This is a genomic window from Streptomyces sp. NPDC093064 (assembly GCF_044754605.1).
Taxonomy (GTDB): domain Bacteria; phylum Actinomycetota; class Actinomycetes; order Streptomycetales; family Streptomycetaceae; genus Streptomyces.
In genome coordinates this window covers 165,843-222,921 of record NZ_JBIVPK010000002.1, presented here as the reverse complement: position 1 = coordinate 222,921, position 57,079 = coordinate 165,843, and the positions used below count along the sequence as shown (strand labels likewise).

General features: G+C 72.3%; 46 protein-coding genes, 3 tRNA genes and 1 pseudogene (2 of these 50 only partly in view). 22 read left to right on the top strand and 28 right to left on the bottom strand.

The features are described from left to right. Both ACIQFZ_RS03930 and ACIQFZ_RS03925 read left to right on the top strand, forming a co-directional pair. A protein-coding gene (locus ACIQFZ_RS03930; RefSeq protein WP_402690540.1) for an oxidoreductase crosses the window boundary here: on the top strand, nt 1–857 show its 3' portion. 70 nt of this gene lie to the left of the window's left edge; 857 of the gene's 927 nt are visible here — the last part of the coding sequence; its start codon lies beyond the left edge, outside the window; it ends in the stop codon at nt 855–857. A 127-nt stretch (nt 858–984) separates the two neighbouring features. After that, a complete protein-coding gene (locus ACIQFZ_RS03925) occupies nt 985–1,767 on the top strand; it encodes a sulfite exporter TauE/SafE family protein (protein WP_383056944.1) in 783 nt (260 codons plus the stop codon). A gap of 30 nt (nt 1,768–1,797) precedes the next feature. Here the strand turns inward: ACIQFZ_RS03925 and ACIQFZ_RS03920 are convergent, their stop codons facing one another. Together ACIQFZ_RS03920 and ACIQFZ_RS03915 are read right to left on the bottom strand one after the other, a co-directional pair. Beyond that, nucleotides 1,798–2,415 carry a class F sortase gene (locus tag ACIQFZ_RS03920; RefSeq protein ID WP_383056943.1) on the bottom strand — a complete coding sequence of 206 codons (618 nt, stop codon included), beginning with the start codon at nt 2,413–2,415 and terminating at the stop codon, nt 1,798–1,800. Between the two features lie 171 nt (nt 2,416–2,586). Continuing rightward, on the bottom strand, nt 2,587–3,123 hold the full coding sequence (locus tag ACIQFZ_RS03915; protein WP_365425880.1) for a hypothetical protein: 537 nt from the start codon (nt 3,121–3,123) through the stop codon (nt 2,587–2,589). A gap of 398 nt (nt 3,124–3,521) precedes the next feature. Between ACIQFZ_RS03915 and ACIQFZ_RS03910 the strand changes: the two genes are divergently transcribed. Further along, nucleotides 3,522–3,926: a nuclear transport factor 2 family protein gene (locus tag ACIQFZ_RS03910; protein ID WP_365425579.1), complete on the top strand. Its 405-nt coding sequence runs from the start codon at nt 3,522–3,524 to the stop codon at nt 3,924–3,926. Nucleotides 3,927–3,983: 57 nt separating this feature from the next. Here the strand turns inward: ACIQFZ_RS03910 and ACIQFZ_RS03905 are convergent, their stop codons facing one another. Together ACIQFZ_RS03905 and ACIQFZ_RS03900 are read right to left on the bottom strand one after the other, a co-directional pair. Then, a complete protein-coding gene (locus tag ACIQFZ_RS03905; RefSeq protein ID WP_383056940.1) occupies nt 3,984–4,466 on the bottom strand; it encodes a hypothetical protein in 483 nt (160 codons plus the stop codon). A 124-nt stretch (nt 4,467–4,590) separates the two neighbouring features. After that, nucleotides 4,591–6,234, bottom strand: a complete 1,644-nt coding sequence (locus ACIQFZ_RS03900; RefSeq protein ID WP_402690539.1) for a M4 family metallopeptidase — start codon at nt 6,232–6,234, stop codon at nt 4,591–4,593. A 134-nt stretch (nt 6,235–6,368) separates the two neighbouring features. Here ACIQFZ_RS03900 and ACIQFZ_RS03895 point away from each other — a divergent pair, with 134 nt between their 5' ends. After that, complete coding sequence (locus ACIQFZ_RS03895) at nt 6,369–6,830, top strand: gamma-glutamylcyclotransferase family protein (protein WP_402690538.1); 462 nt, start codon at nt 6,369–6,371, stop codon at nt 6,828–6,830. Nucleotides 6,831–7,026: 196 nt separating this feature from the next. Here ACIQFZ_RS03895 and ACIQFZ_RS03890 read toward each other — a convergent pair whose 3' ends face one another. Continuing rightward, entirely contained in the window at nt 7,027–7,740 is a 714-nt protein-coding gene (locus ACIQFZ_RS03890; protein ID WP_376650881.1) for a vancomycin high temperature exclusion protein, read from the bottom strand. Between the two features lie 268 nt (nt 7,741–8,008). Here ACIQFZ_RS03890 and ACIQFZ_RS03885 point away from each other — a divergent pair, with 268 nt between their 5' ends. The 4 genes from ACIQFZ_RS03885 (at nt 8,009) to ACIQFZ_RS03870 (ending at nt 14,144) form a co-directional block, all read left to right on the top strand. Then, a complete protein-coding gene (locus tag ACIQFZ_RS03885; protein ID WP_365425569.1) occupies nt 8,009–9,355 on the top strand; it encodes a deoxyguanosinetriphosphate triphosphohydrolase in 1,347 nt (448 codons plus the stop codon). Nucleotides 9,356–9,550: 195 nt separating this feature from the next. After that, a complete protein-coding gene (locus ACIQFZ_RS03880) occupies nt 9,551–10,816 on the top strand; it encodes an NAD(P)/FAD-dependent oxidoreductase (RefSeq protein ID WP_402690537.1) in 1,266 nt (421 codons plus the stop codon). Nucleotides 10,817–10,854: 38 nt separating this feature from the next. Then, nucleotides 10,855–12,765: a DNA primase gene (gene dnaG, locus ACIQFZ_RS03875; RefSeq protein WP_383056935.1), complete on the top strand. Its 1,911-nt coding sequence runs from the start codon at nt 10,855–10,857 to the stop codon at nt 12,763–12,765. 173 nt (nt 12,766–12,938) lie between these two features. Beyond that, nucleotides 12,939–14,144 carry an RNA polymerase sigma factor gene (locus ACIQFZ_RS03870; RefSeq protein WP_365775376.1) on the top strand — a complete coding sequence of 402 codons (1,206 nt, stop codon included), beginning with the start codon at nt 12,939–12,941 and terminating at the stop codon, nt 14,142–14,144. 75 nt (nt 14,145–14,219) lie between these two features. Here the strand turns inward: ACIQFZ_RS03870 and ACIQFZ_RS03865 are convergent, their stop codons facing one another. From ACIQFZ_RS03865 to ACIQFZ_RS03850, 4 genes are all read right to left on the bottom strand, one after another. Next, on the bottom strand, nt 14,220–16,148 hold the full coding sequence (locus tag ACIQFZ_RS03865) for an ABC transporter ATP-binding protein (protein WP_383056932.1): 1,929 nt from the start codon (nt 16,146–16,148) through the stop codon (nt 14,220–14,222). Continuing rightward, the gene (locus tag ACIQFZ_RS03860; protein ID WP_365775379.1) at nt 16,148–17,881 is read right to left on the bottom strand and encodes an ABC transporter ATP-binding protein; all 1,734 of its coding nucleotides are present in this window, start codon (nt 17,879–17,881) and stop codon (nt 16,148–16,150) included. The genes ACIQFZ_RS03865 and ACIQFZ_RS03860 overlap by 1 nt, the downstream gene beginning before the upstream one ends. Nucleotides 17,882–18,158: 277 nt before the next feature. Continuing rightward, complete coding sequence (locus ACIQFZ_RS03855; protein ID WP_383056931.1) at nt 18,159–19,613, bottom strand: FGGY family carbohydrate kinase; 1,455 nt, start codon at nt 19,611–19,613, stop codon at nt 18,159–18,161. Between the two features lie 91 nt (nt 19,614–19,704). Then, the gene (locus ACIQFZ_RS03850) at nt 19,705–20,007 is read right to left on the bottom strand and encodes a YtxH domain-containing protein (RefSeq protein ID WP_365425555.1); all 303 of its coding nucleotides are present in this window, start codon (nt 20,005–20,007) and stop codon (nt 19,705–19,707) included. A gap of 146 nt (nt 20,008–20,153) precedes the next feature. On the opposite strand from ACIQFZ_RS03850, the gene ACIQFZ_RS03845 reads away from it, so the two are divergent. From ACIQFZ_RS03845 to ACIQFZ_RS03835, 3 genes are all read left to right on the top strand, one after another. Continuing rightward, nucleotides 20,154–20,226 (top strand) — tRNA-Asn (locus tag ACIQFZ_RS03845). A 5-nt stretch (nt 20,227–20,231) separates the two neighbouring features. Then, nucleotides 20,232–20,304 (top strand) — tRNA-Asn (locus ACIQFZ_RS03840). A 189-nt stretch (nt 20,305–20,493) separates the two neighbouring features. Next, nucleotides 20,494–20,570: transfer RNA gene (locus ACIQFZ_RS03835), tRNA-Ile, on the top strand. A 160-nt stretch (nt 20,571–20,730) separates the two neighbouring features. On the opposite strand, the gene ACIQFZ_RS03830 is transcribed toward ACIQFZ_RS03835, so the two are convergent. Together ACIQFZ_RS03830 and ACIQFZ_RS03825 are read right to left on the bottom strand one after the other, a co-directional pair. Continuing rightward, nucleotides 20,731–20,892 carry a hypothetical protein gene (locus tag ACIQFZ_RS03830; RefSeq protein ID WP_172632976.1) on the bottom strand — a complete coding sequence of 54 codons (162 nt, stop codon included), beginning with the start codon at nt 20,890–20,892 and terminating at the stop codon, nt 20,731–20,733. 66 nt (nt 20,893–20,958) lie between these two features. After that, a complete protein-coding gene (locus ACIQFZ_RS03825; RefSeq protein ID WP_383056929.1) occupies nt 20,959–21,714 on the bottom strand; it encodes an ANTAR domain-containing response regulator in 756 nt (251 codons plus the stop codon). A gap of 302 nt (nt 21,715–22,016) precedes the next feature. Here ACIQFZ_RS03825 and ACIQFZ_RS03820 point away from each other — a divergent pair, with 302 nt between their 5' ends. Then, entirely contained in the window at nt 22,017–22,952 is a 936-nt protein-coding gene (locus ACIQFZ_RS03820) for an anti-sigma factor RsbA family regulatory protein (protein WP_402690536.1), read from the top strand. A 39-nt stretch (nt 22,953–22,991) separates the two neighbouring features. Here the strand turns inward: ACIQFZ_RS03820 and ACIQFZ_RS03815 are convergent, their stop codons facing one another. Beyond that, nucleotides 22,992–24,032, bottom strand: coding sequence for a rod shape-determining protein (locus tag ACIQFZ_RS03815; RefSeq protein ID WP_365424755.1), 1,041 nt, complete (start codon nt 24,030–24,032; stop codon nt 22,992–22,994). A 321-nt stretch (nt 24,033–24,353) separates the two neighbouring features. On the opposite strand from ACIQFZ_RS03815, the gene ACIQFZ_RS03810 reads away from it, so the two are divergent. Beyond that, the gene (locus ACIQFZ_RS03810; RefSeq protein WP_402690535.1) at nt 24,354–28,013 is read left to right on the top strand and encodes a S8 family serine peptidase; all 3,660 of its coding nucleotides are present in this window, start codon (nt 24,354–24,356) and stop codon (nt 28,011–28,013) included. A gap of 209 nt (nt 28,014–28,222) precedes the next feature. Next, nucleotides 28,223–29,092: a RimK family alpha-L-glutamate ligase gene (locus ACIQFZ_RS03805; protein ID WP_402690534.1), complete on the top strand. Its 870-nt coding sequence runs from the start codon at nt 28,223–28,225 to the stop codon at nt 29,090–29,092. 30 nt (nt 29,093–29,122) lie between these two features. Here the strand turns inward: ACIQFZ_RS03805 and ACIQFZ_RS03800 are convergent, their stop codons facing one another. Then, complete coding sequence (locus ACIQFZ_RS03800) at nt 29,123–29,728, bottom strand: hypothetical protein (RefSeq protein WP_365775384.1); 606 nt, start codon at nt 29,726–29,728, stop codon at nt 29,123–29,125. Between the two features lie 172 nt (nt 29,729–29,900). On the opposite strand from ACIQFZ_RS03800, the gene ACIQFZ_RS03795 reads away from it, so the two are divergent. Together ACIQFZ_RS03795 and ACIQFZ_RS03790 are read left to right on the top strand one after the other, a co-directional pair. After that, on the top strand, nt 29,901–30,674 hold the full coding sequence (locus ACIQFZ_RS03795; protein WP_402690533.1) for an IclR family transcriptional regulator: 774 nt from the start codon (nt 29,901–29,903) through the stop codon (nt 30,672–30,674). Beyond that, entirely contained in the window at nt 30,671–31,516 is an 846-nt protein-coding gene (locus ACIQFZ_RS03790) for an SMP-30/gluconolactonase/LRE family protein (RefSeq protein ID WP_402690532.1), read from the top strand. Before ACIQFZ_RS03795 ends, ACIQFZ_RS03790 begins: the two co-directional genes overlap by 4 nt. Before the next feature lie 32 nt (nt 31,517–31,548). On the opposite strand, the gene ACIQFZ_RS03785 is transcribed toward ACIQFZ_RS03790, so the two are convergent. The 6 genes from ACIQFZ_RS03785 to ACIQFZ_RS03760 all read right to left on the bottom strand — a co-directional run bounded on the left by ACIQFZ_RS03785 (nt 31,549) and on the right by ACIQFZ_RS03760 (nt 41,335). Beyond that, nucleotides 31,549–32,946, bottom strand: a complete 1,398-nt coding sequence (locus ACIQFZ_RS03785; protein ID WP_402690531.1) for an FAD-dependent monooxygenase — start codon at nt 32,944–32,946, stop codon at nt 31,549–31,551. 26 nt (nt 32,947–32,972) lie between these two features. Continuing rightward, a complete protein-coding gene (locus tag ACIQFZ_RS03780; protein WP_383056918.1) occupies nt 32,973–34,148 on the bottom strand; it encodes an MAB_1171c family putative transporter in 1,176 nt (391 codons plus the stop codon). A gap of 166 nt (nt 34,149–34,314) precedes the next feature. Next, nucleotides 34,315–35,472 (bottom strand): MAB_1171c family putative transporter, encoded by a 1,158-nt coding sequence (locus ACIQFZ_RS03775; protein ID WP_402690530.1) that lies wholly within the window; start codon nt 35,470–35,472, stop codon nt 34,315–34,317. Further along, nucleotides 35,469–35,993, bottom strand: coding sequence for a toxin (locus tag ACIQFZ_RS03770; RefSeq protein WP_402690615.1), 525 nt, complete (start codon nt 35,991–35,993; stop codon nt 35,469–35,471). Before ACIQFZ_RS03770 ends, ACIQFZ_RS03775 begins: the two co-directional genes overlap by 4 nt. Nucleotides 35,994–36,176: 183 nt before the next feature. Then, nucleotides 36,177–39,143, bottom strand: coding sequence for a beta-galactosidase (locus ACIQFZ_RS03765; RefSeq protein ID WP_402690529.1), 2,967 nt, complete (start codon nt 39,141–39,143; stop codon nt 36,177–36,179). 497 nt (nt 39,144–39,640) lie between these two features. Then, nucleotides 39,641–41,335, bottom strand: coding sequence for a pyridoxal phosphate-dependent aminotransferase (locus tag ACIQFZ_RS03760; protein WP_402690528.1), 1,695 nt, complete (start codon nt 41,333–41,335; stop codon nt 39,641–39,643). Nucleotides 41,336–41,555: 220 nt separating this feature from the next. On the opposite strand from ACIQFZ_RS03760, the gene ACIQFZ_RS03755 reads away from it, so the two are divergent. Further along, the gene (locus tag ACIQFZ_RS03755) at nt 41,556–42,764 is read left to right on the top strand and encodes an RNA-guided endonuclease InsQ/TnpB family protein (protein WP_402690527.1); all 1,209 of its coding nucleotides are present in this window, start codon (nt 41,556–41,558) and stop codon (nt 42,762–42,764) included. Nucleotides 42,765–42,990: 226 nt separating this feature from the next. Here ACIQFZ_RS03755 and mmsB read toward each other — a convergent pair whose 3' ends face one another. The 6 genes from mmsB to ACIQFZ_RS03725 form a co-directional block, all read right to left on the bottom strand. Then, nucleotides 42,991–44,235: a multiple monosaccharide ABC transporter permease gene (gene mmsB, locus ACIQFZ_RS03750; RefSeq protein WP_365418358.1), complete on the bottom strand. Its 1,245-nt coding sequence runs from the start codon at nt 44,233–44,235 to the stop codon at nt 42,991–42,993. Beyond that, nucleotides 44,232–45,791, bottom strand: a complete 1,560-nt coding sequence (gene mmsA, locus ACIQFZ_RS03745; RefSeq protein WP_402690526.1) for a multiple monosaccharide ABC transporter ATP-binding protein — start codon at nt 45,789–45,791, stop codon at nt 44,232–44,234. Before mmsA ends, mmsB begins: the two co-directional genes overlap by 4 nt. Before the next feature lie 51 nt (nt 45,792–45,842). Then, on the bottom strand, nt 45,843–46,952 hold the full coding sequence (chvE, locus tag ACIQFZ_RS03740) for a multiple monosaccharide ABC transporter substrate-binding protein (RefSeq protein WP_365776578.1): 1,110 nt from the start codon (nt 46,950–46,952) through the stop codon (nt 45,843–45,845). A gap of 60 nt (nt 46,953–47,012) precedes the next feature. After that, nucleotides 47,013–47,981 carry a hypothetical protein gene (locus tag ACIQFZ_RS03735; protein WP_365418351.1) on the bottom strand — a complete coding sequence of 323 codons (969 nt, stop codon included), beginning with the start codon at nt 47,979–47,981 and terminating at the stop codon, nt 47,013–47,015. A gap of 166 nt (nt 47,982–48,147) precedes the next feature. After that, nucleotides 48,148–49,152: a zinc-binding dehydrogenase gene (locus ACIQFZ_RS03730; protein ID WP_402690525.1), complete on the bottom strand. Its 1,005-nt coding sequence runs from the start codon at nt 49,150–49,152 to the stop codon at nt 48,148–48,150. After that, complete coding sequence (locus tag ACIQFZ_RS03725; protein WP_383056992.1) at nt 49,149–50,312, bottom strand: mandelate racemase/muconate lactonizing enzyme family protein; 1,164 nt, start codon at nt 50,310–50,312, stop codon at nt 49,149–49,151. The genes ACIQFZ_RS03730 and ACIQFZ_RS03725 overlap by 4 nt, the downstream gene beginning before the upstream one ends. A gap of 220 nt (nt 50,313–50,532) precedes the next feature. Here ACIQFZ_RS03725 and ACIQFZ_RS03720 point away from each other — a divergent pair, with 220 nt between their 5' ends. Beyond that, on the top strand, nt 50,533–51,480 hold the full coding sequence (locus ACIQFZ_RS03720) for a hypothetical protein (RefSeq protein ID WP_402690524.1): 948 nt from the start codon (nt 50,533–50,535) through the stop codon (nt 51,478–51,480). Between the two features lie 70 nt (nt 51,481–51,550). On the opposite strand, the gene ACIQFZ_RS03715 is transcribed toward ACIQFZ_RS03720, so the two are convergent. Beyond that, a complete protein-coding gene (locus tag ACIQFZ_RS03715; protein WP_365418344.1) occupies nt 51,551–52,000 on the bottom strand; it encodes a MarR family transcriptional regulator in 450 nt (149 codons plus the stop codon). An 87-nt stretch (nt 52,001–52,087) separates the two neighbouring features. Between ACIQFZ_RS03715 and ACIQFZ_RS03710 the strand changes: the two genes are divergently transcribed. From ACIQFZ_RS03710 to ACIQFZ_RS03700, 3 genes are all read left to right on the top strand, one after another. Then, nucleotides 52,088–53,086: an NADP-dependent oxidoreductase gene (locus ACIQFZ_RS03710; protein ID WP_365418341.1), complete on the top strand. Its 999-nt coding sequence runs from the start codon at nt 52,088–52,090 to the stop codon at nt 53,084–53,086. A 119-nt stretch (nt 53,087–53,205) separates the two neighbouring features. Continuing rightward, nucleotides 53,206–53,634 carry an organic hydroperoxide resistance protein gene (locus tag ACIQFZ_RS03705; RefSeq protein WP_365418338.1) on the top strand — a complete coding sequence of 143 codons (429 nt, stop codon included), beginning with the start codon at nt 53,206–53,208 and terminating at the stop codon, nt 53,632–53,634. A gap of 505 nt (nt 53,635–54,139) precedes the next feature. Further along, nucleotides 54,140–55,327: a nucleotide pyrophosphatase/phosphodiesterase family protein gene (locus tag ACIQFZ_RS03700; protein WP_365776568.1), complete on the top strand. Its 1,188-nt coding sequence runs from the start codon at nt 54,140–54,142 to the stop codon at nt 55,325–55,327. Nucleotides 55,328–55,478: 151 nt separating this feature from the next. Here the strand turns inward: ACIQFZ_RS03700 and ACIQFZ_RS03695 are convergent. Beyond that, a pseudogene (locus tag ACIQFZ_RS03695) lies at nt 55,479–55,913 on the bottom strand (serine hydrolase domain-containing protein); the annotation flags it as partial. A 161-nt stretch (nt 55,914–56,074) separates the two neighbouring features. On the opposite strand from ACIQFZ_RS03695, the gene ACIQFZ_RS03690 reads away from it, so the two are divergent. After that, on the top strand, nt 56,075–56,878 hold the full coding sequence (locus ACIQFZ_RS03690) for an EI24 domain-containing protein (RefSeq protein WP_365418332.1): 804 nt from the start codon (nt 56,075–56,077) through the stop codon (nt 56,876–56,878). A gap of 187 nt (nt 56,879–57,065) precedes the next feature. On the opposite strand, the gene ACIQFZ_RS03685 is transcribed toward ACIQFZ_RS03690, so the two are convergent. Beyond that, nucleotides 57,066–57,079 carry the final stretch of an aldose epimerase family protein gene (locus tag ACIQFZ_RS03685; protein ID WP_402690523.1) on the bottom strand. 958 nt of this gene lie beyond the right edge of the window, so the window shows 14 of its 972 coding nt (coding positions 959–972); its start codon lies off the right edge, out of view — the gene reads right to left on this strand; the stop codon is at nt 57,066–57,068.

The following is a 57,079-nucleotide window of genomic DNA, read 5'->3' as shown; positions in this document are numbered from 1 at the left end:
GCGGGCTCGGTCTCGTCACCGCGCGGGAACTGGCCCGCGGGGGCGCCCGGGTGGTGCTGGCGTGCCGGAGCGAGGCGCGGGGTAGTGCGGCGGCCGATCGGGTGATGCGTGAAGTGCCCGGCGCAGAGGTCGAGTTCACGCGGCTGGATCTCGGGGACCTGGGATCCGTAAGGGAGTTCGCGGACGGGTACCCGTACCAGCGGCTCGATCTGCTCGTCGACAACGCCGGGGTGATGGCGCCGCCGTACGGGACGACGGCGGACGGGTTCGAGACCCAGTTCGGGGTCAACCACCTGGGGCACTTCGCCCTCACCGGGCTGCTGCTGCCCAGGCTGCTCGACACGCCGGGCGCCCGCGTCGTGACCGTCTCCAGCATGATGCACGCGCTGGCCAACGTCGATCTGCGCGACCTCAACAGTGCGCACCGCTACCGGCGTTGGATCGCCTACGCCCGTTCCAAGACCGCCAACCTGCTCTTCACGCACGAGCTGGCGCGCAGGCTCGCGGCCACCGGGTCCGACGTGGTCGCGGCGGCCGCCCACCCCGGATACGCCGCCACCAACCTCCAGACCGCGGGGCCACGGGCGGAGGGCCGCCGGACGGCCGAACGGCTCATGGAGGCCGGCAACCGGGTCGTCGCCCAGCCGGCCGAGGCGGGCGCCCTGCCCACGCTGTACGCGGCCACCGCCCCCGGAGTGCGCCCCGACTCCTTCCACGGCCCGTCCTTCGCCATGTGGCGCGGCGCCCCGGGCCCGTCCTGGCGGGCGCCCTGGACCCTGGACGACAGGGCCGGCCGGCTGCTCTGGGAGGCGTCCGAGCGGCTCACCGGGGTGTCGTACGACGCCCTGAAGCACTGAGGCGCCCTGAAGCACTGAGGCGAGGCGCCCTGGAGGACTGAGCCGGCCGTACCTCACATGGCCCTCGGACCTCAAAAGACCCTCAGATACGTGGACCGCGCACGCATCCCTGCCTAGGGTCGCGATCATGCCCGACATATCGCTGACCGTGGTCGTCCTGCTGTGCCTCGCCGCGTTCGCGGCCGGGTGGATCGACGCCGTGGTCGGCGGGGGCGGGCTCCTGCTGCTGCCGGCCCTGCTGCTGGGGCTGCCCGGCGGCACCCCGGCCGCGGCCGCGCTCGGCACCAACAAGGCGGTCGCCATCGTCGGCACGACCGGAGCGGCCGTGACCTACGCCCGCCGGGCGCCCGTGGACGTCCGCACCGCCGTCCGCATCGGGCTGGCCGCGCTCGCCGGGTCCTCCGCCGGGGCGTTCTTCGCGGCCGGGATGAGCACCGAGGTGCTCAAGCCGGTGATCATGGTGGTGCTGCTCGGAGTGGGAACCTTCGTGATCCTGCGTCCCTCGTTCGGCACCGCCCCGATGTCCGGCCCGGCCACCCGCCGCCGGATCCTCGCGGCGATCGGCCTCGCGGGCCTCGGCATCGGCTTCTACGACGGCCTCATCGGCCCCGGCACCGGCACGTTCCTCGTCCTGGCGCTGACCGCCGTACTCCACCTGGACCTGGTGACCGCCTCCGCCACCGCCAAGATCGTCAACTGCTGCACCAACGCGGGTGCCCTGGCCACCTTCGCCTGGCAGGGCGCGATCCTGTGGCAACTGGCGGCCGTCCTGGCGGTGTTCAACCTGGGGGGCGGCGCCCTGGGCGCGCACACCGCGCTGAAGAAGGGCAGCGGCTTCGTCCGGATCGTGCTGCTGACGGTGGTGTTCGCGCTGGTGGCGAACATGGCCTACCAGCAGTGGGTGGCCTAGCCAGGGCCTCTCGTTTGGATCACGCCGGGCTCAGCGGCTGCCGGTCAGGTGGGCGAAGACGACCACGTTGCCCCGGTAGCCGGTGGTCTTCGAGTAGCCGCCGCCGCAGGTGATGACGCGCAGTTCCGGGCGCTTGGCGGCGCCGTAGACCTTCTCGTCGGGGAAGTCCTTGGCCTCGTAGACCTCGATGGCGTCCACGGTGAAGACGGCGACGCCGCCGTCCCGGCGGTCCACCTCGATGGTGCTGCCCTTCTTCAGGGCGCCGAGGTTGTAGAAGACGGCGGGTCCCTGGGCGTTGTCGACATGGCCGGCGACGATCGCGGTGCCCCGCTCGCCGGGGGTGGTGCCGGCCTCGTACCAGCCGGCCAGGTTCTTGTTGTCGACGGGAGGGGCGTTGAGGCTGCCGGACTTCGTCAGAGCGAGGCCGGTCAGGGGGGCGTCTATCCGGATGGAGGGGATGCGGATGCGCAGGGGCGGGGACGGTGGCAGCGCGGGGGCGGCGCGGGCTTCCTCACCGGGGTCGAGCACACCTTCCGCCGCACCGGGCTGGGGCGGGGCGTGGGACTCGGCGCCGCTGTGCAGCAGCCAGGCGCCGGAGCAGAAGGCGACCACGGTGACGGTTGCTATCGCGGCGTTGCCTATGCGCATAGGGACGACCCCTCTCGGAATCCCGCGGGATTCCTTCCGGCCCCCCTTTCAGCCCCTCTGGGACCCCTCCCGGACTAGGTGCCCCGCACCCCCTCCGGGCCGCGAGGGGCGTCGCACCCGGAAGGGGGCGGGGACATGCGGTACTGGCGGACGGACAGCGGAGGATGTCCGTCAGATCCCGTCGCCTCTCGCCCGGCGATGCAGGAGCCAGGTACCGCCCGCGGCGGCGACGGCGAGAGCCGCCACACCGGCCGCGGTCTTCACGGGGTCGCGGTCCAGCTCGCTGCCGCCGACCCCCGTCTTCACACTTCCCCGGGGCTCCACCTGCTCCTGAGCGGCCATCAGCGTGACGACCAGGTCGCCCCTGACCTCCTGGTCGCCCTCGGCGCACTGCGCGACGATCTCGTACGTCCCCGGCTGCGCGCTCTCCGGCACCCGGAACCGCCCGACGGCCTCGCCCTCGCGCGTGCTGGGCGCCAGCGTGAAGGGACCCGCGCCGACCGCGCTGGCGTCACCCGCCGCGGACGCCTTCTTGCCGCACCCCTTGGTGTTCACCGTGACCTGACTGCCCGGCTGGACCGAGTACGGATTCACCTCCAGGCTGCCACCGGCCGCAGCGAACGCGGGCGCGGCCAGACCGCCCACGGCGGCCGCGGTGAGCACGGCCCCGGCCATGGCCCTGGCCGGCCGGCGGGCGATACGTCGCATCGGTGCTCCTCCGGGCTCTGCGGTGGGGCCACGGCCCGCGACACCCGCGTGTGCCGCCGTCGGCCGTGCCCCTGCCCTATCGAGGTAAGTGGCCCGGCGCCGTTCCCGCTTGCTGAAGGCCTGTCAGAAATGCGACGAACGGGTGGCCGGACCACCCGCCCCGGACCGCCCCGCGGCCGACGTTTCGGCAGGTCAGCGCCGTTCTACTGACGGCACGTCGGAGACCACCCGGAAGGGCGCGGGGCGTGAGGGTGAACGGGTGCCCGAGCCGCCGCGCCGGTCGGTCTACGCTGCCATCGTTGCCCATGGCGTTCGACGGCCGAGCGCCCTGGGAGCAAGCCTCGGAGCGTTTCCGGGTACCCGGAAACGCTCCGGCCGCCGGCGGAAGGGACAACGTGATGGATCCTGATATCCGGACCAGGGCCGCGATCGAGGAACACTGGCAGGCATCGGAACGCGGGGACACCGAGGCCGAGCACGCCATCTACGCCGCGGACGCGATCCTCGACTACCCCCAGTCAGGTGAACGCTTCCAGGGCCGCGCGACGATCTCGGCGCAACGTGGCGGGCACCCCGCCAGTCGGCACTTCACCGTCCACCGGATCGTCGGTGGCGGGGACCTGTGGGTGAGCGAGTGTGTCATCACCTACGACGGGGTGCCCTCCTACTCGGTGAGCATCATGGAGTTCGCCCACGGACAAGTGGTGCACGAGACCCAGTACTTCGCGGACGCCTTCGGCGCGCCCGAATGGCGGACGGCACTCGCGGAGCCGATGCCGGGCAGGAACATCACCAGGGCCTGACCGGACTTCGGTACGTGCGCGGCAAGGTCCGCCATCGACGTGCTGCCCGGAGGTGCCTCAGCGTTCACGTCGCCGGACGGCAAGCGCGGTCGACGGGATCCCCAGCGCGTTCAAACGGACCAGAAGTTCTTGCTCCTGTTCCCGTGTGACGGCGATCCACAGGGACGTTCCCGAGTCACTGGCGCTGAAGACCAGCCGGTCCCCCTGCCGCCCTTCGGCGTTGATCGTGCAGGGGGCCAAGTCCGAGAGCACCGCGAACTGTTCGTCGTCGCGGACGTCGATGTCGATCCCCATCCCGGGATCGCCGCGCCGGGAGCGAGCACCGTCCGCCACCGCCTCCCGGGCCAGGGACAGCGCGCGTTCGTACGCGTGCCGCACCGCGGGCGGCCAGGCGTCGTCGCTGTAGGCGTCGAGGTGGGCCGTGTCGATGGTGGAACGCAGCACGCGAAGAGCCTCGCGGTGAACAAGCGCGACGTCCGCGGGGCTCAAACCGCCCACGAGTACGAGTTCGCGGCCGGGGTCGTCAGTCTGGTCGATCACAGGCCGGACCTTCTCACACGGTTGACCGGAAGGCCGTCCGGGCGGCCGTCCCGTCGAGCAGGACGTGCTGCGGCCACCCCGGCCGGGAAGGCGGGGGTGGCCGCAACACTCGGGAGCTGAGCTGTCAGTTCACGTTGGTCGCGCTCCAGGCCGCTGCCACCGCGTTGTACTCGGTGCCGCCGGCACCGTAGAGGTCCTTGGCGGCGTTCAGGGTCGCCGTCCTCGCGCCCGCGTACTTCGTGGAGGACGTCATGTAGACCGTCAGAGCCCGGTACCAGATCTTTCCGAGCTTGTCGCGGCCGATGCCCGTCACCGACGAGTTGTTGCAGGTGGGGGAGTCGTAGGCGACGCCGTTGATGGTCCTGGCGCCGCTGCCCTCGGCGAGCAGGTAGGCGAAGTGGTTGGCGACGCCGGAGGAGTAGTGGACGTCGAGGTTGCCCACCGAACTGCTCCAGCAGTCGGCCGAACTGCCGTCCTTGGAGGGCTTGTCCATGTAGCGCAGGGCGGACTTGCCGAAGCCGGAGCGGACGATCTTCTCGCCGATCAGGTAGTCCCCGGGGTCCGAGGGGTTGTCGGCGTACCACTCCACCAGCGTGCCCAGGATGTCGGAGGTGGCCTCGTTCAGACCGCCGGACTCGCCCGAGTACGTCAGTGCCGCCGTCTTCGACGTCACGCCGTGGCTCATCTCGTGGCCGGCCACGTCGAGGGCGACCAGCGGACCGAACGTGGTCCCGTCACCGTCGCCGTACGTCATGCAGAAGCAACTGTCGTCCCAGAACGCGTTGTTGTAGTTGCTGCCGTAGTGGACGCGGTTGTACGAGCCCTTGCCGTCGCCCGCGATGCCTTTGCGGCCGTGGACGTTCTTGTAGTAGTCCCAGGTCTCGTTGGTGCCGTACTGCGCGTCGACCGCCGCCGTCGCGCGGTCCGCGGTCGTGCCCGTGCCCCAGTGGTTGTCGGCGTCCGTGAACAGCGTGGCGGGGGCGCGCTGGAAGCAGATGCCGAAGAAGCACAGGTCGGTCTTGTTCTCCGCGTCTCCGGTGTACGTGTTGCCGCGCGTCGGGTCCTTGAGCTGGTACGTCGAGCCCGAGAGCGTGGTCTCCAGCGGCACCGTTCCGCTGTAGAGCGACTGGCCGTCGCCCGTCGCCGTCTCGATGCTGTCCCAGGCGTCGATCTGCGCGCTCGTGCGGGCGTCGGTCAGCACCGTACGGGCCACCGGGTTGCCGAGCGAGTCCAGCCCGACCGCGTTGGTGCGCCAGGCCAGGCGCGGGGCGCCGTGCAGGGCGTCGACGATCAACTCCGGCTTGGCCTTGACCTGTCGTAGCTTCGTGCCCGGGTTCTTGGCGCGCAGCGCGTTCACCGCGAGGTCGGCCGCCTTCGGGGCGGAGAGCCGGGGTGTGGTGCTCGGGAGGGAGACCGTGCCCTTCGAGGCCCGGTTGGCGCCGCGGTAGCTGCCGTCCGCAGCCAGGTGGACGATGAAGTCACCTCCCAGCACGGGAAGTTGGTGATACGTGCGGTCGTAGCGGACGTGCTGCGCGCCGTCCTTGTCGACGATCACGTCCCGTACGGTGGTGGCCTCGGCGGAGGAGAGGCCCAGGGCCGTGGAGTGATTCACGAGCGCCGACGCGGCGTTGTGGATCGCGGCGGCCCGGTCGGGTCTGCCCTCCGCGTGTGCGGCGGGGGAGAGGGCGGCGGCCAGCAGAGTGGCGGTGGTGGCGGCCACGCCGGCTGTGGCAAGGCGGGAAGCTCGGATGTGCCGTGTCCGACTCATCGGTCTCCTTGAGCGCGGGCGCCCCGGGGGGCGCTTGGGGGTGGCGCTGGCGTTGCCAGAGATTTAAGTGCTCATGACATGTCATGTCCATAGCGTCCGCAGGGTGAGTGTCCGGGGGAGAGAGAATCGTTTCCGTGACGACTTCGACTGCTCCGACGCCGCCGCCCGCACCGCGTCCGTTCTTCGTCTACGGCACCCTGCGTCCCGGCGAGGGCAACCACGGCCTGTTCCTGCGCGGCCGCACCCGCTCCGAGGAGCCCGCCCGGCTGTCCGGCGCGGTGCTCTACGACGGACCCGGCTATCCCTACGCCGTGGAGGAACCCGGCGGGCTGGTGCGGGGCGACCTCGTCGCCGCCCGGCCGGAGGAGTACGGCGAGGTGCTCACCGCCCTGGACCGGCTGGAGGGATACGTGGCCGGCGACCCGCGCAGCCTCTACGAGCGCATCGAGCGCGAGGTGGTCCGCGAGACCGACGGAGCGACCGTACGCGCCTGGGTCTACGTCGCCGGACCGTCCGTCACCCGGCACCTGCGCACCGAGGGCTCGCGCATCGAGGGCGGGGACTGGCGCAGGCGGCACACACAGCACCGGGTCTGACGGGCGGCGACGCGACCGGGGCCGGGCCGGCGACGACCCGTTCGCAACGAGGTACCGGAGCCCCACGAGGCGGTGATCGGGACCCACGGAGTCCAGCCCCCGCACACCGAACGCGTCCCGCCCGCGGAGCATGAGGGAGGCCCGCGGCACGAACTCCGCGTGACCACCCGCGGGGTGTGGATGCGGGCCGCGGGCCCTACCCGGCGTCGGCCAGGGCCCTGGCCACCCCGTGCTCCGTGCGGCCCAGGAACTTCGGGTCCGGCTGGAACACCGCCTCCAGGGCCGCCTTGCCGGCCGCGAACACCTCGCGGGTGCCGCCGTAGTACCAGGTGGCGTCGTGCTTGGCGTCGACGCCGACACCGTAGGAGTCGATGCCCGCCGCGTCGCACAGGGCGACCGCGCGCCGGACGTGGAACCCCTGGGTGACCAGGACCGCCCGGTCCACGCCGAAGATCTTCTTCGCGCGGACGCAGGAGCTCCAGGTGTCGAAGCCGGCGTAGTCGCTCACGATCCGGACGCCGGGCACGCCCCGCCTGGTCAGGTAGGCGCGCATGGCGTCCGGCTCGTCGTAGTCCTCGCGGCTGTTGTCGCCGGTCACCAGGAGCACCTTGACCCGGCCCTCGTGGTACAGCTTCGCCGCCGCGTCCAGCCGGTGCGCCAGGTACGGCGACGGCTCCCCTTCCCACAGGCCCGCGCCGAAGACCACGGCCACGTCGGTGCGCGGCGCGTCCGCCGTGGTGCGCAGCCGGTCGCCGGCCACGACGTACATCCAGGCCGCCGGGAGCAGGGCCAGCACGCACCCGGCCATCACCGCCTGCACCAGCAGCCGCCGCCCGGCGCGGGTGCGCGGCAGGCGCGGACGTGTCCACGACAGTCGGCGCCGCGTGCGCGGCGCATGCGTCAAGCGCATCGGTCAGTCCCTCCCCAGGCGGCCCCACGGCCCTCGATCAGCAAAGACGCGGTGCACGCCACCCCGGTTCACCCGCCCCTGACCCATTCTTGTGACGGCAGACACGGCAGACACGGCAGACACGACAGACACGACAGCGGAGCCCGGGGAGGGCCCCGCGTCCGCCTCGGCCCGGCGGGGCGGGACACGCACGCGACACGCACACCGTCGCGGACCGTAGACGGTCGGTGGCATCCCGATTGTCGGTGCCTGCGCTTACTGTCGAACCATGGAAGGGATCGCATCCGAGGCAGCCCACCCGCGCCGGCACGCCCCCCGGCCGCCCGAGAACCACGTGCCGCCCGCCGGCTACGAGGCGCCGGCCGTCGAGCGGTGGGCCGCCGAGCCGGACAAGCGGCCGGGGCGTACCGCCTTCCAGCGCGACCGCGCGCGCGTGCTGCACTCCGCGGCCCTCAGACGGCTGGCCGGCAAGACCCAGGTGGTCACGCCGGGCGATCACAGCCAGGTCTGGGACGCCAGCCCCCGCACCCGGCTCACCCACTCGCTCGAATGCGCCCAGGTCGGCCGTGAGCTGGGCGCCGCCCTCGGCTGCGACCCCGACCTGGTGGAGGCGGCCTGCCTCTCCCACGACCTGGGCCACCCGCCCTTCGGGCACAACGGCGAACAGGCGCTGAACGAGTTCGCGCGGGACTGCGGCGGCTTCGAGGGCAACGCCCAGTCCCTGCGCCTGCTCACCCGTATCGAGCCCAAGCGGTTCGTCGTCGACGCCGCCACGGACGAACTCGTCAGCGTCGGCCTCAACCTCACCCGCGCCGCCCTCGACGCCGCCACCAAGTACCCCTGGCCGCGCGGCGCCCACCCCACCGACCCGGCCTCGCCCAAGTTCGGCGTCTACGAGGACGACCGTCCGGTCTTCGACTGGGTGCGCAAGGACGCGCCCGGCACCCGCACCTGCTTCGAGGCCCAGGTCATGGACTGGGCGGACGACGTGGCGTACTCGGTGCACGACGTGGAGGACGGGCTGCACGCCGGCCACATCGACCCGGGCTGCCTGCACGCCGAACCCGAGCGGCAGGCGGTGTTCGCGGTCGCCGTCGGCCGCTACGTCCCGGCCGGCACCGACCCCGGGGAACTCGCCGAGGCCCTCGACCGCCTCCTGGACCAGGAGTGGTGGCCGCACGGATACGACGGCTCGGCCGTCGCCCAGGCCCGCCTGAAGGACGCCACCAGCCAGCTCATCGGCCGCTTCTGCCTGGCCGCCGAGGGCGCCACCAGAGAGCGGTACGGAAGCGGGCGCCTCACACGCTACGGCGCGGAGCTCGTCGTCCCCCGGACCACCCGAATGGAGTGCGCGGTCCTCAAGGCCGTCGCCGACCGGTACGTCATGCAGCGCGCCGAGCAGGAGCGGCTGCGCGCCGACCAGCGGATCGTGGTCGCCGAGCTGGCCGAGACGCTGACCGCCCGCGCCCCCCACGGTCTCGACCCCCAGTTCCGCGCCCTGTTCGACCAGGCCGCCGACGACGGCGCGCGCAAGCGCGTGCTCGTCGACCAGATCGCCTCCCTCACCGACGCCTCGGCCCGTTCGCTTCACGCGCGCCTGAGAGGGCACGCATGACTTCGAGAGAGCGCGCATGACATTGACAGCACGTTTACGGACACCCGTGGTACGGGTGGGACCCGAGTGAACCCCGTGGCCCCCGACCGGGTCCCCAGGTGACCCTCCGTGGCCTGATCGGGCCACTCCCTCTTCCCGCACCACGCTCCGTGCGGGACGCTCCCATGTGGCGGCACCCTTACGAGGAGGCATCAAGTGGTCGACGCGGATCAGACATTCGTCATCGTCGGAGGAGGTCTGGCCGGCGCGAAGGCGGCTGAGACCCTGCGCGCGGAGGGCTTCAGCGGCCGCGTGATCCTCGTGTGCGACGAGCGCGACCACCCCTACGAGCGGCCGCCGCTGTCCAAGGGCTACCTGCTCGGCAAGGAGGAGCGCGACAGCGTCTTCGTGCACGAGCCCGCCTGGTACGCGCAGAACGACATCGAACTGCACCTCGGCCAGACGGTCGTCGCGATCGACCGCGCCGCCAGGACCGTCCACTACGGGGACGACGGCACCCATGTGCGCTACGACAAGCTGCTGCTGGCCACCGGCGCCGAGCCGCGCCGCCTGGACATCCCCGGCACCGACCTCGCCGGCGTCCACCACCTGCGCCGCCTCGCCCACGCCGAGCGCCTCAAGCACGTCCTGACCCACCTCGGCCGGGACAACGGCCACCTCGTCATCGCGGGCGCCGGCTGGATCGGCCTGGAGGTCGCGGCGGCGGCCCGCGAGTACGGCGCCGAGGTCACCGTCGTCGAGCCGGCCGCCACCCCGCTGCACGGCGCGCTCGGCCCCGAGCTGGGCCAGCTCTTCGCCGACCTGCACCGCGAGCACGGCGTCCGCTTCCACTTCGGCGCCCGGCTGACCGAGATCGTCGGGCAGGACGGCATGGTGCTCGCCGTCCGGACCGACGACGGCGAGGAGCACCTCTGCCACGACGTGCTCGCCGCGATCGGCGCCGCGCCGCGCCTCGCCCTGGCGGAGTCGGCGGGCCTGGAGCTGGCCGACCGCGCCCACGGCGGCGGCATCATGGTGGACGAGCGGCTGCGCACGTCCGACCCGGACATCTACGCGGCCGGCGACGTGGCCTCCTTCCCGCACGGGCTGTTCGACACCCGGCTGCGGGTGGAGCACTGGGCCAACGCGCTCAACGGCGGCCCGGCCGCGGCCCGCGCGATGCTCGGCCAGGAGGCCGTGTACGACCGCGTGCCCTATTTCTTCACCGACCAGTACGACCTGGGCATGGAGTACAGCGGTTGGGCGCCCCCCGGCTCGTACGACGAGGTGGTGATCCGCGGGGACGCCGGAAAGCGCGAGTTCATCGCGTTCTGGGTGAAGGAGGGCCGCGTCCTGGCCGGGATGAACGTCAACGTGTGGGACGTCACGGACCCCATCCAGCGCCTGATCCGCACGAAGGCACACGTGGACACGGAGGCGCTCGCGGACCCGCACGTGCCGCTGGACAGCCTGGCCCCGTAGCCGGACGGGAGCCTCGCGGACCACCGTAGACTTCTGGGGTGGCAGGACGGATCAACGACGAGGACGTGAAGGCGGTACGGGACGCGGTCCCGATCGACGCCGTGGTGTCCGAGTACCTCCAGCTGCGGAACGCGGGCGGCGGCAACCTCAAGGGCCTGTGCCCGTTCCACGACGAGAAGTCGCCGTCCTTCCAGGTCAGCCCGAGCAAGGGACTCTTCCACTGCTTCGGCTGCCAGGAGGGCGGCGACACCATCACGTTCGTGATGAAGATCGACCACCTCTCCTTCTCGGAGGTGGTCGAGCGGCTGGCCGCCCAGGCCGGCATCACCCTGCGCTACGAGGAGGGCGGGTACAACCCCGCCCACCAGCGCGGCGAGCGCATCCGCCTGGTGGAGGCGCACAAGCTGGCCGCCGACTGGTACGCCGAACAGCTCGCGAGCTCCGCCGAGGCCGAGACCGGCCGGGTCTTCCTCGCCGGGCGCGGCTTCGACCAGGGCGCCGCCGTCCACTTCGGCGTCGGCTACAGCCCCCAGGGCTGGGACCACCTCACCCGCTTTCTGCGCGGCAAGGGCTTCACCGACAAGGAGCTGATCCTCTCCGGCCTCGCCCAGGAGGGCCGCCGCGGCCCCATCGACCGCTTCCGGGGCCGGCTGATGTGGCCGATCCGCGACATCGGCGGCGACGTGGTGGGCTTCGGCGCGCGCAAGCTGTACGAGGCGGACAACGGACCGAAGTACCTCAACACCCCCGAGACGGCGATCTACAAGAAGTCCCAGGTGCTGTACGGGATCGACCTGGCGAAGAAGGAGATCGCGAAGAGCTCCCGCGCGGTGGTGGTCGAGGGCTACACCGACGTCATGGCCTGTCACCTGGCCGGCGTGCCCATCGCCATCGCCACCTGCGGCACGGCGTTCGGCGGCGACCACATCAAGATCCTGCGCCGGCTGCTGATGGACAACGGCTCGGCGCGTGTGATCTTCACCTTCGACGGCGACGCGGCAGGGCAGAAGGCGGCCCTGCGGGCCTTCGAGGACGACCAGAAGTTCGCCGCCGAGACCTACATCGCGATCGCCCCGGACGGCATGGACCCCTGCGACCTGCGCCTGGCCAAGGGTGACGAGGCGGTCGCCGACCTGGTCGAACCGCGCACCCCGCTCTTCGAGTTCGCGCTGCGCCAGATCGTGGCCCGCTACGACCTCGACACCCCGGCCGGCCGCGCCGGCGCCCTGGACGAGGCCGCGCCGGTCGTCGCCCGGATCAAGAACAGCGGCGCCCAGCACGAGGTCGCGGTGCAGCTCGCCGGACTGCTCGGCATCCTCGACACCCAGTTCGTGGTCAAGCGGGTGGCCCAGCTGGCCCGCTGGGCACGCGAGCGCGGTGGCCGCGGCCCGGCGCCGGACCAGCGGCAGCGGGGCCCGCGGCAGGAGCACGCGCCGACGCACCCCGCGTCCCGGGGCCCGGCGCTCAACCTGCGCAACCCGGTCTTCGCCACCGAACGCGAACTGCTCAAACTCGCCCTGCAGCGCCCGGAGCTGGTCTCACCGGCCTTCGACGCCTACGGCGTGGACGAGTTCACGGCCCCGTCCTACGCCGCCGTACGCCAGGCGGTCCTGGACGCGGGCGGCGCCGAGTACGGCGTGGGCGACCCGCAGGAGTACCTGGCCCGCGTCCGCGAGGCCGCCCCGGACGACACGGTCCGCGCGATGGTCACCGAGCTGGCGGTGGAGGCGATCCTGCTCCGCCGGGAGGTCGACGACGCCTACGCGGGCGCCCAGCTGGTGACGGTCCGCCGCCGCGCGGTCGAACGCCGCATCCGCGATCTCCAGAGCACGGTCGCCCGCCTCGGCACCGGCGGTGACCCCGCCCAACTGGCATCCGCCCAGAACGAGTTGTGGATCCTTCAGCAGTACGACCAGGCTCTGCGGGTGCGCGGCGCGGCGGCACTGTGAGCGTCGGCCCGACCGTCGAACGGTCTGCGTAACCGACGGGTCACGGACCGGACGCAAAAAGTCATCGCACGCCCCTCGTGGCGGTGATGTGTCGTACCCCACACTGGGTCCGGTTGCCTGAGTCCTCGGCGCGCGGCCGCTCCGTCTCCCACGGGTCCCACATCTGAGCGGCTGTGCTCCTCGCGTACGGGACGGACGGTGGCGAGGCCGCCGACTCCGCCCCCCTAGTACCGCTGCCGCACACCTCAGCAGCGATCATCCTGGAGGTCGCCCCCGTGCAGACCCAGACCCTCACCCAGACCGACATCGCCACCGGCCCGGGCCTCGCCGGACCGGACCCGGACCTGGGGGAGGCCGACGTCGTCGCGGCCGTACCCCCGCAGGGCCGGGGCGCGCACCACCCCGAGGCGGAGCCGGAGGCCCCTTCCGAGCTTCCCGAGCCGGTTCCCGCCCGCACCGAGAGCGGGGGTCCGTCCTCCGACCTGTTCCGCCAGTACCTGCGGGAGATCGGCCGGATCCCGCTGCTCACCGCGGCCGAGGAGGTCGAACTGGCCCGGCGTGTGGAGGCCGGCCTGTTCGCGGAGGAGAAGCTGACCACCACCCCGGACCTGGACAGCCGGCTCGCTCTGGACCTGGACCGGATCGTGGTCCTCGGCCGGATGGCCAAGCGCCGGCTCATCGAGGCCAACCTGCGGCTCGTGGTGTCCGTGGCGAAGCGGTACGTCGGCCGGGGGCTCACCATGCTCGACCTCGTACAGGAGGGCAACCTCGGGCTCATCCGGGCCGTGGAGAAGTTCGACTACGCCCGCGGCTACAAGTTCTCCACCTACGCCACCTGGTGGATCCGCCAGGCCATGTCCCGGGCCCTGGCCGACCAGGCCCGCACCATCCGCGTGCCCGTGCACGTCGTCGAACTCATCAACCGGGTCGTGCGGGTGCAGCGGCGGATGCTCCAGGAGAGGGGCTACGAGCCGGCCCACGAGGAGGTCGCCGCCCACCTCGACCTGCCGCCCGAGCGGGTGAGCGAGGTCCTGCGGCTCGCCCAGGAGCCGGTCTCTTTGCACGCCCCGGTCGGCGAGGAGGACGAGGTCGCCCTCGGTGACCTGATCGAGGACGGCGACGCCGCCTCGCCCGTGGAGTCGGCGGCGTTCCTGCTGCTGCGCGAGCACCTGGAGGCCGTGCTGTCCACGCTGGGGGAGCGAGAGCGCAAGGTCGTGCAGCTGCGGTACGGGCTCGTGGACGGGCGCCCGCGCACGCTGGAGGAGATAGGACGCCTCTTCGGCGTGACGCGGGAGCGGATCCGCCAGATCGAGTCCAAGACCCTCAACAAGCTGCGCGACCACGCCTTCGCCGACCAGCTCCGCGGTTACCTGGACTGACCTGGGGCCTGTCCGGCGGACAGGCCCCAGGGCCGCTCACCCCGGGCGAGCGGCCCCGCGACGGCGGCACGCCGGTCAGTCGACCTCGGCGACCGCCTGCGCGAACTGCGCCTTGTACAGGCGCGCGTACGCCCCGTCGGCCGCCAGCAGCTCGTCGTGGGCGCCCTGCTCCACGATGGAGCCGTTCTCCATGACGAGGATCGTGTCCGCGTCCCGGATCGTGGAGAGCCGGTGCGCGATGACGAACGACGTCCTGCCGTGCTGGAGTTTGGCCATCGCCTTCTGGATCAGCACCTCGGTACGGGTGTCGACCGAGCTGGTCGCCTCGTCCAGGACGAGGATCACCGGGTCGGACAGGAACGCCCGAGCGATGGTGATGAGCTGCTTCTCACCGGCACTCACCCCGGAGCCCTCGTCGTCGATCACGGTGTCGTAGCCGTCGGGCAGCGTACGGACGAACCGGTCGGCGTGCGCGGCCCGCGCCGCCTCCTCGATCTCGCCGCGGGTGACCTCGCGGGAGGCGCCGTAGGCGATGTTCTCCGCGATGGTGCCGCCGAACAGCCAGGTGTCCTGGAGCACCATGCCGATCCCGGACCGCAGTTCGTCACGCGACATCTTCCCGATGTCGATGCCGTCGAGCGTGATGCGCCCGCCGGTGACGTCGTAGAACCGCATGAGCAGGTTGACCAGCGTGGTCTTGCCCGCGCCGGTCGGACCGACGATCGCGACCGTGTGGCCCGGATCCACCGTCAGCGACAGGTCCTCGATGAGCGGCTTGTCCGGGTCGTAGCGGAACGACACGTGCTCCAGCGCGACCCGCCCGCGCAGCTCCTGGGGCCGCACGCCCGGCACCGGATCCGCCGTCTGCTCCTCGGCGTCCAGCAGTTCGAAGACGCGCTCGGCCGAGGCGACGCCGGACTGCACCAGGTTCGCCATCGACGCCACCTGGGTCAGCGGCATCGAGAACTGCCGCGAGTACTGGATGAAGGCCTGCACGTCACCGATGGACAGCGTGCCCGACGCGACCCGGAGACCGCCGACGACGGCCACCAGCACGTAGTTGATGTTCGAGACGAACATCATCAGCGGCTGCATGACGCCGCTGTTGAACTGCGCCTTGAAACCGGCCTCGTACAGCGCCTCGTTCTGCTCGGCGAACTGCTTCGCCGACTCCTCCTGGCGCCCGAACACCTTCACCAGGGTGTGCCCGGTGTACATCTCCTCGATGTGCGCGTTGAGCTGGCCCGTCGAGCGCCACTGCTGCACGAAGTGCGGCTGCGACCGCTTGCCCACGCGCGTGGCGACGACGAACGACAGCGGCACGGTCACCAGCGCGACCAGCGCCAGGATCCAGGAGACGTAGAACATCATGACGAGCACGCCGATGATGGTCAGCACCGAGTTGATCAGCTGGCCCATCGACTGGTTCAGCGTCTGCCCGATGTTGTCGATGTCGTTGGTGGCGCGGGACAGCACCTCGCCGCGCTGGCGCTTGTCGAAGTACGACAGCGGCAGCCGCGACAGCTTCGTCTGCACGTCCTCGCGCATCCGGAACATGGTCCGGTTCACCGACCGGTTCACCAGCCGGGTCGCCACCGCCATCAGCAGGCCGGCCACCAGGAACGTACCCAGCGCGAACAGCAGGACCTCGCCGACGGCACCGAAGTCGATGCCCTTGCCGGGGGTGAAGTCGGTGCTCTTCAGCATGTCGGCGATCGAGCCCTGGCCGCGCTCCCGCATGGAGGCGAGGACCTCGTCCTTGGTCGCCCCGGCCGGCATCTGCCGGCCGACGATCCCCGCGAAGACCAGGTCGGTGGCCTTGCCGAGGATCTTCGGCCCGATCACGCTGAGCGTGACGCTCACGACCACGCACAGCACCAGGGCGGCGAGCGTGATCCGTTCGGGTCTGAACTGGGTGATGAGCCGCTTGCTCGACGTCTTGAAGTCCATCGAGCGGTTGTCGGGCCCGCCCCCGGACATCATCCGCCCCATCGGCCCGGCCATCAGGCAGCCTCCGCTTCCGTCAGCTGGGAGAGCACGATCTCCCGGTAGGTCTCGTTGTCCGCCATCAGCTCGCGGTGGCGGCCGGTGCCGACGACCCGTCCCTCGTCCAGGACGACGATCCGGTCGGCGTCGCGGATGGTCGCCACGCGCTGGGCGACGATGACGACGGTCGCCTCGGAGGTCTCGCGCCCCAGCGCCGCCCGCAGGGCCGCGTCGGTGGCGTAGTCGAGGGCCGAGAAGGAGTCGTCGAAGAGGTAGATCTCCGGGCGCTGCACCAGGGTGCGGGCGATGGCCAGGCGCTGGCGCTGGCCGCCGGAGACGTTGGTGCCGCCCTGGGCGATCGGCGCGTCCAGGCCGTTCTCCAGCTTGCTGACGAAGTCCTTGGCCTGCGCCACCTCCAGCGCGTGCCACAGCTCCTCGTCGGTGGCGTCCGGATTGCCGTAGCGCAGGTTGGTCGCCACGGTGCCCGCGAACAGGTACGGCTTCTGCGGCACCAGGCCGACCGTCTTGGCGAGCAGCTCCGGTTCCACGGTGCGTACGTCCACGCCGTCGACGAGGACCTCCCCGTCGGTCGCGTCGAACAGCCGGGGCACCAGACCGAGCAGGGTGGACTTGCCGCTGCCGGTCGAGCCGATGACGGCGGTCACCTCGCCGGGGCGGGCGAGCAGGTCGATGGCCTTCAGGACGGGCTCCTCGGCGCCCGGGTAGCGGAAGCCGCCGCCGCGGATCTCCAGATGGCCGTGGCGGCGCAGCTCGGTCACGGGCGCGACGGGCGGCACGACGCTGGACTCGGTGTCCAGGACCTCCTGGATGCGCTCGGCGCACACCTCCGCGCGCGGCACCATCATGAACATGAAGGTGGCCATCATCACGGACATCACGATCTGCATCAGATAGGCGAGGAACGCGGTCAGGTCGCCGATCTGCATCCCGCCGCTGTCGATGCGGTGGGCGCCGAACCACACCACGGCGATGGACGACAGGTTCACCACCGTCATCACGATCGGGAACATCAGCGCGAGCAGCCGGCCGGTGGCCAGCGACATCTCCGTCAGGTCCCCGTTGGTTCTGCGGAAGCGGTCCTTCTCGTACTCGTCGCGGACGAAGGCGCGGATCACGCGGTTGCCGGTGATCTGCTCGCGCAGCACCCGGTTCACGGTGTCCAGGCGGGTCTGCATGGACCGGAACAGCGGACGCAGCCGGCGCACGATCAGGGTCACGCTGATGCCGAGCACGGGGACGACGGCGACCAGCACCGCGGACAGCGGCACGTCCAGGCCGAGGGCCAGGACGACACCGCCCACACACATGATGGGCGCCGACACCATCAGGGTGAACGTCATCAGGGCCAGCATCTGGACCTGCTGCACGTCGTTCGTCGTCCGGGTGATGAGGGAGGGCGCCCCGAAGCCGCCGACCTCGCGGGCCGAGAAGGACTGCACACGGTCGAACACGGCCGCCCGTACGTCCCGGCCGAGCGCCGATGCCGTGCGGGCGCCGTAGTAGACGGCACCGATGTTGCACACGACCTGCGCCAGTGAGATGCCGATCATCACGGCGCCGAACGTCAGGATGTAACCGGTGTCCCCCTTCACCACACCGTTGTCGATGATGTGGGCGTTCAGGGTGGGCAGGTAGAGCGTGGCGCAGGTCTGCAGGAACTGCAGCAACACCAGGAGGGCTATGGGTTTCTTGTAGGGCCTGAGATAGGTCCGCAGGAGTCGAATGAGCACGCTGGGTCTCTCGGAGTCGGCGGTGGGGGCAGTCGATGTCCCCTGGCACCTATCGTCGAACACTCCACCCGCGTTACCTCAACCGATTATCTCGACCGCGGGTCAACGACCGGGGCCGGGTCGTCCGTTGACCCCGAGTCGTCGGACCCATCGCACGAGTGAACCGTTATGCCCCAAACGCCCCCGTAAGGATGCACGTTGCGGACAATATGACCGCCCCTTATGTCTGATAAGCCGGAAAAGGCTTGTGCGGACAAAAAGGCTCGTGGGGCGGTCGTCACCCCTGGAAGGCCCCGGGGTGAACCTGCTCACGCACCGACACGTACTGCTGGCGCACCGCCTGGCCCACCGCCAGATCCTCGCCGGGCTCAAGGATCTGGGCCACCGCGCCCTGCCAGGCCGGCGGGGTGCGCGGGTCCAGGGTCCCCTGGGAGGCGCCGAGCGCCCAGGCGGCCTGCCGGGCGGCGCCGATCGCGGCGTAGTCGGCCGGCTGCGGTACGACGACCTGCGCGCCGAACACCGAGGGCGCCACGGCCTGTACGGCGGACAGCTCCGCGGCGGGGCCGAGCAGGAAGACGCGGCGCACCTCCACGCCCCGGCCGCGCAGCACGTCGAGCGCGTCCGCGAGCCCGCACAGCATGCCCTCGAACGCGGCCCGTGCCACATGCTCCGGCTTCATCGACTCGCGCCGGAGTCCGGCGAGCATCCCGGCGGTGTGCGGCAGGCTGGGCGTCCGCTCGCCCTCCAGATAGGGCAGCAGCACCAGTCCGTGCGAGCCCGGCGTCGACTTCATCGCCAGGTCCGACAGGCCCTCCAGGTCGGGCACGCCCAGCAGTTCGGCGGTGCCGCGCAGCGCCCGCACAGCGTTCAGCGTGGTCACGACCGGCAGGTGCATGCCGGTGGCGTCGGCGAGCGAGGTGATCATCCCGGTCTGGTCGACGAGCGCCTCGGGGTGAACGGCCATCACGGAACCGGAGGCGCCGAGGGAGACGACCGCGTCGCCCCGGCCCAGTCCCAGTCCGAAGGCGGCGGCCATGGTCTCCCCGGTCCCGGCCGAGATCAGCAGCCCCTCCGGGGTGGTGCCGGCCGCCTCGGCGGGGCCGATCACCTCGGGCAGCGCGGCCTGCCGGCCGAGCGCCAGCTCGACCAGGTCGGACCGGTAGGCGCCGGTGGCGGCGGACCAGTAGCCGGTGCCGGAGGCGCCGCCGCGGTCGGTGGTGCGGCGCATCGGCCGCCCGAGCAGTTGCCACACCAGCCAGTCGTGCGCCTGGAGCAGGAGCGCCGTGCGCCCGGCGGCCTCGGGCTCGTTCTTGGCGAACCAGCGCAGCTTGGTCACCGGCAGCGGGGCCTGCGGCACGCAGCCGACCGCCTGCGCCCAGGCCTCCCGGCCGCCGAGCGCGTCGATCAGGTCGGCCGCGGCGACCTGCGCCCGCCGGTCGCCGCCGACCAGCGCGGGCCGCACGGTGGCGCCCTGGGCGTCGATCGGGATCAGCGCGTTCTGCTGCGCGGAGACGCCGATCGCCTGCACGCCCTCCAGGAGTCCGCCGCCCGCGGCCTCCCCGAGCGACAGCAGCCAGGCCTGCGGATCGACGTCGGCGGAGCGCCCGCTGCCCTCCGGGGCCTCCACCGGATGTGGCGCATATCCCTGCCTGAGTACGGACCCCGTGTCCGCGTCACAAACGACGATACGAGTGAAATCGGGCGAACTGTCCAACCCGGCGACTATCCCCATGGCGAAAATTCTGCCGTACTGCCGCGCTTGCTCGGGCCGCGGTCGCCCCGGCGTCGCGGGGGGTGCGCGCGGTCTCGCCGGCGCGGGCCGCTCACGTGTTGCTGGTGCCCCAGTCGTCCTCGCCGCTGCCGTTGGTGTGGGCGCGCAGGGAGCGCACCCGCTGGGCGACCGATTCGGGAACGCGGTCGCCGACCTTCTCGCTGACCGTGTGGTAGGCCTTGCCCGCGAACTGCCGGCCCTGCTGCGCCGCGGTCTCGGCGGTGTTGCGCACGGCGGGGTTCTGGGCGATCTGACGGGCGGACTTCTTCAGCTGCTCGTAGCGCTCACGTCCGGCCCTCGTGCCCAGCACGTAACCCACGGCGATCCCTGCGATGAACGTGAGCCGGTAACGCATGGCGGCCACCCTTCCCTTGCCTCGAGGTCACAGCCGGGGAGAACCGATTGGCGGAGCACCCCCCTGCTTGCGCTAATGTATGTGTCGCAGCGAGCGCGCGCCCCCTGGCGGATACCCAGGGAGGTGCGTTCGATGCAACGAGGCATTCCTCCGTAGCTCAATTGGCAGAGCAGCCGGCTGTTAACCGGCAGGTTACTGGTTCGAGTCCAGTCGGGGGAGCTCGGTCCTCCGTAGCTCAATTGGCAGAGCAGCCGGCTGTTAACCGGCAGGTTACTGGTTCGAGTCCAGTCGGGGGAGCATGCTGAACGAGGACCCTTCGGGGTCCTTTTTCATGTCCGGTTTCATGTCCCCGGGGAACCGCCGCGGCCGCGGTGAAGTCCTCAAGGTCGTGAACAGCCGCGGAAGACGACCATCCGAAGCAGGAGATCGTATGAGCGGCTATGCTGCGGCAGACGGCGCGCACACTTGTACGCGACGCGCCGCAACGGGGCGGTAGCTCAGCCGGTTAGAGCAGCGGACTCATAATCCGTCGGCCGTGGGTTCGAGTCCCACCCGCCCCACCAGGCGCTACCCGCGCAGAATCGATGTGACCAGCGGTTTCGCGGGTCACTCCCAGCAAGTCTGTGGCCCCCGGAACTGGATCCGGGGGCCTTCGGCGCGTGTTGGCCCGTTTTGCACTCGGCCGGAGCAACGGCAGGCGCGGACGGGCTACTGACGGGCTGCTCAGGAACGGTCGTCGGCGGGGTCGGCGGTCTCCGGCAGATCGTCGCGGTCGCCCTCGGCCTGGGAAGGGGTCGGGTACGGCGTGTCCGGCGGTCCTGCGGCGCGCTGCGTGTCCTCGTCGTCGCGTTCGCCCTCGGCCTGGGATGGGGTGTGCTCTCTCATGGTGGTGACTCCTGCGGACGGGACTGGTCACTCGTCCGCATATCGGGTACCCCGGTAGCCGGGCCGTCACCGTGTCCGCGGTGCGTCCGTGCCGTCTCCGTGCCGGGGTGTGTCCGGGCCGGTGTGCCGCGCGAGCGCGGTGCGCAGCGCCGAGCGGATCTTCCGCGGCGGTGCGGGGCCGTCGTCGCGCGCGCCCGCGGTGATCGCGGCGGCCACCGCGTGCAGCTTGGTGTTGGAGCGCTGGGAGGCCTCCCGGAGGACGCCCCAGGCCTGTTCCGCGGTGCACGCGTGGGTGGCCATCAGGACGCCGCGGGCCTGGTCGATCACCGGGCGCGAGAAGATGGCCCGGCGGAGCTGTTCGACCTCTGCCTGAAGCTGGAGCAGCCGTTCCGTCCGCTCCAGGGCCACCGCGGAGGTGACCGGCGGCGCGGGCGGCTCCGGTCCCGCGGCGCCGGCCGACGGGTGCGGCGGGTCCGTGGTGTCCAGGCCGGTCAGCTCCAGGACGCGGCGCGGCCGGCCCGTCCAGCCGGTCGCGGTCACCCGGACCGGGGGACGCCGGCCGTGGTCGTCGAGGCTGTCCAGGAGTTCCAGTCCGGCGGTGTCCATGAACGTCACCCCGGACACGTCCAGATCGACCCGGCCGACGTCCGGCGGCAGCGCGGTCAACGCCTGGGCCAGGGCCTCCGCGCAGCCGTGCACCAGCTCCCCGCGCGCGGTGAGCGACGTCCGGTCGGCCACCGGGTCCGTGCGGACGCCGACGGTGAGCGTGCCGGCCGGGGCGCTCCGCCGTCGTGCGTGAGATCGTGATGCCACTGCGGCCATGTCCCCGCCCCGTCCGTCCTCGGCAGCCCTCGCGCGTCCTCGTGACGCTGCGTTTCCCGTCGCCCCGGCCGGCCCGTGCCCGACGCACGCCGCGGCGCTGCGGAGCCACGGAACCTCGGCGGTGCTGCCCTGCGCCTGCCCCCTCCCCGGACGACTACACGCGCCCGGGAACGGGCCTTGTCGGGGATGCAGTGGGTACGCGTAAGACACAGGTGCCGGATGGGCGGAGGACAGGGGGCGTCGCGTCCGGGGGCAACGGAGATGTTCTGGCCCGAGCTGCCGGGGATGGAGGTGTCGACGGCATGACCGCGACTGCGGCGGAACCCTTCGTCCACCCCGCCCTGTTCTACCGGGACGAGCGGGAGTACCTCGCGGGCACCGTGCCCTTCGTGCGCGAAGGACTGGAGTCGGGCGAACCGGTCGCGGTGGCCGTCCCCGGCGACAACCTCCGGCTGATCGAGACCGGTCTGGGCGCCGACGCCGGGTCCGTACGGCTGCTCGACATGCGCGAGGTCGGGCGCAACCCGGGCCGGATCATCCCCGCGGTACTGCGCGCCTTCGCCGACGCCCAGCCGCCCGGTCGCCGGGTGCGGATCATCGGCGAGCCGGTCTGGGTCGGCCGTACGCCCGTCGAATACCCGGCCTGCGCCCAGCACGAGGCACTGATCAACGCGGCCTTCCAGGGCCGCGAGGTCACCATCCTGTGCCCGTACGACGCTGCCCGCCTCGGCGGACGGGCCCTCGCCGACGCGCGCGCCACCCACCCCGTGGTCATCCCCGCGGGTGCCGCCGGGCAGCGGGAGAGCGCCGCCTACGCCCCCGAGCAGGTCGTCGCCCGGTACAACGAGCCGCTGCCGCCGGTGCCGGACGCGCTGTCGTTCTCCTTCACGGAGCAGACGCTGTCGCAGGCCCGGCACGTCGCCGTCGCCGAGGGCGCGCGGCTCGGGCCCGCGGCCGCCCGACTGGAGGACCTGGGCCTGTCCGTGGCCGAGCTGACCACCAACAGCGTGGTGCACGGCGGCGGTTCGGGTGAGCTGCGGGTGTGGGCGCAGGACGGGTGCGTGCTGTGCGAGGTGCGGGACAAGGGCCGCCTGGTCGATCCGCTGGCCGGCCGCCGGCCCGTCCCCCGCGAGCAGCGCGGCGGCCGCGGTCTGCTGCTGGTCAACCTCGTCGCCGACCTGGTCCGCGTGCACTCGGGCGCGGAGGGCACCACCGTCCGCTGCTGGTTCGCCGACTGACCGCCACCGGGGCCCCGGCGCCCCGACCGGTCAACGCGCCTACGCGCCCAGCGGGTTCAGCACCAGCGGCTCGATCTCGCCCTCCAGCATCGCGCCCAGCCCCTGGATCGCGCACACGTCGGGGCGTTCGGCGATGTGCACCGGCATGCCGGTCGCGTCGCGCAGCATCTGGTCCAGGCCCGGCAGCAGCGCGGAACCGCCGACCATCATGATCCCGCGGTCGGCGAGGTCGGCCACCAGATCGGGCGGGCACACGCGCAGCACCTTGTAGATGCCGTCGAGCACGGCGGTCAGCGGCCTCTGGATGGCGTCCCGTACGGCGGCGGTGTCGATCCGCACGGACCGGGCCAGTCCGGTGGCCACGTCCCGCCCGTGGACCTCGGTGGACGCCGGGCCGGAGGGGGTGAGCCCGTTCCCGGACAGGGCGATCTGGAGCGGCCGCAGGGACTGGCTGGGCAGCGTCAACGCGTGGGCGAGGCGCAGGTGTTGCACGATGGCATGGTCGACGGCCTCCCCGCCGACGGGAATGCGTTCGGCGGCGACGATCGAGCCGAGCGAGAGGACGGCCACCTGGGTGGCCGCGGCCCCGCACATCATGATCATGGTGGCCTCGGCCCGCTCCACGGGCAGCCCGGAGCCGACGGCGGCGGCGATCAGCGTGTCGACGAGTTCCACGCGGCGCGCGCCGAGCCCGACGAGCGTCTCGATCGTGGCCCGTTGGGCGAGCGGATCGGCGTCGTGCGGGGTGCAGGCGGCGGCCCGCAGCCGGGCCGCCTTGCGGCGCAGGGCGCGGCGCATCCCGTCGCCGAGCAGGTGCCGCAGCATGCGCTGCGCCATCTCGATGTCGACGACCGTGCCGCCGGAGACCGGGCGGACGACCCGGATGTAGGCGGGGGTGCGGCCCGTCATCCTCTCCGCGAACTCGCCGACCGCGATCAGGGCTCCGTTACGGATGTTCACGGCCGCGACCGAGGGCTGGTCGACGACGAGCCCGGGGCCCTTGACATAGACACGGGTCCGCGCCGCTCCCAGGTCGACGGCGAAGTGGCAGCGGCGCAACTGCTCCAGACTGGCGGACATGACGGAGCCTCCTGAGAGCACGGACCGTGGCGGCCACCGGGCGGCGGCCTCCCTGGCATCGTGCGGGCGCGGCGGAGCGGGCGCCTGTTCAAGGGGGCCGGGCGGGGTGCCGCTGGACGGGTGGATTCCGGCGCTCTACGCGTAAGGAGTGAGCGTCAAGGACACATGGGCGGCTCTCCCTACGCCGACGGTCGGGGCCTGTCCCACTGGCGGGAACCCGCCAGGCGCCGATTTGCTTTCCCCTTCCAACTCCCCTGCCACACAAGGGTTCTGCCACTCTTCGCAGCACCGAGGACGTGTGGCGTGGAGAGGAGAGGCAGGATGCGCGCAGGACCCCCCGGACGGAGAGCGGCCCTTGTGTCGGCCGGGCTCGTGGTCGCCCTGCTGCCGGCCGGACCGGCGGCGGCGCGGCAGTCCGCGGGGCCGCCCGATCTCCCGGCGCCCGCCCCGGGCGGCGCCCGCGCCGTCACCCTCGTCACCGGCGACAAGGTCACCGTCACCGACCTCGGCGGCGGGAAGAGGACCGTCACGGTGCGCCGGCCCCAGGGCGCCACGGGTGCCGTGCGCACCCAGACGGCGGGTGGCGTCCTGAGCGTCGTACCGGACGAGGCCCTGCCGTATCTGCGGGCGGGCCGGCTGGACCGGCGGCTGTTCGACGTGGACACGCTGTTACGGCAGGGGCTCGCGGACGCCCGCACCGGCGAGCTGCCGCTGATCGTGACCTACGGCAAGGGAGTTCGGGCGGCGACCCCGCGCGGGACGGCGCGGACCCGGAGTCTCGCCAGTGTGCGCGGGGCCGCCGTGGAGGCCGCCAAGGGGCGGGTGTTCTGGCGGGAGTTCACCGGGCACGGCACCCCGTCCGGCGGCATCGACAAAGTGTGGCTCGACGGGCGGGTCACCGCCGACATGGCCGAGAGCAACGCGCAGATCGGCACCCGCGAGGCCTGGGCGTCCGGTCTGACCGGCAAGGGCGTCACCGTCGCCGTCCTCGACACCGGCGTCGACACCTCCCACCCCGACCTCGCCGGACGGGTCGCCGCCACCAGGAACTTCGTGGACGGCGAGGACGCCGCCGACCGCAACGGCCACGGCACCCATGTGACCTCCACCGTCGGCGGCAGCGGCGCGGCCTCCGGCGGCGAGGAGAAGGGGGTCGCCCCGGACGCCACCCTCGCCGTCGGCAAGGTGCTCGGCGACCAGGGGTCGGGCAGCGAGTCGCAGATCATCGCCGGGATGGAGTGGGCCGCCCGGGACGTGCGCGCGCGGATCGTCTCCATGAGCCTCGGCTCCAGCGAGCCCAGCGACGGCACCGATCCCATGGCGCGGGCCCTCGACACCCTCTCCCGGGAGACCGGCGCCCTCTTCGTGGTCGCCGCGGGCAACACCGGCGCCCCCTCCTCCATCGACTCGCCCGGCGCCGCCGACGCCGCCCTCACCGTCGGCGCTGTCGACCCCTCCGACCGGGCCGCCTACTTCACCAGCGCCGGGCCCCGCACGGGCGACAACGCCCTCAAACCCGACCTCGCGGCGCCCGGCGTCGACATCCTCGCCGCCCGCTCCCGACTCGCCCCCGGCAGCGGCGCCTACACCACCATGAGCGGCACCTCCATGGCGACGCCCCATGTCGCCGGTGCCGCCGCGCTGCTCGCCCAGCAGCACCCCGACTGGAGCGGCGAGCGGATCAAGGACGCGCTGATGTCGACGTCGAGGCAACTCGACGCGTCCGCCTACCTGCTGGGGGCGGGCCGGGTGAGCGTCCCGGACGCCGTGCACGCGCGGATCACCGCCACCGGAAGCGCCGACCTCGGGTTCCACCGCTGGCCCCACGACACGGACGAGCCGGTGACCAGGACCCTCACCTACGCCAACTCCTCAGACACCGAAATCGAGTTGAGCCTCGCCGTCCAGGGCGCCCCGGACGGCGTCGCCACCCTCGCCGACTCCGCGCTCACCGTGCCCGCCCACGGCACCGCCACCACCACCGTGACGGGAGACGCGGCCAAGGCGCCGGTGGGCAGGACCAGCGGGCGGATCGTGGCCTCCGCATCCGGCACCCCGGTCGCGCACACCGTGTTCGGGCTGGTCAAGGAGGACGAGCGGTACACGCTCACCGTGCGCGTCAAGGACCGCGACGGCGCTCCCGTGCCCGCCGACCTCACCGTGCAGCGGCTCGCCGCGGGCGCCGATCAATACCCCGCGCACGTCGGCGACTCGGGCACCCTGCGCCTGCGCCTCGAGCCGGGCACGTACAGCCTGACCTCCTTCCTCGACGTACGCGGCGGTCACGGCGCCGACTCCCTCGGCCTGGGTTTCCTCGCGGCGCCCGAGATCACGCTGGACCGGGACCGCGAGGTCACCCTGGACGGGCGCCGGCTGCGGGAGATCAGGGCCGAGACCGGACGGCGCACGGAGACCCGGCAACTGCTCATGGAGTACGACCGGACGGCGGACGGCTCCGACCTGTTCGGCGCCGTCCAGGTGCCCGTGGCGTACGACAGCGTCTTCGCCGCGCCGACCGAGCCGGTCACACGGGGCACCTTCGAGTACCGGACCGTGTGGCGGCTCGGCAAGCCGCCGCTGGAGGTCGAGGGCATCGCCGAGGCGCTCGTCCAGTCCGGCGGCACGCTGATCGAGGGCCGCAGCAGGCTGCCGCTCGTCGACGTCGGCGACGGGGACTTCACCGGCAGGGACGTACGCGGCAAGGCGGTCCTGGCCCGGCTCACCGACTCCGCCGAACCGGCCGCGCTGGCCCGGGCCGCCCAGGACGCGGGCGTGAAGGCCCTGTTCGTGACGGACGACCTGCCCGGCCGGCTGAGCGCCTGGTGGGGCACCGACGACAACACCGACCGCCCCCTCCAGATCGCCACGGTCGACGCCGCCGACGCGGCACGGCTGCGGACGGCGGGTCGCGTCGACATGACGGGGACGCGGAACACCCCGTACGTGTACGACCTTTCGCAGGGGCATCGCGGAGCGATCCCCGACACGGAACTGACGTACTCGCCCAGGCCTCGCCAACTGGCCGCAATCCGGACCAGGTTCCACGCCGCGCGGCCGACGAGCGGTGGCGAGTTCCGGTACGCGCTCACCGACACCTTCCCCGTCGGCATCGGCTTCCAGGAGCGGATCGACCTCCCGGCCGAGCGCACCGACTACGTCTCCACCGGGCCTGGCGAGCACTGGCAGGAGTCGGTGACGGTCGGCGACGGCACGCTGGAGCAGCGCGGCGGCCAGGTCCGCTACGAGGGTGGAACGCACCCCGTGCTCGACTGGTTCAAGCCGGTCTGGCACCCCTGGCTCGGTACCGGACTCGACTGGGGACAGCAACGGGCGGGCGGCCTACTCCAGTTCAACGTGCCCGGCTGGGGCGACTCCGGGCCCGACCACACCGGCTTCGGGGACGTGTGGAGCGCGGACAGCGGCATGTCCCAGACGACGGCGGTCTACCTGGACGGGCAGTTGGCCGACCGGCGCACGGGCGCGGCCGGGTACGTGGCGGACGCGGCCCCGGACGAGCACACGTACCGGCTTGTCACGGACACGGCGCTGGACGCCGGCAGGTGGCGGCTCGCCACGCGGGGGCACGCCGAGTGGACGTTCCGCTCGTCGGCCACCCCCGAGGACCACTGGACCACCCTGCCCCTGATCAACCTCGCCTTCGACATCGGCACCGACCTCGCGGGCGACCTGCGCGGCGGCGGCCGGGTGCCGGTCGGCGTCCGCGCGCGGTACGTGGCGGGCGCCACCGGCACCGGCACCGTCGACGACGCCGGCCTCGAGGTGTCCTACGACGAGGGCGCGACTTGGCGGCCGGTCCCGCTCACCGGCGGGCACGCCTCCTGGCGCGGAACCCTGTCGGTGCCGCGCGGAGCCGCCTCCGTCTCGCTGCGGGCCACCGCGGGCGACGACCGGGGCGGTTCGGTACGGCAGGAGGTCGTCCGGGCGGTGGGGGTCGGGCAGGAGGACCGTCCCCCGTCCTGATTGGACACGTAAGGGACTCCTTGCGACTCTGCGACTCTCGTACGGATCGACTGGCCGGCGCCGGTGACCCCGTTCCTGCACCAGGGGCGACCGTACGCGCCGACGCGGGAGGTTGTTAGCCTGCGGGCCCGTCACTGTTCGAAGCCTCGTACCAGGATCTGCGCGGATCTGCGCGGATCCACGAGGAACTACGCGGATGGAGCCCCGCCGTGCCCCGCATCGCGCTCGTCACCTGCCGGCCCGCGCCCGGTATCAGCGACGACCCGGACCTTCCGGTGCTGGTGGAGGCGCTGGAGGAGGCCGGGGCCGAGGCGCGGGTCGTGGCGTGGGACGACCCCGGGGCCGACTGGGGCGGGTTCGATCTCGCCGTGATCCGGTCGACCTGGGACTACAGCTGGCGGGTGGGGGAGTTCACGGAGTGGGCCGAGCGGTGCGCGAAGGCGACGCGGCTGGCCAATCCCGTCGAGGTCGTGCGGTGGAACGTCGACAAGCGGTACCTCGGGCAGCTCGGGACGGCCGGCGTGCCCGTCGTGCCGACCCGGTACCTGGCCCCCGGGGACCCAGCCGATCTGCCCGACGACCACGAGTACGTGATCAAACCGGCGTCCGGGGCCGGAGCGCGGTTCGCCGCCCGGTACACGCCCGACGAGCGTGACACCGCCGTACGGCAGCTCGCGCGGATGCACGGCGAAGGGCTCACGGCCATGGTCCAGCCGTACATGCGGCGCATCGACGCGGGCGGGGAGCGGACGCTCCAGTTCTTCGGCGGACGCCTGCTGCACGCCGGCCGCAAGAGCGCCGTCCTCGCCCCCGGCGTCGCCTACGACGAGCGCAAGGCGGCCCACCCGGGCATCGCGCCCTGGACCCCGACTCCGGCCGAACTCTCCGTCGCCGAGCGCGCGTTGGCCGCCGTGCCCGGCGCTCCCGAGCTGCTCTGCGCCCGGGTCGACCTGGTGGATGGGGAGGACGGCGAACCCCGTCTCATGGAGCTGGAGCTGGTGGAGCCGAACCTGTTCCTGTGGCTGCATCCGGAGTCGGTGGCACCGGTGACAGAGGCGATCCTGGCCGCGGCGGGCTGAGCCGCTGCCGGGCGGCTGGCCCCCGAGGGGTCACCCGCCGATCCGCGTCCGTTGCAGCAGGCCCCAGGTGAACTCGGCCACGACCTCCCGGCGGACACCCTGACCGTCCGGGGCCTGGAAGGACAGGCCCCAGCGGGTCGGGGCGGTGCCCTCCAGGGGGCGGGCCGGGGCGAAGGCGCGGGCGGCCTCGTCGACCGTGCAGGACCAGGGGGTCAGGTCGGCCGCGGTCCGCAGGTCGGGTCCCTCGGCCCCCGGGGCGCGCACCAGCCACTCGTTCCAGACCCGGCCGTCCGGGGCGGCCAGCACCTCCAGGCGCAGATCGGGCCAGAGCGGGACGGGCCAGCTGCGGGCCTCGCAGTCCAGGTCGCCGATACGGCGGGCGGTCGTCGACTCGGGCTCGCCGAGGATCGAGCGGTACCGGGACGCCGCCGAGCGGGACCGTGGTGAGCGGACCATCGCCTGCCAGCGCTTGTTGGCCTCGCGCATCTGCGCGCGGGAGGCGCCCAGCGTGCGGCAGGCGTCCTCCACCAGGTCCGGGTTGTGGTCGGCCATGCGGCGCAGCAGCACCAACTGGAAGTCCAGCGGGGTGAAGGGGCCGGCGGGGCGCTTTCCGGAGGGCGTGGTCATGGGATCCATCGTCGCCCACCCCGTTCCGCCCGGCCTTTTCCCGCCCAATTGCCCACGCGCCCACCCATTGCCCGCGCAATCCGCGGTGACTAGCCTGTGTTCGTCATTCCGACCGCCTTTTGATATGTCGAACACAGACTTGGATCACTCGGATCACTTGGATCAAGAGAGGGGGCCGGTCGTGGGACGCCTCGTACCTGCCGTGACCCGGGCTCTGGACATCCTCGAGCTCTTCCTCGACGGGGACGGGACGCTCTCCGCCCCCGACATAGTGCGCAGGCTGCGACTGCCGCGCACCACGGTGCACGAGCTGGTCACCACGCTCGCCGCCCGCCAGTACATCGTCCCCGTGACCGGGCAGCCCGGACGCTACCGGCTGGGCGTACGCCCCTACCAGCTCGGCAGCCGCTACGCCGAGCAGCTGGACCTCGCCGCCGAGGGCCAGCAGGTCGCCCGTTCGGTCGCGGAGACCTGCGACGAGACCGTGCACGTGGCGATTCTGGAGGACACCGACGTCATCTACATCGCCAAGGTGGACTCCACGCACGCGGTGCGCATGGTCTCCGCCGCCGGCCGCCGCCTCCCGGCGCACTGCACCTCGGTCGGCAAGATGCTGCTCGCCTCCCTGCCCGAGGAGGAGCTGGGCGCGCGCGTCCCGGACGACGCCGAACTGACCGCGATGACGCCGAACAGCATCACCGACCCGGCCGCGCTGCGCGAGGCCCTGGGCGAGATCCGGCGGCGGGGCATGGCGGTGGAGAGTCGCGAGTCCAACCCGGACGTCAGTTGTGTGGCCGCGCCGGTCCGCGACCGCACCGGGCAGGTGGTCGCGGCCCTGTCCATCTCGGTGCCCATGATCCGCTGGAGCCAGGAGCGGCGGGCGGAGCTGGAGCAGCTCGCCGCGAAGGGCGCCGCCGAGCTGTCGGAGCGGCTCGGCCACCGGGGCGCGGCATGACGGGGTACGAGGTCGCCGTCCACGCGCGGGCGGAACTGGGCGAGGGCCCGACCTGGGACCCGGAGGCCGGGCGGCTGATCTGGGTCGACATCCTCTCCTCCCGGGTGCACGGCTACGACCCCTCCTCGGGCCGGCGCACGGTCCGTACGACCGGGCAGCACGTGGGCGCGGCGAAGCCCCGCGCGGGCGGTGGGCTCGTCCTCAACCTCCGGGACGGGGTGGGCCTGGCGGACCCCGACGGCGCCTTCCGCTGGCTGCACCACGACCCGGTTCCCGGCCGGCGCGGCAACGACGCCGCCGTGGCACCCGACGGCTCCCTGTGGGCCGGCACCATGCGCTACGACGAGGCCCCGGGCGGCGGCACCCTGTCCCGCCTCACCGGCGACGGCACGGCCGAGGTGGTGCTGCCCGCCGTGGCGGTGAGCAACGGCACCGGCTGGAGCCCCGACGGCCGCCTGATGTACTACGTCGACTCACCGACCCGCCGCGTCGACGTCTTCGACTTCGACGGCCAGCGGATCACGGGCAGGCGGCCGTTGGCCCAGGTGGAGGAGGGCGCCGGCTTCCCGGACGGCCTCACCGTCGACGCCGACGGCTGTGTCTGGGTGGCCCTGTGGGACGGCGCCGCGATCCGCCGGTACACCCCTGCCGGCACCCTGGACCGCGTACTCGCCCTCCCCGTCTCCCGCCCGACGGCCTGCGCCTTCGCCGGCCCCGGCCTGACCGACCTCTACGTCACCACGGCCCGCACGGGCCTGGCCGCCCCCCACCCGCTGGCGGGCTCACTCCTCGTCGTCCCCGACGCGGGCCAGGGCCTGGTCCAACCCGCCTTCGCGGGCTGATCCCGTCGGCCCGCTTCGGCGGTCGGGCCTGGTCAGGTGTTCGTCCGGTCCAGTCCCTCCAGGATCTTGCGCTCGGCCGGGGTCAGCGGGGGACCCGCCAGCGGGGGGAGCAGAGGGCCGTTCAGGACGTCGAGGAGGGTGTCAGGGCGGAGGAGGCGCTGCGGCCCGGTGCGGAGGCTGGTGACCTCCCAGAGGGCGGCCGCGGCCCGGTAGGAGCCGGTGGCCGCCCGTGTCAGACGGCGGCTGTAGGAGGTGACCAGGCGGTCGGCGGCTCCGGGCGAGGCGCCGCGGCTGTTCGGGTACCAGACGTCCTGGCCGACCGCGGCCGCCCAGGCCGCGTCGACCGATTGGGCGGCGCCGCGCTGCACACGGCGGGCGAGGCCGGGCGCGTCCGGGCCGGAGCGGCGCAGTTCGTCGCGCAGCAGCCGGGCACCGAGCGCGGCCACCGACATGCCCTGTCCGTACGCCGGGTTGTAGGTGGCCACCGCGTCGCCCAGCGCCACGAAGCCCTCCGGCCACCGCGGCAGTTTCTCCAGGTAGCGGCGCGCGTTGCTGGTGCTGCGGCTGATGTGCACGTCGGTGAGGGGTTCGGCGCCGGAGACGAGCCGGCCGACGATGGGGGACGGCAGATCGAGGGCGTACCGCAGGAACCCGTCGGGGTCCGCCGGCGGCTCACCGCCCCGCGTGCCGGCGAGGCTGACCATCCAGCGGTCGCCCTCGATCGGCAGCACCATGCCGCTGCGGCCCGGCCGGCCCGCGTACGGGTTCGCCTGCACCATCGTCAGCGGGAACTGCTCGGCCCCGGCGGGCGTGCGGTACACGCGTGTGGCGTTGACCAGCCCGGCGTCCACGCCGCGCTCCCGCACCCCGGAGATCCCGAGCTCCCGGAGCCAGGTCACCACCCGTGAACCGCGCCCGCTCGCGTCGACCACGAAGTCCGCGGCCAGCACCTCCTCGGCGGCGGGGGTGGCGACGCGGACACCGCGCACGCGCCCCGCGTCGCCCGCCAGGCCGACCGCCTGCGCCTTGCGGATCACCGTCCCGGTGTGGGCGAGGACGGTGGAGCGGACCGTGAAGTCCAGCAGGGCGCGGGTGCAGCTGAGCATCCGCGGTCCGTCGTGCCGCCAGCGCCGCAGCCAGCCTTCGGGGGTCAGGGCCACCATGCCGTGGCCCAGTGGTATCTCCCGGGCGCCCGCGGCCAGCAGCCGCTCCCGGATGCTCCCGCCCGGTATCAGCTCCTCCATGGCGGCCAGGCCACCGGCCATGAGCAGATGGGCGTGGCGCCCCTGCGGCAGCCCCCGGCGGTGCTCCGGCCCCTCGGGCAGGTCGTCGCGGTCCACTACGACCACGTCGTCCACGACGCCGGACAGCACCGCCGCGGCCAGCATGCCGGCCAGTCCGGCACCGATGACGACAGCTCTACGGGGCATGGGGCTCCTCGGAGTCGGCCATGGCCTCAGCCATGGGAGGTCCTCACCGTTCCTGCTCGTACGGTGGTTTCGGCGGGTGTGGGGACCAGCGCCTGCGCCAGTTCCACGAGACCGCTGGTTCCGGACACCTCCGTGGCGTGGAGGCGGTATCCGCTCGGCGCCGCGAGCGGCTCCTCGCGGGCGGCGGCGCGGCGCGCGGCGTCGGCGAGCATCGCCGCCTCCGCCGCGATCCGCGCCTCGTGGGCACCGTGGCCCGCGCGCCGGGCGGCGGCCAGGGCCCGCTCGCGGACCTCGTCGTCGAAGTACGGGGCGAGCCCCAGCAGCGCGTCGTGGATGGACACCTCCCGCCACTGGAGGCGCGCGAGCGGCAGTTGCCACCACGGGCTCGGCGGCTTGGGCGCGGTGGACACGAACCGCACCCGCGACCACAGCGGGCCCAGCCGCCGGTGGTCGCGCAGGCCGCGCGCCTGGGCGAGGACCGCCGGGAGCAGCCTGGGCAGCACGAAGCCGGCCGAGCACAGCAGCGCGCCGAGCGAGGCCATCGGCGGGGCGACCTTCGTGGACAGCACGTCCAGGTCGTGGCCCGTCCAACGTGCCGCGATGGCCGTGTACTTGGTCAGCTGGAAGCCCACCACGTCCAGTGCCGAGCCGGCCAGGATCAGCCGCAGCCCGGCCCGCAGCAGCCCGGTGACCTCGCGGCTCCACTTGACGCACATCGCGCACGCCGCGAGTGTCGCGGCGCTGTGCCCGAGCAGGTAGAGCAGGATCATCTCGCGCAGGTACGGCGTGTTGGCGTAGTAGGTGTCCAGGTCGGTCAGCCGCTCGGTGCGGGCGTCGCCCAGCATGAACAGCACGACGATGACGACGATCAGCGGAGCGTAGGCGGCGATGCTCCGCAGCACCGTGCGCCGCACCCGCTCGCGCGGGCCGCCCCGCCAGTTGATCAGCAGGATGAGCAGCGAGCAGCTGTACGCGGAGAGCATCCCGTAGGTCAGCGGGGCACCGAAGTTGGGGATGCCCGTGAGGTCGTTGACGGTGGCCAGCGTCAGCGGCGCCGAGCAGACGAACACCAGGGAGCCGAGGACGATCGCCGCACACGTGGACATGGTCAGCGGATTCCGCACCGCGGTACGCGGCCGCCGCAGCAACACGGTCGCGGACAGCCCGAAGATCCCGGCCGCCAGATAAACGACAAGACTCATGACGACCACCTCCCCACACGCCCGACCGGTCCGAGGTCCCTTCCACCCGAAACACCCTCGATCGCATCGGCCTCACGGACGACCGCCCGGGGCAATGTCGTCGTGTGGGCCGCGGATTCCGCTGTGGGGCTTTCGCGTTGCGGTCGTCGGGCCGCGTGGGAGTCGGTCATGGTGTGGTCGTGGGGGTCGTGACGCGGGTGGCCGTTGCGGGGGTGGGGGTGGCCAGGGCGTCCGCGACGCGGACCAGGGCGGCCGGGCCCGGTACGCGGACGGTCAGCCGGTCCGCCTCGCCGGGCAGCGGCTCGCCGGGCTCGCGCACGGCGGCGGCGATGACCGCCGCCCAGGCGGCGGCCTCGGCGCGCTCGGTGTCACCGGTGGCCTCCAGCACCGCCTCGTGGGTGCGCTCGTACAGGGACCGGTCGAAGGACGCGTCCAGATAGCTGAGCGCGTTGTGGATGCTGGTCTGACGCCACATCAGCCGGGTGGTGGGCGTGGCCCAGCGCGGCCGCGGCAGCCGCAGGCAGCGGCGGGTGAGCAGGTCGTCCAGCTCGCGCTCCAGCGGTTCCAGCCGCGCGTACGCCAGCCGGGACCGCCGCCACTCGGTGAGGCGGGGCCCGGCCAGCGGCACCAGGATGCCCGCCGACGTCAGCAGGGCGCCCAACCCGGCGGCGGCCGGCGAGACGTTCGTGCCGAGCGCCGACCAGTCCCGCCCGCACCAGCGGGCGACCACGGCCACGAGCTTGGTCACGCTGTACCCGCCGGCGCACAGCGACCCCACCCCCAGGACCACCAGCCCCGCACGCAGCCAGCCGGCCACCTCGCGCGCCCAGCGCAGCGCGGACACCGTGGTGACGCTGACGGCGTAGAGATGCCCCACCAGGTACAGCACGATCATCTCGGCCACGAACGGCGTCGTCGCGTAGTAGGTGTCCAGGTCGGTACGGCGCTCCACCGGCGCCTCGCCGAGCGCGAACGTGGTGGCGATGCCGACGAGCACCAGCGTGTAGGCCACGATCCAGCGCCGGGCCACCCGGTGCACGTGCTCGCCGCCCCGCCAGTAGACGACGAGGACCTGGGAGGCCGCGCTGTACGCGGTGATCGACGCGTACGTGAGCGGCGCGGCGAGGTTCGGCACACCGCTGAGCCGGTTGATCGCGCCTACCGTCGGCGGGGCCCCGAGGAGGAAGCAGAAGCCGCCCAGACCCAGCACCGCGCAGATCGCGCGGAGATAGGGATCGCTGCGGTGGCGGGCCAGATCGGGGGCCTTCACGGCCAGACCCAGCCACAGCACACCGCAGCTGGCGTAGTTGATCAGGCCGCTCATGTTCCCCGGTTCCCCCGGTAGTTGAGCGCCGCCCCGATACGTCCGGCGAGGCCCTGGCCGTGGTTGGCGCCGTCGCCGAACGCCGGGTCCGCCGGCGTCTCCAGCCAGGTCCGCAGCCGGCGGCCCATCAGCATGCCGAACTGGTCGGCCTCCTGCTCGTCGGCGAGGCTGAAGTCGGTGCGCGCCGCGACCGGCCGGGGCGGGCCCGCGGCGGGTGCGGCGTCCGCGTCGGCCTCCCGCCGGCTCATGTGCCACACCTCGTGGCAGAAGATCACGATCTGGTGCCACACGGCGGCCCGCTGGTCGACGACGACCACGTCCTGGGTCTCGCCCTCCAGCCACAGCCCGCTGGCGGTGTGCGGCGGGAACACCTCCCGCCGGACGACGACCCGGCGGCCCCGCCAGGCGCTGACGGAGTCGACGAGCGCGGTTAACAGCACCTCCGGGTCGGCGGGTACCGGCACCTGGATGGGGTCGATGAGCGCGTCGGCGAGGCGCCGCATCTCCCGTTTCCTACGCACCATGTTCCCCCGTGCATCTCCCAGGCCTGCCCCCATCATCCCCGCGCCGTCCGCGGTGGCGGAAGGACTTCAGAGAGGGCCGTCCGAGCCTACGCGGCGGGAGTTGCCCGCGTCATGCGATCCGGCGACCGTTGTGCGACCGTGAACGACCGCCGTTTTTCGGCTGGTTGCGCGGTTGCCATGTCACCGCCCCGGCGACGGCAGCGGTGTCACCGGCACCCCGCCGGCCGCCGCGCCCAGCAGCGTCAGCCGCACCTGCCCCGGACCCGACAGCGTGGTGAACTCCGACAGCACCGCCAGGGCCAGGGTGTTGGTGCCCCGGGTGCGCAGGATCCCGTTCGGCAGGACGAACGTGTGCTGCGGACCGACATCGTTGATGTACTGGCCCATGTTCCAGCCGTTGAGGAAGATCTGCGCGCGGTAGGAGCGGCTCCGGTCGTCGTCCAGGGTGAGCCCGATCGAGGCGTCGACGCCCTGCTCCACGGCCAGCCGGAACGTGGTCCGGTACCAGGTCACCCCCTGCCGCCGCGCCGCGCGCGGGAACGTCACCGGCTCCCAGTGGCGGTCCGGGAAGCCCGGCAGGTGCCAGCCCTCCCGCTCCCCGTACAGCCCGCCGTTGTTCAGCGGCCCGCGCACCGGGTCGGGCGCGGTCTCGCCCTGGATCCGCCACCGCACCTTCGGCGCGGCCCCGGTGAAGGTGACCGCCGTCAGGCCGCGCGCCGCCTTGTGCGTGTCGCGCGCCGCGCCGTCCTGGTCGTGCTGCATCCGCCGCACCAGGACCGACAGCACGCGCCGGCCGGGCCCGCGCTGCGGGCCGTGCACCGGGAAGACCGCCGTGTCCGACCAACTTCCCTGCCGGATGGTGCTGTTGTCGAGCACCGGCATCCGGTGGGTGCCCAGCGGCTCACCGTCCATCCAGGCCATCAGCAGTCCCTGCGTGCCGGTGCTGTAGGAGAGGGAGACCGACTCGAGGCTCGTGGAGTCCGTGAACGTGCCGCGGTACCAGACGTCCCCGTAGTGGAAGCCGTAGTCGTCGGCGAACAGCACCGGCTGCCCCTTCGGCACGGGGGTCGTGCTGTGCGAGGACGTCCGGTCCGCGGCCTTCCACGCCGAGTCGTCGAAGCCCGGCCCGGACTCGGGGTTCTCGGTGCGCGTCCGCCAGCCGCCGAGCGCGGGCAGCGTCACCTCGGGCACGCCCGGCAGCGGCGCGCCGGCCCGCAGGCTCCCCGAGCCGGTGGCCGACACCGGCACCGCGCGGCCGTTCCACGTCACACCGTCGATGCCGCGCGGCCCCCACATCTCCAGCCCGGTCTCCTCGACGGTGTCGCCGGTGAGGTGCACCGTGGAGCCGCGCACGGTGGCGGTGCGCAGCAGCGCGGGGCCGTGCACCAGCAGGGAGCCCGACGGGGTGTCGTACGGCCACAGGCGCATCGAGGTCGCCTCGTCGGCGAAGAGCAGCAGCAGCGGGCGGTCGTTCTCGTCGCCCTCCACCCGGACCCCGATCAGCCCGCCGGCGCCGAGCGGGACGGTCAGGCGCAGCAGGCCCCGGTCGTAGGCGTAGGCGGCCTCCTGGCTCATCCGGGTGACCAGCGGCTCCTCGGCGGCCTCCAGCACCACGCGGGCCAAGTCGCCCTGCCGCCCGCAGAACACGGCGACGTCCTGCCGTCCCGCGGTGAGGAACAGCATCGGCTGCGCGGTGGAGTACCGCACCTTGCGCCGTCCCAGGGACAGCCCGGTGACCATCAGCCTGGCGTCCCGGGCCGGCACGGTCACCGGCAGGTCGGCGCCGGCCGCGCGCAGCGTCGAGGAGACCTCCTGGTCGCCGTCGTTGCGCAGGACGTAGACGTGGGCGCCGGTGTCCGGGTTCTTCAGGTGGTACGTCCTCAGCCCGCGCACCTTCACATCGGCCGCACGGTCCAGCCTGGCGAAGTCCGGGATGCGCTGGAGCATGTGCCCGATCTGGTGCATCGGCGCCAGTTTGTCGGTGGGCCGGCGGCCCTCGTCGAGGGCCGCACCGTAGTCGTACGACGTGTAGACGACCGGCGCGGGCAGCCAGCCCCAGGAGGTGCCGCCGAAGGCCATGTACACGTTGTGCATGGTGATGCCGTTGGCGAGGTGGGTCAGATAGAAACGCCGCTCGAACGCCGCGTCCCGGGTGCGCCGCGACTCCGCGTACCCCTTGCCCTTGGACCAGGCACCGCCCCACGGATCGAACCAGCCGCCGCCGGACTCCGGCATGAAGCCGGGCGTACGGGGGCTGGCGCTCGCCCCGCCGGTCTTCCCGCCGCTCCCGAAGTACCCCCAGTCGGGCGGGGTCTGGGACGGCGAGGGGTACCCGTCGAACCCGTACAGCCACCCCCGCTTCTCGCCGCCGGTGTCGAACGAGCCGGGGATCCAGTGGCCGTTCCTGCCCTTGTCGTTGTGGAAGAGGGGGACGTCGATTCCGTCGGCGCGCACCTTCTTGTACAGGTGGGCCATGTAGGCGCGCCCGGTCGGCTCGCCCACGTGGGCGTCGTACTCGTTCTCGATCTGGTAGAGCAGAACCGTGCCGGTGCCCCGGGTGAACAGGTGCCGGGCGGCGATGGCGTCGACGTGGCTCAGCCACTCGTCGACGTGCTTCAGGTACGTGGGATCGGCGGTCCGCGCGGTGCCCTCGGTGGTGGTCAGCCAGCCGGGGAAGCCGCCCCCGTCGACCTCGCCGTTGATGTAGGGGCCGGGGCGCAGGATGACGTAGAGGCCGGTCTCGGCGGCCATGCGCAGGAACAGGTCCAGATCCCGCACCCCGGTGAAGTCGTACTTTCCGGGGGCGGGGGAGTGGTAGTTCCAGGCCACGTAGACGCTGACGGCGTTGTAGCCGTACGCGCGCATCTTCTGGAGAACGTCACGCCACAGGGCGGGGCTCGGCAGCCGGAAGGGGTGCATCTCGCCCGACCACAGCACCAGCCGCCGGCCGTCGACCAACAGCGAGTAGCGGTCGAAGCCGACGCTGTGCCGCCGTCCATCGGCGCTCGGCGGGGGCGGCGGCGGGCCCGTGGGCACGGAGCGGGCGGCGTAGGCCGACGGCGCCCCCGGTCCGCCGCTGCCGCCCAGGGCCAGTCCGAGCGCGGCGGCGCCCGCGAGGGCGCTGAATGAACGTCTGCTGAGCGCCAAGGGTGTGCCTCCGGGGCGATCTTACGGGGCGCGGGTGCCGCCATTCTGCACGGAGGCGGGCCCGCGCCCCGCACGCACACGGAACTCGGCGCGCTCGCACGACGCCGTACGAGCGCCGCCGGAGCCCTGCGGAGGAGGCGCCCCGGCCTCGCCGCCACCCCGCTTGTCCCATGCCCGCCGCGCCCGGCCGAGGGGGCAGGCATGCCACGGACCTGGGCGGCGGTGAGGCCGCGGCGGGCGGGGACACCTGGCGGGGCGGGCCCGGGGGCGGGCGCCGGTACGGGGGCGGGCGCCGGTGCCGGTGCGGGGGCCTGCTCTGCCGCTAGGTCCTGTCGTCACATTCCCGTCGTCGCCCGAAGGGCGGCTCCGCGGCGTCTGGTGCGTGCTCTCGGCGTGCCGGGCGGAAGTCCTCGTACTGGACGTACTTGGGCTTTCGCCCGGTGTGGCGAGAGTGCGTGCCAGGCGTCGCGGGGCAGGCGGGAATGTGACGACAGGGCCTAGCCCGCCTGTCCCATGCCTGCCGCGTTCGGCCAGTTCTGGGGGCTGGGCCAGCCGGTCGCCGGGGCCGGGGTCAGGCCGGGGGCGCCGGGAGGCGGGGCGGTCATGCCGCGCACCTGGGCGGCGGTGAGCCCGCCGCGGGCGGGGACACCCGGCGGGGTGGGTCCGGGCGCGGGCGCGGGCGCCGGTACGGGGGCGGGAGCGGGGGCCGGGACCTGCTGCGCCGCCGGTGCCAGGGGGTGCATCGGGGCCGGTGCGGGGGCCGGCGGCGGAGCGGGGGCCGCCGGCAGGGACGTGCCGGGGGCGGGCGGCTGCGGGGCGGGGGCCACCGACGCCGTGACGGGGAGCGGCATCGCGGTGCCGGCGGCCGGGGCGGCTGTTCCCGGGGCGGCGGCGATACCCGGGGCGGCGGCTATGCCGGGAACGGCGGCGATGCCCGGGGCGGCGGCCACCGCGGCCTGTGCGGCGGCCGGCAGCCGCATCCCGCCCCCGTTGGTCTCGCTCACCAGCCGGTCCACCGCGGCCGTACCCGAGCTGTAGTTGGTCCCTGTACCCAGCTCGGGCACGGCCGCTCCCCTCCCGCTCCCGTAGAGCACCTGTTCCAAGGCGGAGACGAGACGGCGAACGTCCACCTCGGGGCGCACCACGAGCCGCAGGAAGCGGCTGGAGGAGCCGATCTTGTTGCCGCATTCGCGGACCAGGATCCGGTGCTCGGTGAGCAGCCGGTCCCGGACCACGGTGCCCTCGGCGCCCACGGGAAGGCGCACGAAGAGGAAGTTGCCCTGGGACGGGTAGACCGTCAGACCGGGCAGCGCCGAGAGGTGGGCGGCCATCTCCAGCCGGTCGCGGCGTACCTGCTGAAGGCTCTGCCGGTACTCCGCGCCGTGCTCCTTGAGCATGAATACCACGTGCTCGGCGAAGGAGTTGAGGTTCCACTTCGGCAGCATCGAACGGACCTTGCCCGCCAGCGCCGGATTGGCGACCAGGTATCCGAAGCGGATGCCGTGCAGGCCGAAGTTCTTGCCCAGGCTGCGCAGCACGACCACGTTCGGGCGCAGCATCGCCTCCTGCACCACGCTCGGTTCGGCCTCGGCGTCGGCGAACTCCAGGAACGACTCGTCGATCACCACCAGGTCCAGGTCGGCCAGGGCGTCCATGAACTGCACCAGGGCGTGCTTGGGCACGAAGCCGCCGTCGGGGTTGTTGGGGTTGCAGACCACGGCGACCCTGGTCCCCCGCCTCCGGATGAACTCGACGTACTGCGCCGGGTCCAGGGCGAAGCCGTTGGACTCCTGGAGCGGGAACATGTCGACCCGCTTGCCGGTCTCCATGGGCTGGTCGGTCCAGCGGCCGAAGGTGGGGACGGGGACGGCCAGGGACTCACGCACGAGCAGATGGTCGATCCAGGTGATCAGCTCGGTGGAGCCGTTGCCCATCGCCACGCACTGCGGCGGCAGCTGGAGCAGGCTGCACAGCTCGGCGGTGATCGTGTCGGCGCTGGACGGGTAGTACGTGACGATCTCGCGCAGCCGTGTCGCCATGTCCTGGAACATGGCGGACGTGGGGAAGTAGGGGTTGCACGGAATGCAGAAGTCCACCGGCCCGGCCCCGTCGCCGCCCTCCCGCGTCAGCGCCGCCATCGACGGGCTGTGCGCCGCGGTGCTGCGGAACAGCGAGGTGACGTTGTCAGCCATCAGATTCCTTTCGAGGGGGCCGTCGACTGCAGCCGGTGGGGAATGAGAGTTCGTCTGCCGAATATGTGACCTTTACGGGCGGTGCTCGTTGAATGTGGGGTGAGCAGGTCTTCGGGCTGGGGTTGATCGGGGGCATCGTGGTTGTAGCCAGAGGCGACCGCCGTGAATCGCAGAACCCTGCCGTCGCCGAAGCCCTGCGCCGTGAACGGAGGGGCCAAGGGTGATCCGCGCGTACAAGTTCCTCCTGCGCCCCACCGTGCGTCAGACGGCTGCGCTGGATGAGATGGTGCGGGACCACTGCTCGCTGTACAACGGGGCACTCCAAGAGCGCCGGGACGCCTACCGGCATGCATCGAGGACCGCCGTCCGGTACGCCGACCAGTCCGCCCAGCTCAAGGAAATCCGGGCGTTCGACCCTGAGCGGCAGGGCCGTTGGTCGTACTCCTCTCAGCAGGCCACGTTGCGCCGCCTGGACAGGGCGTTCGCCGCGTTCTTCCGCAGGGTCAGAGCCGGGGAGAGGCCCGGCTACCCGCGCTTCAAGGGCGTCGGACACTTCGACACCGTGGTCTTCCCCAAGGACGGCGACGGATGCCGCTGGGACTCCACCCCACAGGATCCGCAGATGCGGGTTCGCCTCCAGAGTGTCGGCCACGTTCGTGTGCACCGGCACCGGCCCGTCAAGGGCCGAGTGAAGACGATCAGCATCAAACGTGAGGGGAACCGCTGGTACGTCGTCCTGTCCTGCGACGAGGTGCCAGCCGAGCTCCTGCCGCCCAGCGGTGCTGTGGTCGGTATCGACATGGGGACCGTGCACTTCCTGACCACTTCCGACGGCGCCCACGTCGCCAACCCGAAGTTCTTCAAAGCGATGGCCGAGGAACTGGCCAACGCCCAACGGCACCTGGCGACGTTCCCCAAGCGCACCCGCCGACGCACCAAGAGGCATCGGGCTGCCGTCCGGAAGGTCGCCAAGATCCACACCAAGATCCGCAGGCAGCGGCTCGACTTCCATCACAAGGCCGCGCACGCGCTGATTCGCGACCACGACCTGATCGCGCACGAGCGGCTGAACATCACGGGTATGACCCGCGCACCCAAACCCAAGCCCGACCCTGAAGCGCCCGGCGTGTTCCTGCAGAACCGGGCTGCTGCGAAGACCGGACTCAATCGCAGTATTCTCGACGCGGGTTGGGGGCATTTCCTGACGATCATGACGAACAAGGCTGAAAGCGCCGGTCGCCTCGTGATCGAAGTGGACGCCCGCAACACCTCCCGCACGTGCCCCTCCTGCGGGCACGTCGCAAAGGAGAACCGTGTCACCCAGGCGCTGTTTCATTGCACGGCGTGTGGTCGCAGCGCGAACGCGGACCACGTCGGCGCGATGAACGTCCTCAGCAGGGCCGGGCTGGTCCTCTGCGACGTGGCCTAGCCACTGACGCAGGAAGCCCGCGCGTTCACGCGTGGGTGGAGTCACGGATCCTCCGTGTGTGGCGGGCCCGGCGGGGACGACCGGGCCCGTCGTCCTGGGGTGGCCCGCGCGGGGGAGCACGGGCCACCCATGGATACGGAGAGGGAGGCGGTGTTGTTCAACTCATGTGTGGGAAGTGTGATTTCCGGGTACCCACGGGCCCCCGCGGGTGCGGCGCGGGCCGGGCCTACGAACCGGACCTGCGTTTGTTCCACACGTCGAACCCGACCGCCGCCAGCAAAGCCAGGCCCTTGATGACCTGCTGCCAGTCGGTGCCGACGCTGAGAAGGTTCATGCCGTTGTTCAGCACGCCGAGGACGAGGCCGCCGATGATCGCGCCGAGCACGGTGCCGACCCCGCCGCTCATGGACGCGCCGCCGATGAACGACGAGGCGATCGCTTCCAGTTCGTAGTTCACGCCCGCCTTCGGGGAGGCCGCGTTCAGGCGGGCCGCCACCACCAGGCCCGCCAGGGCCGCCAGCACGCCCATGTTCAGGAACACCTGGAAGGTGACCCGCCGGTCCTTGACGCCGGACAGCTTCGCGGCGGGCAGGTTGCCGCCGATGGCGTAGATGTGGCGGCCGAAGACGGCGTTGCGCATCACATAGCCGTAGCCGACCACCAGCACGCCGAGGATGATCAGCACGATCGGCGCGCCCTTGTAGCTGGCGAGCAGCAGCGTGACGACCAGGACCGCGGCGACGAGGGCGACGAGCTTGAGCGCGAACAGCCGCGCGGGCGGCACGTCGAGGGAGAACTCCTGCTGCCGGCGCCGGTCGCGCACCTCCTGCCACACCACGGAGGCGATCAGGACGACGCCGAGGAGCAGGGTGAGGTTGTGGTAGTTGGTGTGCGGCCCGACCTCGGGCAGGAAGCCGTTGCCCATCTTCTGGAGCCCGCCCGGGAACGGGCCGAGGGTCTGGCCCTTGAGCAGGATCTCCGTCAGACCGCGGAAGAGCAGCATCCCGGCGAGGGTGACGATGAACGACGGTATGCCCAGATAGGCGATCATGAACCCCTGCAGTGAGCCCGCGGCCGCCCCCACCAGCAGGCACAGGCCCACCGCGACCGGCCACGGCACCTGGTGGCTGACTGTCAGCGCCGCCGCCACCGCGCCGACGAAGGCGGTCAGCGAGCCGACCGACAGGTCGATGTGGCCCGCGATGATCACCATCATCATGCCGATGGCCAGGATCAGGATGTAGCTGTTCTGGAGCACCAGGTTGGAGACGTTGCGCGGCAGCAGCAGGTCCCCTCCGGTCCAGATCTCGAACAGGACGACGATCAGGCCGAGCGCGAGCAGCATCCCGTACTGCCGCATGTTGCGGCGCAGGCCGTTCAGCACCAGCCGGAGCAGACCGTGGCCGGCGGCCGCCGCGCCGCGCTCCGGTGGCGCCGGGGCCGGGGTCTGCGCGGTCACGTCCGTGCTCATCGCGTCACCTCTTCGTCCTTCGTGTTCTTCGTCATGTGGCGCATCAGCACTTCCTGGGTGGCCTCGGCCCGCGGCACCTCACCGGTCAGCCGCCCCGCGGCCATCGTGTAGATGCGGTCGCACATGCCGAGCAGCTCCGGCAGTTCGGAGGAGATGAAGAGGACCGCCTTGCCCTGGGCGGCCAGCCGGTCGATGACCGTGTAGATCTCGTACTTGGCGCCCACGTCGATGCCGCGCGTGGGCTCGTCCAGGATCAGCACGTCCGGACCGGCGAAGATCCACTTGCTGAGGACGACTTTCTGCTGGTTGCCGCCGGACAGCCTGCCCACCGGCTCGAAGACGGTCGGCGCCTTGATGTTCATGGACGTGCGGAAGCCCTCGGCGACCTGCCGCTCCTCGTGCTCGTCCACCACGCCCCGCCGCGCCACCTTGCCCAGCGCGGTCAGCGAGATGTTCCGGTGGACGGTGTCGATGAGGTTCAGGCCGTAGTGCTTGCGGTCCTCGGTGACGTAGGCGATGCCGTGCCCGACCGCCTCCGCGACGGTCCTGGTGCTGATCTCCCGGCCGTCCTTGAGGACCGTGCCGGCCGCGTACCGGCCGTAGGTGCGGCCGAAGACGCTCATCGCCAGTTCGGTGCGGCCGGCGCCCATCAGGCCCGCGATGCCGACGATCTCCCCGCGCCGCACCCGGACCGACACGTCGTCGACGACCCGGCGCTGCCGGTCGATCGGGTGGAACACCGTCCAGCCCCGGACCTCCAGGGCTGGGGCCGAGCCCTCCTCGGGCTGGTGCGGGGTGCGTTCGGGGAAGCGGTGGTCGAGGTCGCGGCCGACCATGCCGGCGATGATCCGCTCCTCGGTGGTGCCGGCCGCCTTCACGTCCAGGGTCTCGATGGTGCGGCCGTCGCGCAGGATCGTCACCGAGTCGGCGACCCGGCGGATCTCGTTGAGCTTGTGGGAGATGACGATCGAGGTGATGCCCTGCTTCTTCAACTCCAGGATCAGACGCAGGAGTTTCCCGCTGTCCTCGTCGTTCAGGGCGGCCGTCGGCTCGTCCAGGATGAGCAGCTTCACCGACTTCGACAGTGCCTTGGCGATCTCCACGAGCTGCTGCTTGCCGACGCCGATGTCGGCGACCCGGCTCTCGGGGTGCTCGTCGAGGCCGACGCGGCGCAGCAGTTCGGTGGCGTGCCGGAGGGTGTCGTTCCAGTTGATGAACCCGCGGGTGGCGTGTTCGTTGCCGAGGAAGATGTTCTCCGCAATGGACAGGTACGGCACCAGCGCCAGCTCCTGGTGGATGATGACGATGCCGCGCCGCTCGCTGGCCCGGATGTCCTTGAAACGGCAGACCTCCTGCTCGAAGAGGATCTCGCCCTCGTAGCTTCCGTGCGGATGGACGCCGGAGAGCACCTTCATCAGGGTGGATTTGCCGGCGCCGTTCTCCCCGCAGATGGCGTGCACCTCGCCCCGGCGAACCGTCAGCGTGACGTCCGACAGCGCCTTGACACCGGGAAAGGTCTTGCCGATCGAGCGCATTTCCAGGACGGGTCCCGCCATGGTCGTGCCTTCCAGTCGGTTGGGGTCGGTGGATGCGGCGGTCGCTTCCCGCTACTTGTTCAGCTCGGCGTCGGTGTAGTAGCCGCCCTTCACCAGGACCTCCTCGTAGTTGCTCTTGTCGACGCTCACCGGCTGCAGCAGGTAGGCGGGCACCACCTTCGAGCCGTTGTCATAGGTCTTGGAGTCGTTGACCTGCGGCTTCTTGTCCTTCAGGGCGTCGTCGACCATCGCCGAGGCGACCTCGGCGAGCTTGCGGGTGTCCTTGTAGACGGTCTGCGTCTGCTCGCCCGCGATGATCGACTTCACCGAGGCCAGCTCGGCGTCCTGACCGGTGACGACGGGCAGCGGCTTGCTCCCCGAGCCGTAGCCGTCCGACTTCAGCGCGGAGAGGATGCCGATCGATATGCCGTCGTAGGGCGAGAGCACCGCGTCGACCCGGCCGCTCTTGTAGGAGGAGGTGAGGATGTCGTCCATGCGCCGCTGCGCGGTCGCGCCGTCCCAGCGCAGGGTGGTGACCTTGGTGAGCTGCGTCTGGCCGGACCTCACCTTCAGCTTGCCGCTGTCCAGGTACGGCTTCAGGACGCTCATCGCGCCGTTGAAGAAGTACTTGGTGTTGTTGTCGTCGTTGGAGCCGGCGAACAGCTCGATGTTGAACGGGCCCTTGCCGTCCTTCAGGCCGAGCTTGTCGACGATGTAGCCGGCCTGGAGCCGGCCGACCTTCTCGTTGTCGAAGGAGGCGTAGTAGTCGACGTGCTCCGTGCCGAGGATCAGCCGGTCGTAGGCGATGACCGGGATGCCGGCGTCGGCCGCCTCCTGGAGCACGTTGTTCAGCGACTTGTTGTCGATGGCGGCGACGATCAGGCCCTTGACGCCCTGGGTGATCAGGTTCTCGATCTGCGACACCTGGGTGTCGGGGTTGTCCTCGCCGAAGACCAGCTTGGTCCGGTAGCCCTTGGCCTGGAGGTCCTTGACGACGTTGTCGCCGTCGGAGATCCACCGCTCGGAGGACTTCGTCGGCATCGCGATGCCGATGGTGGCGCCCTTGGTGCTGCCCGCCTTCTCCTTGCTGCCGCCCTCGCTGTTCTGCCCGCAGGCGGACAGGGTCAGGGCGAGGGACGCTGCTGCGGCCGTGGCGGCGAGGGCGGCTCTGCGGTTGCGCATGGGGATCAGTCCTTGTCCGTCTGGTCGGGGTGGGGTGTGGGGAGGTGCTCGCGGCGCCCGTCAGGCGCCGGTGGGGAAGCGGTGGAGCGGGCCCGGCAGCCGGGAGCCGAGCGGCGCCATGTCACCGGCGGCGCCGTGGCGGGCGAGCAGGTCCAGGGCGAGCCGGCCGCGCCGCACCCGTTCCCGGGCGGTGGCCAGGGTGAGCTCGCGCAGATGGTGCCCGTACGGGTAGATGCCGGGCGCCTTGGACAGGCCGAACTTCAGATAGAGCGGTGCGCCGCGCCGGATCAGCTCGGCGACCTCGTACATCCGCACATAGCCGCCGAGGTCGTCGGGCGCCTCGATGTACATGTCCATGGGGGCGCCCGACACCCGTCGGATCTCGGTGAGGTGATCGAGCGTCAGGTCGCTGGGCACGTTCACGGAGTCGGCGCCCAGCCGCTCGAAGACGGCGTACGACGCCGGGTTCACCGGGCCGATCAGCGCGGACACCTTCAGGGTGGTGTCGGCCGGGATCAGTCCCGTCGTACGCGCCCGGTGCAGCGTCCACAGCACCCCCTCGTCGGCGACCAGCAGACAGCGCACGCCCAACTCCGTGGCCCGTACGGCGTCTTCGACGCATCCGGCGACCGCGTCGTGGCCGCGGGCGCGCAGCCCCGCCCCGCGCGAGTCGGAGCGCACGGAGCCGCCGGTGTCCCAGGTGCCGCGCGGGCCGGTGAACAGGCACAGCTCGATGCCGTGTGCGGCACTTGCCCCGGCCATCTCGGTGATCTCGGCGTCGGTCAGCATCCACACGCCGCTGCCCTGGCTGATCCGGTGGATCGGCACATCGAGCCGTGCGGCCTCGTCGAGGACTACCGCCAGCGCCTCCGGGCCCTCGCACGAGGGGATCTCGGTGCGCCAGCGGCCGCCGCCCGGGAAGGCGTGGGACGAGGCGTCGGCGGGGTCGAGGGCGGGGGCGCCCAGGCCGAGTGCGGTGAGCGTCTGCTCACCGGGCCTGCGGGCGGCCGTGGCGGAAGCGTCGGTCACGGGCAGTCCTTCGTGTTCGGTATCTCGGACAAGGTTCGCGACTTCGGGTGTGGCGGGCCGTGCACGGAGACCGGCGGTGAACCGGGCCCGGCGTACCGCGGCCGGTGATCCGGGCCCCGGTGCGCCGCTCACGGCGTCGTCGGGTCACGCCGTGAGCGGCGCACGGTCACGGGCGGAGCAGCACCTTGCCCACCTTCGGGTCGCCCGCCCCGACCAGGTCGATGGCGTGCGAGAACTCGGCGAGCGGGAGTTCGTGGGTGACGAGCGGGAGCGGATCGAGCAGCCCGGCCGCGAACACCCGCACCGTGTGTGCCCAGGCGTGCGGCGGCGCCCCGAAGACGGTGCGCACCTCCAACTGCCGTACGACGAGGTCGGTCGGGTCCAGTCCCTCGGCACCCGGTGCCGGGATGCCCGTCAGGACCAGCCGCCCACCGCGTCTGAGCAGCGCGGCGGCGGTCCGCGCCGCGTCCGCGGACCCGGCGGTCTCGATCACCACGTCGAAGCCGCCGGGCAGTTGCCGGTCCTTGGTGGAGAAGCCGGTGGCACCGAACCGCCGGGCCAGGCCCTCGCGGTCGTCGCGTGTGCCGACGACCAGCAGCTCGGCCGGGGAGAGGGCCTTGAGGAACTGCACGGCGAACATCCCGAGCGTGCCGGTGCCGACCACGGCGACCCGCTCGCCCGGCCGGGCGTCCGCCTTCAGCGCGGCGGCCGCGACACAGGCGGCCGGCTCCAGCAGGGCCGCGGCGGTGAGGTCGGCGCCCTCGGGCAGCACGTGCAGCAGCCTGGCCGGCAGCGTCAGCGTGGCGGCCATCGCGCCGGGCCGGGTGAAGCCGGTCTCCTCGTACCCTGCCGTGCACAGAGTCGTCTCGCCCGCGTGGCAGCGGTCGCACACCTGGCAGTTGCGGAAACCCTCGCCGACCACCTTGCGGCCCACGAGACCGCCGGGCACCCCGGCGCCCACCCGCCGGACCGTCCCGGACCACTCGTGGCCCGGCGTCAGCGGGTAACGGACGTACCCGTCGGGCCGGTTGCCCTGGTACAGCTCGCGGTCGCTGCCGCAGATCCCCACGGCGTGCACGGCGACCAGCGCCTCGCCCGGACCCGGGTCGCGCGGCGTGTGCCCGGCGATCCGGTGCGCGCCCGGGGCCTCGACGACGACCTCGGTGCTCACTTCGCCCCCTTCGGCCTGCGCTGCTCCCAGCCCTCGGCCCACAGGTCGAACCGGGCCTGCTGCTGGGGGAATTCGGCCGCCGCGTCGACGTCCAGCTCGACGCCGAGACCGGGCGTGTCGGAGAGGTGGAAGCAGCCGTCCTCCGGATCCACCCGGGGCGCGCCCCTGACCACCTTCTTGATCTCCGCGTCCGCGAAGTCGTTGAAGTGCTCCAGAACCTTGAAGTTCGGTGTGGTGAAGCCGACTTGGAGTGAGGCGGCGGTGAGCACGGACCCGCCCACGTTGTGCGGGGCGACGAGCATGTAGTGCGTCTCGGCGGTCGCGGCCAGTTTCCGGGTCTCCCAGATGCCGCCGATGTGGCCGACGTCCGGCTGGATGATGTCGGCGGACTGGTCGTCGAAGAGCTCGCGGAACTCGATCCGGTCGTGGATGCGCTCTCCGGTGGCGACCGGTACGTCCACCTTGGCGGCGACCTTCCGCAGCGCCTTCAGGTTCTCCGGCGGCACCGGCTCCTCCAGCCAGGCCGGGGCGAAGGGCGCCATCTCCCTGGCCAGCCGGACGGCGGTGGCGGGGGAGAAGCGGCCGTGCATCTCCAGCATCAGCTCGGCGTCCGGGCCGATGGCGTCCCGTACGGCCTCGATGAGCGAGACGGCGTACAGGGTTTTCTCGTGGTCGAGTTCGAAGTGCCCGGTGCCGAAGGGGTCGATCTTGAGCGCCCGGTAACCGCGCTCCATGACCCCCCGCGCGGCCTTGTGGTACGCCTCCGGGGTGCGCTCGGTGGTGTACCAGCCGTTGGCGTATGCCTTGACCCGGTCGGTGACCTTGCCGCCGAGCAGCTGCCACACCGGGACGTTGAGTGCCTTGCCCTTGATGTCCCAGCAGGCCATCTCCACCACCGCGATGCCGGACATCACGATCTCGCCCGCGCGGCCGAAGTCGCCGTACTTCATCCGGCGGACGAGGTCCTCGGCGGCGAACGGGTCGGAGCCGAGGATGTGGTTGGCCTCGGCCTCCCTCAAGTAGCCGATGAGCGCGTCGGTGTGGCCCAGCATCCGGGTCTCGCCGACCCCCGCGATGCCCTCGTCGGTGTGCACCTGGACGTAGGTCAGGTTGCGCCACGGCGTCCCGACCACATGGGTGCTGATTCCGGTGATGCGCACGGCGCCCGCCCCTCGGCTGCTCGACATCGATGTCGTTGTTCGAGATTTCGTCAGACGTTCGAAATGCTGGCGAGACAGTAAGGAGGGGGTGGTGAGGGTGTCAATGGGTCCGACAGATAACGGTTTCGGCGAGACTTTCGACCACTCTTTCGATCCCGCACAGAACCTTCACAGGGGTGCCTAGGAACCGCGCCCATCCGGAACTTACTCTTCCCGCGTCATGAACTACTGCCACCCGTGCCGACGGCACCTCAACGGCGCCCTCGCCTGCCCGGGGTGCGGCACCCCAGTGGAGACCCTTCCCTCGTACGCGGAGGATCCGGGGATGGGCACGGAGCCGGCGACCGCCCAAGTCCCGCAGGAGAGCGGGGGGTTCCACCTCGACGAGGGGCGGGACGGCCACGGCGGGCATGACGGCCGCGACGAGTACGACGGCCGCGACGGGTACGACGGGGATGGCCTCGACGGCGGCCCTGCCGAGCCGGAGGGGCGGGCCGGGCGGCGCCGCCCGCGCGGCCGCGGCCGGGGCCGGGGCGGAGCCGCCGAGGCGGCCCGGACGGACGCCGAGGGCGTCGAGAACGGCGAGGACGTCGAGGACGCGGAGTCCGCGGGGCGCCGGGGCGCGAGCCGGCGGGACCGCAAGGCCGCGGCTCACCGCAGGCGCCGCCGCCGGGTCCTGCTGATAGCCGCCGGCTTCGTACTGGCGGGCGGTGGTCTGAGCCTGGCCGAACTCGGCGTCGACGCACCGGGCCTGCCGGGCTTCTCGCACCCCGAGCCGGCGGCGGTCGGCGACGACTTGGGGGAGGGCGACGCGTCCCCCACCGGTACCGGCGGGACGACCGCGCCGGCTGACGGTGCTCCGGGGACCGGTACGGGCACGGCCTCACTGGACGCCTCCAAGTCGGCCTCGCCCTCCGCCTCCGCGAAGGGCGGGAAGCCGAAACCGGACGCGAGCGGTGCGAGCAGCCCCCGGGAGTCGGCCGAGGCGACGGCGCAGGACGGCACGGGCGGCGGCTCGGACGGGCCGGGTGCGCCGGACCCGGCGACCTCGGAGGCGCCCCGGCCCGCGGACCCGCCGACGACGGACCCCGCCCCACCGCCCCCTCATCCGGATCCGACCCCCACGCCGACGCGCACGTGCGACCGCTTCCTGTGGTGGTGCACGTAGGGCGCGATCCACGTGCCTGCGGGCCGCCCCGTCGGCGCCGGGCTCCACGCCCCCGTGACGGCGGCTGCGGTCAGCCGATTTCCCCCTGGTCCACCATCCGCCGCAGCAGGTCCCGCAGCGCCAGCCGCTCCCCCTCGGAGAGGCCCGCCAGCGGCTCCCGCGCGAAGCGCAGCCCTTCCCGCAGCTCCCGGGCCACCCGCCGCCCCTCCTCGGTCGCCGCCGCCAGCTTCACCCGCCGGTCACCCGGATCCGGCCGCCGCTCCACCAGTCCCCGCGTCTCCAGCCGGTCCACGATCCCGGTGACGTTCGACGGCTCGCACTTCAGCTTCTGCGCCAGCTTCCGCATCGGCAGCGGCTCCAGCGACAGCAGGCTCAGCAGCCGCGCCTGCGCCCCGGTCAGCGCGTGCTCCCCGGCGGCTTCCTCGTAGTCCTCGTAGAACCGGGCCACGACGTCGCCGATCAGTTCGACGACCTCCAGGGTCAGCGCGTCGGGTCGGCGGGTGTTCGGTGCAGCGGCCATGCGACCAGCGTACCGGCTTACTTGACTTCATGAAATATTCAGGCGCATGGTTGTTTCAGTAACTGAAGTAACTGAAAGGTCGCTGTCGTGATCAACCGAGAATGGCACCTGCTCAGCCGTCCGGTCGGCTGGCCGAAGCCCGAGGACTTCGCCCTGGTCGAGACCGAGGTCCCGCGGCCGGGTGAGGGCCAGGTCCTCGTACGCAACGAGTACCTCTCCGTCGACCCTTATATGCGGGGCCGGATGAGTGCGGCCAAGTCGTACGCCGCGCCGTACGAACTGGGCAGGCCCATGCAGGGCGGCGCCGTCGGCGAGGTCGTCGCCTCCGAGGCCGAGGGGATCGCCGTCGGCGACCACGTCCTGCACTTCGGCGGCTGGCGCGAGTACGCCGCCGTGAACGCCCGCAGCGCGGTCAAGGTCGACCCCGCGGCCGCGCCCCTGCCGGCGTACCTCGGCGTGCTGGGCATGACCGGGCTGACCGCCTACGCCGGTCTGCTGCGCACCGCCTCCTTCAAGGAGGGCGACGCCGTCTTCGTCTCCGGCGCGGCCGGCGCGGTCGGCGGGCAGGTCGGGCAGATCGCCAGGCTCAAGGGCGCCTCGCGGGTGATCGGCTCCGCCGGCTCCGACGAGAAGGTCCGGCTGCTGACCGAGGAGTACGGCTTCGACGCCGCGTTCAACTACAAGAGCGGCCCGGTGGCCGAGCAGTTGCGTGCCGCCGCCCCGGACGGCGTCGACGTCTACTTCGACAACGTCGGCGGCGAGCACCTGGAAGCCGCCATCGGCTCCCTCAACCTGGGCGGCCGCATCGCGATCTGCGGAATGATCTCCGTCTACAACAACACCGAGCCCGCCCCGGGCCCGAAGAACCTCGCCCGCCTGATCCAGACCCGTGGTCGCATCGAGGGCTTCCTCGTCGGCGACCACTACGACCTCCAGCCCGAGTTCGTGCGGGAGGTCGGCGCGTGGGTGCGCTCGGGTGAGCTGAAGTACCGCCAGACCGTCGTGGAAGGCATCGAGAACACGCTGGAGGCCTTCCTCGGCGTGCTGCGCGGCGACAACACCGGAAAGATGATCGTCAAGCTCTGACCCCTCCCGGTGGCCGTTCCCTGGAGTTTCGGTATGCGGTAACTTCTTTCCGGAACCCGAAACCGCCAGGTGCGACCGTGGGCGCGAGTCGCGGCGGACGAAGGAAGGAACGCAACCCCATGCCCAGCTCTGCAATCCGACGTTCTGACGTCCTGTACACCGCCGTCGCCACCGCCGAGAACGGCCGTGACGGCCGGGTCGCCACCGACGACGGCAAGCTCGACGTCGTCGTCAACCCGCCCAAGGAGATGGGCGGCAGCGGTGCCGGCACCAACCCGGAGCAGCTGTTCGCCGCCGGCTACAGCGCCTGCTTCCAGGGCGCCCTCGGCGTCGTCGCCCGCCAGGAGGGCGCCGACATCTCCGGCTCCACCGTCACCGCGAAGGTCGGCATCGGCAAGAACGAGGACGGGTTCGGGATCATCGTGGAGATCTCGGCCGACATCCCGAACGTCGACGCCGCGACGGCGAAGAGCCTGGTGGAGAAGGCCCACCAGGTGTGCCCGTACTCGAAGGCGACCCGGGGGAACATCACGGTGACGCTGGCCTGACCCCGACGGCCCGTTCGCCCGGTCCGGCCCCCACCGCAGTGGGGGCCTTTCCCTTCCGGGTCGAACTCGCGTAGCTCCTTCCGGCGGTCGCGACGGCCGGTGGCGACCCGGAGGAGAGCGCCGCGGGCCACCCGCTGACACGCCGGGCCGATCCCACGGCGACCGACGCGTTCGAATGCGCCCTGGCCGGGTTCTACACCCGCAGCGCACGCCTGCCGGCGCCATGCTGGTCACCGCACATCCGGACCCACGAGGCGTGGTACGGCAGACTGTGCCGCACATGGCCGGCCCGGCGCACGGGCTGGTCGTGACCATGGATCCGCCACGACCCGATCACGACGCAGTCCCCGCAAGAGCCCTTGTCCGAGAACGGTGCCAGGAGCGGAAGCCGGCCATGAGACGCACCCACCCCGTGAGCCCCTTCGGCCTCTACGGGACGTCGCCGACCACGTCATCGACACCGAGGACTTGCGCGACATCCCCCCTCCTCCGCTAGGTCGCCCTCATGCCTCTTTCCCCCGTCCTGGATCCCCTCGACGCCCCGGTTCCCGCCTATGGCACCGGCTCCCTCTGCGACCTGCTGCCGGCAGTCGCCGCGGGCTTCGGCCTGAAGAACAGCGCACCCCCGCCCATTCCGGCGACCGGGCTGCGGCTGCCTCCCGCCGACCGGGTGTGCGTGTTCCTCATCGACGGACTGGGCCATCACCAACTGCGTGAGCACGCCCCCTACGCACCGTTCCTCGCCTCACTGGCGGACTCCGCGCCGGCCGACGGCAATCCCGCCCCCATGCTGACCGCCGGATTCCCCTCCACCACGGCCACCTCGCTGGCCTCCTTCGGAACCGGCCTGCCCACGGGCCGCCACGGCCTGGCCGGCTACACCGTCGCCGTTCCCGGCCACGGCGTCCTCATGAACCAGTTGCGCTGGGAGCCGTGGACCGAGCCCACCGACTGGCAACCGCACCCGCCCCTCTTCCGCACCCTGCACGCCCAGGGCATCCATACCGCCCAGGTCCTGCCCACCCGTTTCGCCACCACGGCGCTCACCCGCATCGCCGTCTCCGGTGGCCGCTTCATCCCGGAGGACGACGCCGACCGCCGGATGGACCGGGCCGCCGCCGAACTCGCCCTGGCCGGCCGCGCCCTCGTCTACACCTACCTCGGCGACCTCGACGCCGCTGGCCACACCTTCGGCGTCGACTCCGACGAGTGGCGCGAACAGCTCATGCGCGCCGACCGGCTCGCACAACGCCTGGCCAACCGCCTGCCGGCCCGCTCCGCCCTGTACGTCACCTCCGACCACGGCATGGTCGACGTCGCGCCCCAGGACCGCGTCGACTACGACGACGAATGGGATTTGCGTGCAGGCGTCGCCCTGCTCGGTGGCGAGGCCCGTGCCCGCCACGTCTACACCGCGCCCGACGCCGCCGCCGACGTCCACGCCGCCTGGTCCGAAAGGCTGGGCGAGCGCATGTGGATCGCCACACGGGACGAGGCGATCGAGGCGGGCTGGTTCGGCCCGGAGGTCGAGGACCGCGTCCGCGAACGCATCGGCGACGTGATCGCCGTCGCACAGACCGACGTGGCGGTGATCGCCGGCCGAACCGAGCCCGGCGCCAGCACCATGACCGGCCTCCACGGCGCAATGACCCCCGACGAACTGGCAGTACCCCTGCTCCGGGTGCAGGCCTAGGCCCGCTCGTTTGGATCATGCCGGGCTCGCGGGCCCTGGCACCGCGCCTCGCCCGTGGTGCTCAGCCAGCCAGTGCCGCCCGGTGCACCGCCCTCGCCAGGCGGTCGTTCTCCGGGGCCGCGCCGCCCGGGAAGGCGAAGCGGCGGCGGGTGTAGCCGTAGGCCAGGCCACTCGCCGGGTCGGCGACGGCCCGGTCGTCGGCCGGCTCGGCGGGCGTGAAACCGCCGTCGGCGCCGACCAGGCCCGCCCGGTGCGCGAGCATGTCCCGCAGGGTCAGCGCGCCCTTGCCCTCGGCCGCGAACTCCGGCCAGTCGTACGTCACTTTGCGGTCCAGCTCCAGGGTGCCGTCCTGGACGAGCAGCGCGACCACGAGATGCGCGGCGCCCTTGGTCGACGAGTACACCCCGTACAGCGAGCCGCCGTCGGCGCCGTCCGGTCCGGCCCACAGGTCGACCACCCGCCGCCCGTGGACGTACGCGCACAACTGCCCCTCGTAGTCCGGCCGCTGAGCCGCCACGAACGCGGCGAACTCCTCCCGCACCGGTTCGTAGCCGTCGGCGACGGTGCCGTGGATCTCCTGGGTCATCCGCTCTCCTCAACCTGACCGGTGCTCGCCGGCGACACAGTGCGTCCCGCAGATCGGTACGGCGGCGCCCGGCCGTTCGACTCAACGGGCCGCGTACCCGGAGGACGAGCGGGCGCGTACCCGGAGGTTGGGCGGGCGTGGGCCCCGCATACAGTTTTCCCATGCGTGACCTCGGGGCCGGCTTCGCCCATCTCCTCAAAGGCCAGCGCTGGATGGCCCGGCACGGGCAGTCGTACCGCTTCGGACTGCTCCCGGGGCTGATCACGCTGGTGCTGTACGCGGCGGCGCTCACCGCGCTCGCGCTGTGGGGCGGCGACGCCGTCACCTGGGCCACCCCCTTCGCCGACGACTGGCCGGGGCCCTGGACCGGCCTCTTCCGCGGCCTGCTCACCGCCGTGCTGTTCGCCCTGGGGCTGCTGCTCGCCGTGGTCACCTTCACCGCAGTCACCCTCCTGATCGGCCAGCCCTTCTACGAGAGCCTGTCCGAACAGGTGGACCGGGACGTGTCGCCCGACGGCACGGCGCCCGAGTCCGGCCTGCCGCTCTGGCGCGATCTGTGGATCTCGGCCCGCGACAGCCTGCGCATCGTCGTGCGGGCCGCGCTGTGGGGCGTACTGCTCTTCGTGCTGGGCTTCCTGCCGTTCGTCGGGCAGACGGTCGTGCCGGTGCTCGGCTTCTTCGTCACCGGCTTCTTCCTGACCGAGGAGCTCGCCGCCGTCGCCCTCCAGCGCCGGGGCGTCGGGCTCGGTGACCGTCTGGCTCTGCTGCGCTCCCGCAAGCTGTTGGTCTGGGGCTTCGGCGCCCCGCTCGGCCTGGCCTTCCTGGTGCCCTTCGTGGCGGTGTTCCTGATGCCGGGCGCGGTCGCGGGCGCCACCCTGCTCGCCCGTGAGCTGCTGGACGAGGAGACCGGCGACGCGGTCACCCCGGCACCCCGGACGCCGTCGCAGTCGCCGGCGCCCGCCTGACGCGGGGCTACGGCACAGCCGGGCGAGGCCGCCCGTGTTTGTGAAGGGTTCGTACGAGATCGCGGCACAGTGCCCGATGACCGGCCGGCTTCTCCCTCAGGCGGTTAACGTCGGGTCCGGGCCGAGTCTGCCCACCGGCAGCCCCGGTCCGGGACCTGACCCCTGGGCCGGGGCTGGGCCGGCGCGCTCAGCGCGCCGAGA

Coding starts and splice junctions, on each gene's coding strand:
- ACIQFZ_RS03720 (WP_402690524.1), top strand. CDS start 50,533: ATGAACTACTGCCACCCGTGCCGACGGCACCTCAACGGCGCCCTCGCC.
- ACIQFZ_RS03830 (WP_172632976.1), bottom strand. CDS start 20,892: ATGAGAGAGCACACCCCATCCCAGGCCGAGGGCGAACGCGACGACGAG.
- mmsA (WP_402690526.1), bottom strand. CDS start 45,791: ATGGCGGGACCCGTCCTGGAAATGCGCTCGATCGGCAAGACCTTTCCC.
- ACIQFZ_RS03910 (WP_365425579.1), top strand. CDS start 3,522: ATGGATCCTGATATCCGGACCAGGGCCGCGATCGAGGAACACTGGCAG.
- ACIQFZ_RS03775 (WP_402690530.1), bottom strand. CDS start 35,472: ATGAGCGGCCTGATCAACTACGCCAGCTGCGGTGTGCTGTGGCTGGGT.
- ACIQFZ_RS03700 (WP_365776568.1), top strand. CDS start 54,140: ATGCCTCTTTCCCCCGTCCTGGATCCCCTCGACGCCCCGGTTCCCGCC.
- ACIQFZ_RS03850 (WP_365425555.1), bottom strand. CDS start 20,007: ATGCGTTACCGGCTCACGTTCATCGCAGGGATCGCCGTGGGTTACGTG.
- ACIQFZ_RS03815 (WP_365424755.1), bottom strand. CDS start 24,032: ATGTCCGCCAGTCTGGAGCAGTTGCGCCGCTGCCACTTCGCCGTCGAC.
- ACIQFZ_RS03760 (WP_402690528.1), bottom strand. CDS start 41,335: ATGGCTGACAACGTCACCTCGCTGTTCCGCAGCACCGCGGCGCACAGC.
- ACIQFZ_RS03925 (WP_383056944.1), top strand. CDS start 985: ATGCCCGACATATCGCTGACCGTGGTCGTCCTGCTGTGCCTCGCCGCG.
- chvE (WP_365776578.1), bottom strand. CDS start 46,952: ATGCGCAACCGCAGAGCCGCCCTCGCCGCCACGGCCGCAGCAGCGTCC.
- ACIQFZ_RS03890 (WP_376650881.1), bottom strand. CDS start 7,740: ATGCGCTTGACGCATGCGCCGCGCACGCGGCGCCGACTGTCGTGGACA.
- ACIQFZ_RS03690 (WP_365418332.1), top strand. CDS start 56,075: ATGCGTGACCTCGGGGCCGGCTTCGCCCATCTCCTCAAAGGCCAGCGC.
- ACIQFZ_RS03780 (WP_383056918.1), bottom strand. CDS start 34,148: ATGAGTCTTGTCGTTTATCTGGCGGCCGGGATCTTCGGGCTGTCCGCG.
- ACIQFZ_RS03855 (WP_383056931.1), bottom strand. CDS start 19,613: ATGGGGATAGTCGCCGGGTTGGACAGTTCGCCCGATTTCACTCGTATC.
- mmsB (WP_365418358.1), bottom strand. CDS start 44,235: ATGAGCACGGACGTGACCGCGCAGACCCCGGCCCCGGCGCCACCGGAG.
- ACIQFZ_RS03885 (WP_365425569.1), top strand. CDS start 8,009: ATGGAAGGGATCGCATCCGAGGCAGCCCACCCGCGCCGGCACGCCCCC.
- ACIQFZ_RS03865 (WP_383056932.1), bottom strand. CDS start 16,148: ATGGCCGGGCCGATGGGGCGGATGATGTCCGGGGGCGGGCCCGACAAC.
- ACIQFZ_RS03705 (WP_365418338.1), top strand. CDS start 53,206: ATGCCCAGCTCTGCAATCCGACGTTCTGACGTCCTGTACACCGCCGTC.
- ACIQFZ_RS03715 (WP_365418344.1), bottom strand. CDS start 52,000: ATGGCCGCTGCACCGAACACCCGCCGACCCGACGCGCTGACCCTGGAG.
- ACIQFZ_RS03820 (WP_402690536.1), top strand. CDS start 22,017: ATGACCGCGACTGCGGCGGAACCCTTCGTCCACCCCGCCCTGTTCTAC.
- ACIQFZ_RS03825 (WP_383056929.1), bottom strand. CDS start 21,714: ATGGCCGCAGTGGCATCACGATCTCACGCACGACGGCGGAGCGCCCCG.
- ACIQFZ_RS03810 (WP_402690535.1), top strand. CDS start 24,354: ATGCGCGCAGGACCCCCCGGACGGAGAGCGGCCCTTGTGTCGGCCGGG.
- ACIQFZ_RS03915 (WP_365425880.1), bottom strand. CDS start 3,123: ATGCGACGTATCGCCCGCCGGCCGGCCAGGGCCATGGCCGGGGCCGTG.
- ACIQFZ_RS03785 (WP_402690531.1), bottom strand. CDS start 32,946: ATGCCCCGTAGAGCTGTCGTCATCGGTGCCGGACTGGCCGGCATGCTG.
- ACIQFZ_RS03800 (WP_365775384.1), bottom strand. CDS start 29,728: ATGGATCCCATGACCACGCCCTCCGGAAAGCGCCCCGCCGGCCCCTTC.
- ACIQFZ_RS03790 (WP_402690532.1), top strand. CDS start 30,671: ATGACGGGGTACGAGGTCGCCGTCCACGCGCGGGCGGAACTGGGCGAG.
- ACIQFZ_RS03900 (WP_402690539.1), bottom strand. CDS start 6,234: ATGAGTCGGACACGGCACATCCGAGCTTCCCGCCTTGCCACAGCCGGC.
- ACIQFZ_RS03920 (WP_383056943.1), bottom strand. CDS start 2,415: ATGCGCATAGGCAACGCCGCGATAGCAACCGTCACCGTGGTCGCCTTC.